57 protein-coding genes (2 of these 57 only partly in view) are annotated in these 56,881 nt (G+C 55.3%); 25 read left to right on the forward strand and 32 right to left on the reverse strand.

What is annotated here, in order from left to right:
- Nucleotides 1–723: the 3' portion of a WecB/TagA/CpsF family glycosyltransferase gene (locus M2418_RS18910; RefSeq protein ID WP_256435724.1), read on the forward strand. The gene continues 114 nt to the left of window position 1, outside the view; only the last 723 of its 837 coding nucleotides appear in the window; the start codon falls outside the window, past its left edge; the stop codon is at nt 721–723.
- Between the two features lie 731 nt (nt 724–1,454).
- Here M2418_RS18910 and M2418_RS18915 read toward each other — a convergent pair.
- From M2418_RS18915 to M2418_RS18925, 3 genes are all read right to left on the reverse strand, one after another.
- A complete protein-coding gene (locus M2418_RS18915) occupies nt 1,455–1,820 on the reverse strand; it encodes a hypothetical protein (protein WP_259148561.1) in 366 nt (121 codons plus the stop codon).
- Between the two features lie 68 nt (nt 1,821–1,888).
- Nucleotides 1,889–2,236 (reverse strand): hypothetical protein, encoded by a 348-nt coding sequence (locus M2418_RS18920; RefSeq protein WP_259148563.1) that lies wholly within the window; start codon nt 2,234–2,236, stop codon nt 1,889–1,891.
- 127 nt (nt 2,237–2,363) lie between these two features.
- Nucleotides 2,364–3,137: an SDR family oxidoreductase gene (locus tag M2418_RS18925; RefSeq protein WP_259148565.1), complete on the reverse strand. Its 774-nt coding sequence runs from the start codon at nt 3,135–3,137 to the stop codon at nt 2,364–2,366.
- A gap of 87 nt (nt 3,138–3,224) precedes the next feature.
- Here M2418_RS18925 and M2418_RS18930 point away from each other — a divergent pair, with 87 nt between their 5' ends.
- The gene (locus tag M2418_RS18930; protein WP_259148567.1) at nt 3,225–3,836 is read left to right on the forward strand and encodes a TetR/AcrR family transcriptional regulator; all 612 of its coding nucleotides are present in this window, start codon (nt 3,225–3,227) and stop codon (nt 3,834–3,836) included.
- A gap of 38 nt (nt 3,837–3,874) precedes the next feature.
- On the opposite strand, the gene M2418_RS18935 is transcribed toward M2418_RS18930, so the two are convergent.
- The 6 genes from M2418_RS18935 to M2418_RS18960 form a co-directional block, all read right to left on the reverse strand.
- Complete coding sequence (locus tag M2418_RS18935) at nt 3,875–4,837, reverse strand: YihY/virulence factor BrkB family protein (RefSeq protein WP_259148568.1); 963 nt, start codon at nt 4,835–4,837, stop codon at nt 3,875–3,877.
- 103 nt (nt 4,838–4,940) lie between these two features.
- Entirely contained in the window at nt 4,941–5,183 is a 243-nt protein-coding gene (locus M2418_RS18940) for a DUF2934 domain-containing protein (protein WP_259148570.1), read from the reverse strand.
- Between the two features lie 81 nt (nt 5,184–5,264).
- On the reverse strand, nt 5,265–6,332 hold the full coding sequence (locus tag M2418_RS18945) for a lipocalin-like domain-containing protein (RefSeq protein ID WP_259148571.1): 1,068 nt from the start codon (nt 6,330–6,332) through the stop codon (nt 5,265–5,267).
- Complete coding sequence (locus tag M2418_RS18950; RefSeq protein ID WP_259148572.1) at nt 6,322–8,730, reverse strand: ABC transporter permease; 2,409 nt, start codon at nt 8,728–8,730, stop codon at nt 6,322–6,324. The genes M2418_RS18945 and M2418_RS18950 overlap by 11 nt, the downstream gene beginning before the upstream one ends.
- Complete coding sequence (locus M2418_RS18955) at nt 8,727–9,386, reverse strand: ABC transporter ATP-binding protein (protein ID WP_192490856.1); 660 nt, start codon at nt 9,384–9,386, stop codon at nt 8,727–8,729. Before M2418_RS18955 ends, M2418_RS18950 begins: the two co-directional genes overlap by 4 nt.
- Nucleotides 9,387–9,565: 179 nt before the next feature.
- Nucleotides 9,566–10,012, reverse strand: a complete 447-nt coding sequence (locus M2418_RS18960; RefSeq protein ID WP_259148574.1) for a response regulator — start codon at nt 10,010–10,012, stop codon at nt 9,566–9,568.
- Between the two features lie 102 nt (nt 10,013–10,114).
- On the opposite strand from M2418_RS18960, the gene M2418_RS18965 reads away from it, so the two are divergent.
- Nucleotides 10,115–10,828 (forward strand): Crp/Fnr family transcriptional regulator, encoded by a 714-nt coding sequence (locus M2418_RS18965; RefSeq protein WP_259148576.1) that lies wholly within the window; start codon nt 10,115–10,117, stop codon nt 10,826–10,828.
- Nucleotides 10,829–10,832: 4 nt separating this feature from the next.
- On the opposite strand, the gene M2418_RS18970 is transcribed toward M2418_RS18965, so the two are convergent.
- Both M2418_RS18970 and M2418_RS18975 read right to left on the reverse strand, forming a co-directional pair.
- Complete coding sequence (locus tag M2418_RS18970) at nt 10,833–11,078, reverse strand: DUF6894 family protein (RefSeq protein ID WP_192490859.1); 246 nt, start codon at nt 11,076–11,078, stop codon at nt 10,833–10,835.
- Nucleotides 11,079–11,130: 52 nt separating this feature from the next.
- Nucleotides 11,131–11,847, reverse strand: coding sequence for a Crp/Fnr family transcriptional regulator (locus M2418_RS18975; protein ID WP_192490860.1), 717 nt, complete (start codon nt 11,845–11,847; stop codon nt 11,131–11,133).
- 207 nt (nt 11,848–12,054) lie between these two features.
- Between M2418_RS18975 and M2418_RS18980 the strand changes: the two genes are divergently transcribed.
- The 5 genes from M2418_RS18980 (at nt 12,055) to M2418_RS19000 (ending at nt 17,557) form a co-directional block, all read left to right on the forward strand.
- On the forward strand, nt 12,055–12,504 hold the full coding sequence (locus tag M2418_RS18980) for a hypothetical protein (protein ID WP_259148578.1): 450 nt from the start codon (nt 12,055–12,057) through the stop codon (nt 12,502–12,504).
- Nucleotides 12,505–12,652: 148 nt separating this feature from the next.
- Entirely contained in the window at nt 12,653–13,879 is a 1,227-nt protein-coding gene (locus M2418_RS18985) for a PQQ-dependent sugar dehydrogenase (RefSeq protein WP_259148580.1), read from the forward strand.
- A gap of 247 nt (nt 13,880–14,126) precedes the next feature.
- On the forward strand, nt 14,127–16,196 hold the full coding sequence (locus M2418_RS18990) for an ATP-dependent helicase (RefSeq protein ID WP_259148582.1): 2,070 nt from the start codon (nt 14,127–14,129) through the stop codon (nt 16,194–16,196).
- Between the two features lie 12 nt (nt 16,197–16,208).
- On the forward strand, nt 16,209–17,297 hold the full coding sequence (gene dinB, locus M2418_RS18995; protein WP_259148587.1) for a DNA polymerase IV: 1,089 nt from the start codon (nt 16,209–16,211) through the stop codon (nt 17,295–17,297).
- Between the two features lie 41 nt (nt 17,298–17,338).
- A complete protein-coding gene (locus M2418_RS19000; protein ID WP_259148589.1) occupies nt 17,339–17,557 on the forward strand; it encodes a DUF6500 family protein in 219 nt (72 codons plus the stop codon).
- A gap of 99 nt (nt 17,558–17,656) precedes the next feature.
- Here M2418_RS19000 and M2418_RS19005 read toward each other — a convergent pair whose 3' ends face one another.
- Nucleotides 17,657–18,142, reverse strand: a complete 486-nt coding sequence (locus tag M2418_RS19005) for a hypothetical protein (protein ID WP_192490866.1) — start codon at nt 18,140–18,142, stop codon at nt 17,657–17,659.
- Nucleotides 18,143–18,364: 222 nt separating this feature from the next.
- Nucleotides 18,365–19,120 (reverse strand): FadR/GntR family transcriptional regulator, encoded by a 756-nt coding sequence (locus tag M2418_RS19010; RefSeq protein WP_259148590.1) that lies wholly within the window; start codon nt 19,118–19,120, stop codon nt 18,365–18,367.
- Nucleotides 19,121–19,572: 452 nt separating this feature from the next.
- On the opposite strand from M2418_RS19010, the gene M2418_RS19015 reads away from it, so the two are divergent.
- The 9 genes from M2418_RS19015 to M2418_RS19055 all read left to right on the forward strand — a co-directional run bounded on the left by M2418_RS19015 (nt 19,573) and on the right by M2418_RS19055 (nt 28,973).
- Nucleotides 19,573–20,721 (forward strand): mandelate racemase family protein, encoded by a 1,149-nt coding sequence (locus M2418_RS19015; protein ID WP_259148592.1) that lies wholly within the window; start codon nt 19,573–19,575, stop codon nt 20,719–20,721.
- A 47-nt stretch (nt 20,722–20,768) separates the two neighbouring features.
- The gene (locus M2418_RS19020) at nt 20,769–22,373 is read left to right on the forward strand and encodes an ABC transporter substrate-binding protein (RefSeq protein ID WP_259148593.1); all 1,605 of its coding nucleotides are present in this window, start codon (nt 20,769–20,771) and stop codon (nt 22,371–22,373) included.
- A gap of 84 nt (nt 22,374–22,457) precedes the next feature.
- Nucleotides 22,458–23,489 (forward strand): ABC transporter permease, encoded by a 1,032-nt coding sequence (locus M2418_RS19025; RefSeq protein WP_250984041.1) that lies wholly within the window; start codon nt 22,458–22,460, stop codon nt 23,487–23,489.
- A gap of 83 nt (nt 23,490–23,572) precedes the next feature.
- A complete protein-coding gene (locus M2418_RS19030; RefSeq protein ID WP_259148650.1) occupies nt 23,573–24,409 on the forward strand; it encodes an ABC transporter permease in 837 nt (278 codons plus the stop codon).
- A complete protein-coding gene (locus tag M2418_RS19035) occupies nt 24,384–25,265 on the forward strand; it encodes an ABC transporter ATP-binding protein (RefSeq protein WP_259148651.1) in 882 nt (293 codons plus the stop codon). Before M2418_RS19030 ends, M2418_RS19035 begins: the two co-directional genes overlap by 26 nt.
- The gene (locus M2418_RS19040; RefSeq protein WP_259148595.1) at nt 25,262–26,056 is read left to right on the forward strand and encodes an ABC transporter ATP-binding protein; all 795 of its coding nucleotides are present in this window, start codon (nt 25,262–25,264) and stop codon (nt 26,054–26,056) included. The genes M2418_RS19035 and M2418_RS19040 overlap by 4 nt, the downstream gene beginning before the upstream one ends.
- The gene (locus M2418_RS19045; RefSeq protein ID WP_259148597.1) at nt 26,053–27,117 is read left to right on the forward strand and encodes an Ldh family oxidoreductase; all 1,065 of its coding nucleotides are present in this window, start codon (nt 26,053–26,055) and stop codon (nt 27,115–27,117) included. Before M2418_RS19040 ends, M2418_RS19045 begins: the two co-directional genes overlap by 4 nt.
- Nucleotides 27,118–27,153: 36 nt before the next feature.
- A complete protein-coding gene (locus M2418_RS19050) occupies nt 27,154–27,984 on the forward strand; it encodes an NAD(P)-dependent oxidoreductase (RefSeq protein WP_259148598.1) in 831 nt (276 codons plus the stop codon).
- Nucleotides 27,981–28,973, forward strand: a complete 993-nt coding sequence (locus tag M2418_RS19055) for a lactonase family protein (protein ID WP_259148600.1) — start codon at nt 27,981–27,983, stop codon at nt 28,971–28,973. The genes M2418_RS19050 and M2418_RS19055 overlap by 4 nt, the downstream gene beginning before the upstream one ends.
- Before the next feature lie 6 nt (nt 28,974–28,979).
- Here the strand turns inward: M2418_RS19055 and M2418_RS19060 are convergent, their stop codons facing one another.
- Nucleotides 28,980–29,813: a PhzF family phenazine biosynthesis protein gene (locus M2418_RS19060; protein WP_259148602.1), complete on the reverse strand. Its 834-nt coding sequence runs from the start codon at nt 29,811–29,813 to the stop codon at nt 28,980–28,982.
- A 123-nt stretch (nt 29,814–29,936) separates the two neighbouring features.
- On the opposite strand from M2418_RS19060, the gene M2418_RS19065 reads away from it, so the two are divergent.
- Nucleotides 29,937–30,395: an Lrp/AsnC family transcriptional regulator gene (locus tag M2418_RS19065; RefSeq protein ID WP_250984048.1), complete on the forward strand. Its 459-nt coding sequence runs from the start codon at nt 29,937–29,939 to the stop codon at nt 30,393–30,395.
- A 164-nt stretch (nt 30,396–30,559) separates the two neighbouring features.
- On the forward strand, nt 30,560–31,477 hold the full coding sequence (locus tag M2418_RS19070) for a LysR substrate-binding domain-containing protein (RefSeq protein WP_259148603.1): 918 nt from the start codon (nt 30,560–30,562) through the stop codon (nt 31,475–31,477).
- Here M2418_RS19070 and M2418_RS19075 read toward each other — a convergent pair whose 3' ends face one another.
- The 7 genes from M2418_RS19075 to M2418_RS19105 all read right to left on the reverse strand — a co-directional run bounded on the left by M2418_RS19075 (nt 31,478) and on the right by M2418_RS19105 (nt 37,571).
- Nucleotides 31,478–31,996 (reverse strand): gluconokinase, encoded by a 519-nt coding sequence (locus tag M2418_RS19075; RefSeq protein WP_192490880.1) that lies wholly within the window; start codon nt 31,994–31,996, stop codon nt 31,478–31,480. It lies immediately after the preceding gene.
- The gene (locus M2418_RS19080; protein WP_250984049.1) at nt 31,996–33,276 is read right to left on the reverse strand and encodes a TRAP transporter large permease; all 1,281 of its coding nucleotides are present in this window, start codon (nt 33,274–33,276) and stop codon (nt 31,996–31,998) included. The genes M2418_RS19075 and M2418_RS19080 overlap by 1 nt, the downstream gene beginning before the upstream one ends.
- On the reverse strand, nt 33,273–33,821 hold the full coding sequence (locus tag M2418_RS19085) for a TRAP transporter small permease (RefSeq protein ID WP_250984050.1): 549 nt from the start codon (nt 33,819–33,821) through the stop codon (nt 33,273–33,275). Before M2418_RS19085 ends, M2418_RS19080 begins: the two co-directional genes overlap by 4 nt.
- A 145-nt stretch (nt 33,822–33,966) precedes the next feature.
- Entirely contained in the window at nt 33,967–34,965 is a 999-nt protein-coding gene (locus M2418_RS19090; protein WP_250984051.1) for a DctP family TRAP transporter solute-binding subunit, read from the reverse strand.
- Between the two features lie 53 nt (nt 34,966–35,018).
- Nucleotides 35,019–35,885: an NAD(P)-dependent oxidoreductase gene (locus M2418_RS19095; RefSeq protein ID WP_250984052.1), complete on the reverse strand. Its 867-nt coding sequence runs from the start codon at nt 35,883–35,885 to the stop codon at nt 35,019–35,021.
- A 17-nt stretch (nt 35,886–35,902) separates the two neighbouring features.
- A complete protein-coding gene (locus M2418_RS19100) occupies nt 35,903–36,208 on the reverse strand; it encodes a putative quinol monooxygenase (protein WP_250984053.1) in 306 nt (101 codons plus the stop codon).
- Nucleotides 36,209–36,218: 10 nt separating this feature from the next.
- The gene (locus M2418_RS19105) at nt 36,219–37,571 is read right to left on the reverse strand and encodes an NAD(P)H-dependent oxidoreductase (protein ID WP_259148604.1); all 1,353 of its coding nucleotides are present in this window, start codon (nt 37,569–37,571) and stop codon (nt 36,219–36,221) included.
- A 523-nt stretch (nt 37,572–38,094) separates the two neighbouring features.
- Between M2418_RS19105 and M2418_RS19110 the strand changes: the two genes are divergently transcribed.
- From M2418_RS19110 to M2418_RS19120, 3 genes are all read left to right on the forward strand, one after another.
- The gene (locus M2418_RS19110; RefSeq protein ID WP_259148605.1) at nt 38,095–38,541 is read left to right on the forward strand and encodes a pore-forming ESAT-6 family protein; all 447 of its coding nucleotides are present in this window, start codon (nt 38,095–38,097) and stop codon (nt 38,539–38,541) included.
- A 302-nt stretch (nt 38,542–38,843) separates the two neighbouring features.
- On the forward strand, nt 38,844–40,016 hold the full coding sequence (locus M2418_RS19115; RefSeq protein WP_259148606.1) for a pyridoxal phosphate-dependent aminotransferase: 1,173 nt from the start codon (nt 38,844–38,846) through the stop codon (nt 40,014–40,016).
- 566 nt (nt 40,017–40,582) lie between these two features.
- Nucleotides 40,583–41,908 carry a DUF882 domain-containing protein gene (locus M2418_RS19120; RefSeq protein WP_405049451.1) on the forward strand — a complete coding sequence of 442 codons (1,326 nt, stop codon included), beginning with the start codon at nt 40,583–40,585 and terminating at the stop codon, nt 41,906–41,908.
- 101 nt (nt 41,909–42,009) lie between these two features.
- Here M2418_RS19120 and M2418_RS19125 read toward each other — a convergent pair whose 3' ends face one another.
- Complete coding sequence (locus M2418_RS19125) at nt 42,010–43,113, reverse strand: NADH:flavin oxidoreductase/NADH oxidase (RefSeq protein WP_259148609.1); 1,104 nt, start codon at nt 43,111–43,113, stop codon at nt 42,010–42,012.
- A 201-nt stretch (nt 43,114–43,314) separates the two neighbouring features.
- Here M2418_RS19125 and M2418_RS19130 point away from each other — a divergent pair, with 201 nt between their 5' ends.
- Nucleotides 43,315–43,674, forward strand: coding sequence for a helix-turn-helix transcriptional regulator (locus tag M2418_RS19130; protein ID WP_259148610.1), 360 nt, complete (start codon nt 43,315–43,317; stop codon nt 43,672–43,674).
- Between the two features lie 33 nt (nt 43,675–43,707).
- On the opposite strand, the gene M2418_RS19135 is transcribed toward M2418_RS19130, so the two are convergent.
- Nucleotides 43,708–45,777, reverse strand: coding sequence for a pyridoxamine 5'-phosphate oxidase family protein (locus M2418_RS19135; RefSeq protein WP_259148612.1), 2,070 nt, complete (start codon nt 45,775–45,777; stop codon nt 43,708–43,710).
- 65 nt (nt 45,778–45,842) lie between these two features.
- A complete protein-coding gene (locus M2418_RS19140; protein WP_259148614.1) occupies nt 45,843–46,454 on the reverse strand; it encodes a glutathione S-transferase family protein in 612 nt (203 codons plus the stop codon).
- A gap of 121 nt (nt 46,455–46,575) precedes the next feature.
- On the opposite strand from M2418_RS19140, the gene M2418_RS19145 reads away from it, so the two are divergent.
- Entirely contained in the window at nt 46,576–47,475 is a 900-nt protein-coding gene (locus tag M2418_RS19145; protein WP_259148615.1) for a LysR family transcriptional regulator, read from the forward strand.
- A 200-nt stretch (nt 47,476–47,675) separates the two neighbouring features.
- Here the strand turns inward: M2418_RS19145 and otnC are convergent, their stop codons facing one another.
- The 7 genes from otnC to M2418_RS19180 all read right to left on the reverse strand — a co-directional run bounded on the left by otnC (nt 47,676) and on the right by M2418_RS19180 (nt 54,901).
- A complete protein-coding gene (gene otnC, locus M2418_RS19150) occupies nt 47,676–48,314 on the reverse strand; it encodes a 3-oxo-tetronate 4-phosphate decarboxylase (RefSeq protein WP_259148617.1) in 639 nt (212 codons plus the stop codon).
- Nucleotides 48,311–49,585 carry a 3-oxo-tetronate kinase gene (gene otnK, locus M2418_RS19155; RefSeq protein ID WP_259148618.1) on the reverse strand — a complete coding sequence of 425 codons (1,275 nt, stop codon included), beginning with the start codon at nt 49,583–49,585 and terminating at the stop codon, nt 48,311–48,313. Before otnK ends, otnC begins: the two co-directional genes overlap by 4 nt.
- Nucleotides 49,585–50,253, reverse strand: coding sequence for an aspartate/glutamate racemase family protein (locus tag M2418_RS19160; RefSeq protein WP_259148619.1), 669 nt, complete (start codon nt 50,251–50,253; stop codon nt 49,585–49,587). Before M2418_RS19160 ends, otnK begins: the two co-directional genes overlap by 1 nt.
- 17 nt (nt 50,254–50,270) lie before the next feature.
- The gene (locus M2418_RS19165) at nt 50,271–51,686 is read right to left on the reverse strand and encodes an NAD(P)H-dependent oxidoreductase (protein WP_259148620.1); all 1,416 of its coding nucleotides are present in this window, start codon (nt 51,684–51,686) and stop codon (nt 50,271–50,273) included.
- A gap of 163 nt (nt 51,687–51,849) precedes the next feature.
- A complete protein-coding gene (locus M2418_RS19170) occupies nt 51,850–53,367 on the reverse strand; it encodes a tripartite tricarboxylate transporter permease (RefSeq protein ID WP_259148622.1) in 1,518 nt (505 codons plus the stop codon).
- 19 nt (nt 53,368–53,386) lie between these two features.
- Entirely contained in the window at nt 53,387–53,833 is a 447-nt protein-coding gene (locus M2418_RS19175) for a tripartite tricarboxylate transporter TctB family protein (RefSeq protein WP_259148623.1), read from the reverse strand.
- 81 nt (nt 53,834–53,914) lie between these two features.
- Entirely contained in the window at nt 53,915–54,901 is a 987-nt protein-coding gene (locus M2418_RS19180; protein WP_246788190.1) for a tripartite tricarboxylate transporter substrate binding protein, read from the reverse strand.
- 257 nt (nt 54,902–55,158) lie between these two features.
- Here M2418_RS19180 and M2418_RS19185 point away from each other — a divergent pair, with 257 nt between their 5' ends.
- Complete coding sequence (locus M2418_RS19185; RefSeq protein WP_259148626.1) at nt 55,159–56,094, forward strand: LysR family transcriptional regulator; 936 nt, start codon at nt 55,159–55,161, stop codon at nt 56,092–56,094.
- A gap of 36 nt (nt 56,095–56,130) precedes the next feature.
- On the opposite strand, the gene purU is transcribed toward M2418_RS19185, so the two are convergent.
- A protein-coding gene (purU, locus tag M2418_RS19190) for a formyltetrahydrofolate deformylase (protein WP_259148628.1) crosses the window boundary here: on the reverse strand, nt 56,131–56,881 show its 3' portion. The gene runs 134 nt beyond the window's last position; the window shows 751 of its 885 coding nt (coding positions 135–885); its start codon lies off the right edge, out of view — the gene reads right to left on this strand; the stop codon is at nt 56,131–56,133.

Here is a 56,881-nt window from a genome sequence, read left to right on the forward strand (position 1 = left end):
CACACCGATGGTTTTTTTTACATCGTTACTCCGAACGTCGATCATGCCGTTAGATTACGCGGCGATAACATCCTGAAGAATATTTACGAGCAGTCCTGGCTTTCTCTGTGTGACAGCAAGCCTATTTCGTGGATGGCGAAATCGCTGTCTTTTCCGTTGCCACTGGTGACCGGATCAGACCTGACGGCATGTCTTTTTCACGAAGTAATTCAGCCAGGGGACCGCGTTACCTTGATCGCTCCTTACGAGGAGGTCGCACAGCGCATGATGGAACGGTTCCCGGACGTTCACATTACCTACCACGTGCCGCCACGTAATGTGATCACCAATGAAGAAGCGATGCGCGCCTGTGCCGAATTTGCCGCCCGGGACAAGCCAAACTTCATATTCATAGCTGTTGGGTCACCACAGTCTGAGCTGATCGCTTACGAAATATCACACACAGCAGGTTCAACCGGCGTTTGCATCTGTTGTGGGGCATCTTTGGAATTCATCACAAACCTTCAGACAAGGGCGCCATTCGTCATGCAGAAATTCGGCTTTGAGTGGCTCTATCGACTGATGTCCGATCCCCGCAGGCTTTGGCGCCGCTACGTCTATGCGGTCCCGCCGCTTGTTCGTATGTTTGCCGCTGAAGCCATGATGCGCTCAAAATCCAGGCAACGGGCAAGGTCGGAAAAGAATATCGTCGAAAAGCAGCTTGAAAAGCCCAAGACCGCTTGAAAGCGATCATTTCCTGAACGCGAAGGCCAAGGTACCTCAGCGCTGCAATTATGGCTGCCGTTTGATCATCGAGAAAAGCCGCTGGTCCTCGAAGCGTCGCACGCTTGCGCGATGGATCAACTGAACGGCGACAACAACAAACGGAACTGGCCACACAAGGCACAGAAGCAGCCCCACAACGTACCTGCTCCAGGGCAGTTTTCGTCGCGCAGATTCAACTGAGTTTGCGATGGCAAAAATAGATGCGATCATCAAATACAGGATCCCAGCTATCGTCATACCAATACCTTCCCGTCACAGCCAGAATGACAACGCCCCCGCGTCAAGTACTCATCTGACCAAAGTAGCTAAAGCACGATTCGGCTTCAGTTAGAAATACCAGCCGTGCCTTTCGCGAAGCTTGGTAGATACGCACTGTGGCTTTTTCATTGCGAAATTTTTGCTTTTTGAATGGAGTCCCTCCCCTTTTTTAGGGGGCTGGGCTGGGATAAGCAAAAGTATTCTCCAGAGGTCTCCGGCAAGCATCCAGATGCAATGTCTGACGATCGCCAGTGAATTGGGTGATGCGGCGCGGACCTACGGACGTTACTCGATCTGGCTGAAGATATTGTGCGCTCGACGCACACAGTAGAACCCCGATCTGACCAGTTGATATCAGTTAAACAATCAGATCGGGATGAGTGATAAATGGCGCCGCCTGGTTAGACGACGCTACTGGAAACATCCGCTCATCAGGCGGCAACGCTCACGTCATCAAGCAGAAAATGCACGATGACATACTTGGATTGGCGCACATTTCCACTTTCTGATTTTTCTTCAACGGTGCCACCATCGGCTGGATGCCAACGCTGATAATGCGGGTTGTTCGCGATGAGCGTAATTGCCTTTCCTGCCGACTTGCCTTCGAGACGATAACGCGCCTCTGCAAGAGGCCAGATGCGCTCATAATCCTGTTGCAGCATTCGAACTTTTAAAGCCTTACGAAGAGCTTCCGGGTGAGAGGTCGGGTCATCTGAGGCATCTCCTGTGACATCAAGTGTCACCTCCTCAGCACCGTGTAACAAGGAATTGTATTCTTCCGGCCACGTTCGTTTCATGAAACTGCTCCTCCAAGCTTACTCCACACCATGAATGTAGCGCGTTTAGAGCGGTAAGCAACGGCGATTTATCGTTGTTTTGTGGACGAAAAGTCGCGGTCTGTCTCAGGTGGAAATAACCGTTCTGGACGACGATCACATGGGTTACGCGGCGACTTATCAGGCGGTTCTACCAACGCATGCCCCTTGAAAGTGCCGTAAGTCAGCCGCCACTGCGGTGGCGATGATGTCACGCAACCAGCGATGCGCGGGCTAAGAATCCAGTCATTTATGCCAGCGCAGGCAGGTGACATTTCGCGGGGATGCGAAGGCAGATCGCGGATAACAAGATGGCCATCCTTGCCGATTGCTTTGGCGATAGGCCGACGCATGACCACCAGCATTTTTTGATGCTGCGAAGCGGTTGTATAACCCATCAATGGAATACTATGCCGAACCTCACGGCTAACCGAATGTTCTGACAACCACGTGCGGGTAGATCATCGGACGCTGTGCAGACCTAGAAGTATGCGTGGGCAAAGTTTGCCCACGCCGCAACGAGAATCACAATCGTGCGCCACCTGTTGCGTCAATCATCTGTCCTGTCGTCCAGCGGGATTCGTCCGACGCAAGAAACGTGATGACATCGGCAACATCATCGGCACGTCCCAGACGGTTGAAGACCGACATCGCCTCGGCGCCCGCACGTGCCTCCGGCATTGCCAGCCATTCAGCATTCATGTCTGTCTCAGTCACACCGGGTCTGACCACATTGACGGTAATTCCGCGCTTGCCGAACTCCGGCGCAAGAGCAAGAGTAAGCGTTTCGAGAGCACCTTTTGATGCAGCATAGGCGGGGTGCGTTGGTGCTGCGACACGTGCAAAACCGGTCGAAACATTGATGATACGCCCATTGTCGCTGATATCATCAGCCGCAGCCTGTATCAGGAAGAAGGGCGCTTTGAAGTTGATGGTCATCAACTCATCGAATGCAGCTTCGGTCGTGTCACCTATAGATGTTGCCGGCGCAATCCCGGCATTATTGACCAGAATATCAAGCGCCGGCTTGCCAGAAAACGCGATCGCAGCCTCCTTGAACTGCTGCCACAGGCTGTCTGTTGCTTGCTTGCCCTTGCGCAGATCGGCACCGATGGCCACCGCCTTTGCGCCCAGAGCTTCAATTTCACGGACAGTTGTCTGTGCGGCATCTGCATTGGCAGCATAGTGGACAGCGATAAGACCCACACCATGCTTGGCAAATGCCAGAGCGGCAGCCCGGCCGATGCCACGGGAACTTCCTGTAATCAGGGCGGTTTTATTGGATAGTTTCTTGGACATAAATCACTCCGTTGCGATTTAACTAGCGAACGATATAATAAAACTGCCGAATGGCATGTCAATATTTTTATAGGGATCGATATAATAATGTCTGAAACGGTGCGGAAACGCGGCAGGCCGCGCGTGCTCAATCGGGAAACCGGACTTGAAGTTGCGGCCAATCTGTTCTGGGAACGCGGCTACGAGGGCACGTCGATTGCCGATCTCACAGCCGCCATGGGCATCACACCACCATCGCTCTATGCAACCTTCGGCTCCAAGGAAGAACTGTTCCGCATGGCGCTCAACCACGGCATCAGCCAGCAAAACAGCCAACGCCTGCAGCTGCTTGACGCAAAAATACCGGTTTATGAGACGCTCAAATTATTCCTTTATGACATCGCCGAAGGAGATACCCAGCCGGACAAGCCGCGGGGCTGTATCGTCTCGACGGCCGTTTTGCAGCACTCGGAAGAAAACGCCTCGGTGGCTCGGGCAACGGCAGCACTGCGCGAAGCATCGATGCAGGTTCTGAAGAGCCGATTTGACCGCGCAGTCCGCGAAGGTGAACTACCTGAGGGAACGGATACGGACACACTGGCCCGTTTCTACGGCGCTGTCATTCAAGGCATGTCCGCTCAGGCCTGCGACGGCGCATGTACGACAAGATTAAAAGCACTGGTGGATATCGCCCTGAATGCGTGGCCCGGCAAGCGCTGACATTCGCCAAAGCCACCCTTTGCGCGAAGAGTGCGTTGTCATTCGAGTGTTTCGCCCAGAGTATCGGCAACAAAGGCACCGCGCTGGCCCATGGGTTTGGGCGAGCCGGTGGTGGTGTCGCGCGCCGTCTGGTGTTCCAACTCTGCGTTTATCTGGGCACCGACGATCAGGATGATGACTGAAATCCACACCCACACCATCAGACCTATCAAGGCCCCAAGCGTGCCATATGTGGCATTAAAGTTCGCGAAATTTTCAAGATAGTACGAAAACAGCAGCGAGGCGACGAACCATAGAGATGTGCTGAACAAGACACCCCAGTTGATCCACCGTAGCTTGGCTTGCTCGCGGCTGGGGCCGAAGCGGTAAACTACGGTAATCCCGAAGCCGACGAACAGAATGAGGAATGGCCACCGAGCGAACCGGGCCAGTAACTCCTGCCACCGGTCAAGCCACAGATAGGCCAGAGCCGCCGGCAGGACACCAATCGCTGCAATGATGACAATGACGACGATCAGAGCCCCGAATGTAAACGCCAATGAGAGGAGGTTGAGACGGAAGAAATTGCGTTTTTCGCTTTCCTTGTACGCTACATTCATCGCTTCGAACAGCGCTTTCATGCCACTATTGGCACTCCACAGGGCAATGATGAGACCGCTGACGAAAGCGATGCTCAGTGTTGAACTCTTTTGCTGGGCAAGCGCATGCAACTGGCCAAGCACGATGTCAAAGGACCCGGGCGGCAGAATCCGCGCCAGAAAGCTGATATGATCGATGATCGTCACCGGATCAGCGATAAAGCCGTAAAGCGCCACCAGTGCACCGAGGGCAGGAAACAGCGATAGAAGCAGGAAATAGGTAACGCCAGCAGCGATCAACGTGACCCGATCAACCATAAGCGCTTTGACAATACGCCAGAACACATCGCGCATGCCCTTTGCAGGGATTTCGTTGGGGGCATCTGCATCCCGTCCTATGGACTTGTCGAGATCACGTTCCAAATATCTGCCTATCCATCATTCACATGTTTCGCATTCACACCAAGTGCCTGCGATGCGCTCCACATCATCACCACCGCCCCCCTTGTTGGCGCACGTCCCTGTATTAATCCGGGCTGGAAATCGACGGTGGGCGAATGTCCACCGCAGATTTTTTGCCGCTGTTGTCCTTGGCAAATTCCTCATCGGCGTGTTGATTGGCTTTGGTCGTCTCTTCGGCCTGCTGGTCGGTCATTTGGTGCTCTTTTTCAGCACGCAGCCAGTGATCGTTGTGAAAACCGCTTTCGCGGCCGTCCTCCTCCCAGATTTTATAGGCCAGTTGGCGGATTTTTTCTTCCCTGTCGGTCATGACACTTCCTCCCTTATTATTATTTCCAACCCCGTCCGAACCGAGTTGTTCCGTATTCCAGAAGAGAAAAATGCGAGACGCTTAATATCCTGTCATTTCAAGATATCCGCGACCCGACGCACTGCCTTCAAACGTGATCGGACCCTCCCAATAAGGCGTTGATGTCGCCATCCATGCCTGATCGTTGAGCGCCTTCGTAGTGATGTCTAGACCACGACTTGGTATTCGCATCCGCCACTCCACGGGGATCGACTTGCCGTTGACATCCGCAGATCTCAGCGGTTCGAAAGACACATCGCCGGACGCGAGCGGCGACGGTGTGCCGTCAGCGCTGATCCAGTTTGCGGATGTGTAACCTTCACCGCTGTCGCGCAGCCTGAAGGCCATGACTTTTTCCCCGCTATCCAGATGCAGTGAAAACCAGTCCCATCCGGTCTGGTCGGCAGCAAGCGGCTGCGATGACCATTCACGGTCAAGCCAGGCCTTTCCCTTCACTTCGACAAATTGCCCGTCAAGCTCCACCCGACCGGTGACGGCATAGAACGGCTGCGAATAATAATAGCTTGCCTGCCCAGCCAGTGATTTTACCGAATACCCGTGGTCACCTTGAAGTATCAGCGGCCCTTGCGCTTTCAGGGTCAGATCATAGGAAAAATCCTTCCCACTGGCCTTGAGCGATACGCCATCCAGACCGTCCTGCCCGGCGGTCACGACACTCTTCATTTGCCAATCATCGATCCACGCAGCAAATGGCTCAGCTGCTACGCCCGCCTGCCCCACACCACCTCGGCCAAATTTTTCGGCGACATGATGGCTGGTTGCGCTCGTAAGGGCCGCGTGGCCAATCCATATTTGCGGGTTGGACCAGCCTGCCCGTTCTTGCGGGGCAAGTGCCGAACGGAACAATGTCCATTGAGCACCCAGCGGACGACCATCAACCGTCTCCAGATTGGCCGTGACATACCACCATTCGATCCTGAAATCGGGATGCGCCGCATGGTCACGTGGAAACTGCAACGCCACGCCTTTTTGCGGCACGGTAAACCCCTCGGCGTTTGAACCGAGCCCGGCGAAACCCTGCGCGACAGCGGCGATCGGTGCAGCCGTGATCAAGGTGAAGACGATAAAAAACGCCGCTCTAACGTTCATTGGCAAACACCCTCAGTAGATCGGCAGGATCGGTTGTGGCCAGGCGTCGCACCGGGATCAGAACCGAAATCAAAGCCGCCAGCAGCGCAACAACGCCGAGCTTCAGCCAGTCGAATGGAAACAGGATCAGGGGCAACCGCCAGCCAAAAGCTTCGACATTGACGATTGCCAGCAAAACCCACGCAAGGGCCAGTCCGACGGGAACCGCCGCGACAAAGGTCGCCAGCCACAAGGCGATCGTTCGGACGATTTCGAGTAGCGCGAGATCACGGCGGCGAAGCCCCATCGCCCATACCGGAGCAAGCTGCGGCAGTCGCAGTGCTGACAATGTCAGCAGGCTGGAAAACATTGCAAAGCCGGCGACTGCAAGCGTGAGAATGTTAAGCGCGCCGGTTACCGCAAATGTCTGCTCAAAGATCGCCATCGACTGCCGCTTCAGGGCGGCCTGATCGATGACGTTGCTCTCTGGCAGGCCAAACTCTTCTGACAGCTTTTTTCTGAATTCCGGCACCTGTTGCGGGTCCATTCGCAAACCATACCGAAGTTTCGCAACATCGGGATAATGCCGGACAAGTGCATCGACCCCGATCATGACCTGGCCACTTGGATTGCCGTAGTCAGAGAACACGCCAACAATCTCTGCAGACCAGCCACCGGGCAGGTTGATCCATTCACCAATATTTGCCTTGCCGGTTCGCCAAAGCTGCTCATTGACAAGCGCGCCTTGTCCACTGGCAATCTCGTCCCAGGTCAATGTGGAGCGAGCTATTAAGGGCCAGTGGTCGCGGTAGGTGGCATCATCTGCAACGCCTGAAATCTGTATGTGCCTGCCAAGCACCTCACCTTCCGTGCTCCAGATCGGCAGAATGGCCGTGACATGTCCGGGCAGCCAGCCGCGTAGCCTCTCGGCCTCCGCCTCATCGCGCGCCGTAACATACACCTCCGAAGCAAGACGCTGATCCAGCCAGCCCAAAAAGGTCTGCCGAAAACTGGACACCATTGTTCCGACACCAACATTGGCCGAAAGTGCCAGAAGCAGCGCCATCAGTGCCAGGGAAAGGCCGGGCAATTGCTGGCGCGTGTCAGCCCAGAACCATTGCATGAGAACCTGCCGTGACATGTATTGTCCGGCAGCCATCACCAGTGCCAACAGGGCTGGCAAAATCAGGGCTGCACCCAGCAGCAGCGCCCCAAGCACTGCAAAACCGGAATAAAGACCTTCGCCAACGACCGCGATAATGGCAGCGACAAACAGCAAGGCAACGCCAACGCCTGACTGAACCATCAGCCTTTTGGTCGACACGCGCGCCCAGGCTCTTTGTTGGGCAGCAGCCAGTATCGGCATTTTCCAGACATGCAGCAGATGTTGCACAGACGACAAGGCCGTGCCAGCCAACGCCATGGCCAGCCCTGCCAACCACCATTGCGGCCTGATCGAAAGTCCGCCGGCGACGCTTGCCCCATAAAGACCGCGCAATGTCGCCGCGACACCCGGCAGGAGAGCAGATGCGACGAGGTAACCCAGCACGACGCCCAGCACACCTGCGAGAAGAGCAAAACTGATGGTCTCAATCGCAAGCATTGTCGTGAGCGAGCGCAATGACACACCAAGCGAGCGCAATGTTCTGAAGGTCGTGCGCCGCTGCTCGAAAGACAGGCCCGTCGCCGAATAGACGATAAAAAGGCCAACCACGAATGCCAGAAAACCGAAGGCTGTCAGATTGAGATGAAAACTGTCCGTCAACTGCGCAACATCAGGTCGCCCGCCGGCATCGCGCACCATCAGGTCCGGCGCTATTGTTGTAATGGCTTCAAGCCCTGCTTTCTGGTCAGGCGCGATCACGATCCTGCTCAGTTCGCCATTGCGGTTCAGCAGCCGGTCGGCAACACTAATGTCAACAAAAGCTGCGCCATCGGGAAGATCCGCCGCTATCTTGACCGATAGACCGGCGGTATCGGTCAGGCGGGTGGCAGTCGCCGCCGACACGATCAACTGCCCGGGCGAACGGACAAATTCGGCAAGACCGGCGGCGCTTGACACTGGGGTAATCTGTGCTTGCGAGGGCATGCTCAGTGGATCGATGCCAATCAGCCGGATGCGCGTCTGACCAAACCTGTAGTCACCCTCGATAACCGGTGAAACAGACCAGCCCGAGCGGCGTAATTTTGCATATGTCTCCGTGGCAATAGTGCTTCCGTTTCGCGGCACCAATTGATCAAGAGCGTTCTGGTCGAAGACGGCAGCCGCACGCCCGTAACTTGCCCTCGCCTCCGCATTGATTGCCTGCACGCCAGACCACAGCGCGGTTGCAAGCGCCACCCCCAGAATGAGTGTTGTCAACTGCAGTGGTCTGTAACGCCAATGGGACAGCAGCGCCCAGAAGGCAATCATCCTCATGTGACAACCCTTCCGCCACTCAGAGTAATCCGCCGGTCCAGCTTGTCGGCCAGTCTGTTGGAATGCGTGACCAGAAGAAGGGCAATATCCGCCGATTTGGTCAATCGCAGCATGATATCGAGCACGATATCAGCCGTGGCTTCGTCCAGATTGCCAGTCGGTTCATCTGCAAAAATAAGCGACGGTCTGGCCGCCAGCGTCCGCCCGATCGCCACCCTTTGCTGTTGGCCACCAGAAAGCTGTTCGGGGTAGCGATGAAGAAGCTGACCAATGCCAAGTTCTTCAACGAGTTGCGTTTCCCACACCGGATCAAAACGATCCGCGAGCTTGGCGTGAAACGAGATATTGGCTTTCACATCCAGACTTGGAATGAGATTGAACTGCTGGAAGATGACCCCGACATCGCGCCTGCGAAAGTCTGCACGACCGGCATCATCGAGATTGGTGATGTCGCGCCCATTGACAGTGATAGTGCCACTATCTGGCTTGTCCAACCCGCCTGCCAGGTGCAGAAGCGTGCTTTTGCCACTACCGGATTCACCCGTCAGCGCAAGGCTCTCACCTTTTGCCAGATCAAGCGTCACACCTTTCAAGACCGGGATTTGCCCTTCGGCTGACGGGTATGATTTGGTGATATCAGAAAGCGAAAGGATCATGGCAGTCTCACTAAGGAATATCAGGTGGAGCCACCCGCGCGTCATTGCCGACGTCGCCAGTTTGCGACGCGGCGTGCGTCATCTTTAATTCCACAGGCCAAACGATACCACCCATTGATCACCCCATGGGAGGGAAATGGCGTTGATTTGGTGGGGAATGACGAATAAAGGACCGTCGGCTAGGCGACGCGACAATCCTGAACTGCCTTCAAAAAGGCATCCGGCAAGCATGGTTTGTTGATCCAGAAACGGCTCGCCCACGTAATTTCCGCAGCGGTATCAACCTGCGCATCATCAGCAGAATGCACAATGATAGGGACATTGCGGGATGAGAGGATTCCAGCGACCTCGTCCGAGGCACCGTCACGCAGACGTGTCTCTATAACCGCCAGCTGTGGTGTGTTGGTGTTCAGCCAATTTTGCGCTTCGGCACAAGAGGTAAAGGTGACAACGTTTGAAAAACCGGCGCTCGTGAGCAAATCTTCGACCTCAAGGGCGATGAGCGGCTGGTCGTCCAGCACCAGAACGGTGTCATATATACGCGTTACCAGTGTAACTTCTCCTTGCAAGAAACCGCAGCTTAGCAGTTTCTGACGCGCATAGGTGGAAGGTATGCCAGCGTACATAAAATCCGTGGAATTTCCGGAATGCTATAGAATCACCAACCGTTTGAAATAGCTCAGGGCTTAACGGCTGTGGGTTCGGACTCACGCCCGTCAACGAGTGCCATGAACGTTTCGGACCACCCCGCCTCTCGCAGTCGACTCCTCGCTCTTTTGCCTCCCCATGAATTCGCAAGTGTGACCGATGCGTTGACGCCGGTTGACCTCCCGAAGGGCGAAGTCATCGCGAGTGCCAATGGCACCATCAAGTATGTCTATTTTCTTTGCAGTGGCATCGGGTCCGTGGTCACCGCATCAAAGGATGGTCAAAGGTCCGAAGCCGGCATGGTCGGGCGTGAGGGGTTTTGCCCGACTTCGGCAGGCGTGGGCGGAACCATCAGTGTTCACGAGGTGCTAATGCAGGTGTCGGGCGAAGCCTACCGCATGCCGATCGACGCGGTGAATGACACGCTGTCGGCCAATCCGATCTTTGCAAACCTGCTAGCAAGATTCATCCAGACATTTGCCGCACAAATATCATACACGGCCCTCTGCAACGCCAATTATCAGGTCGACCAACGCCTGGCCCGATGGTTGCTGATGTGCCACGATCGACTGGACGACGATGAAATAAGCCTCACCCACGACTTCGTTTCCCTGATGCTGGCGGTTCGACGACCCAGTATCACCAACGCGTTTCATGTTCTGGAAGGCATGAAGCTTGTCGTGGCAGAGCGCGGCAGGGTGACGATCCGTGATCGCAAGGGACTTGAGGAATTTGCCGGGGGTGCCTATGGCGAACCAGAAGCGGAGTATCGTCGACTGATCGGTCCGTTTTGATCAGTTATTTTTTCAAATGATTTTGCACAACGTCGTGAAACGATACGCTGAACAGAAGCTTGCCAGCGTCATCCGATACATCCACATATTCATCAGCCACCACGCGCCCGCTCTTGATGAGTGCAGCAACCATTTCTCGGACCGCACCAATGGCACTCACGCGAGCAGCATCATCATTCGAAAAGTCATCGCCCTCGACATCGGAAACAATTTCTCCGTCACGACGTAAGTGAAAGAAATATCGGCTCATATCGACAACATCAGTCTGAGGGCGTTGTCATGTTTGGCTTCGTTTGCAACGTTCATGGGAAAAGGTCCTTCATAAGACGCCGGTACTCTGCCTCCGGCTTTCCGTAAGCGTCATGTGCAAACTCTTCAAGCGCAGCCCTGTTCCTTATTGTAATCATGCCACGTTGTGATTTGAGGAAACCGTTACCTTCCAACACGTGAAGTGAGGTGGTGACGCTTGGTCTACGTACAGCCAGCATTCGGGCAATAAACTCATGGGTCAGTGCGATCTCGTTTCCCGTCACACGGTCGTGGCACATCAAAAGCCAGCGTGCGAGCCGCTCATTGACCTCGTGGACAGCGTTGGAAACTGCTGTCTGAGCAAGTTGGACTGAAAAAGCCTCGATTGACCGAATAACAATCTTTGAAAAGCTAGTATTTTCCATAGCAGCGCGGAAGTTTTTGTAGTCAACGCGATATGCATCGCCGGAAAGCTGCATCGTTACATCGTGCGAACTGGTTTCCACTTCGGCAATGGCAGTTGTTGGCACATAACCTTCAAAGCCGAAAATTCCTGCCTCTGCACTGTTTCCATCAGGCGTCGTAGTCACGAGCGAGCCTATGCCCGACGCCAGAAAGTATACATGGTCGATCGGTTCACCCACCCGGGCGAGAACTGTGCCACGAGGCAAGTCGACATATTCCAGGTGCTTTGCAATCAACGAAAAATCGTCGGGCGGAAGAATGGATAGTAGTTTGTTCCGAATGGAATCCTGATTGGCTGACACCATGACGTTCGCTTCCGTCTTGAGGCAAGAGTTGGCACCCCTCATCGTCTGCGCCTTCGAACACCCTGCAAACGACTACGGAAAGCTTATACGCAGGTAATCTGTTCAGCAACCCGACTTGCCGTCTTGCTTACCAACCAAATTTATTGGCTCGCACGGAACATCTGAGCCCTCTTGATGATTTAAAAGAACTAGCTCAGGAGAAAAATCATGAAAAATCCAGTATCGCCTGCCGTTCAGTCGCTCCGCAAGGAGCAGGCTGCCGTCAAAGACAAGAGCGCAAATGACGACCTGCAGAACGCGATTGAAGATACGTTTCCCGCATCTGATCCTTTGTCGATAACGCAAACCTCCGTGCCTTCGGGACGGACCGATGTTGACGCCGCAGAGCAGCTTGAAAACAGCGCTGCCCTCATAACATCCGGAACCGCCGCCCGTGACGACGACGCCACACGTCAGGAACTGCGAGATCTCAGCAGCGAGATTACAAAACTTTCCGACGCCATTCGTTCTGTCGGCACATCATCTGCCAGATTGGCGAAAGCGGAAGTTCGCGACCAGGTGGAAACGATTGAGGAGAAGGTGCGCGCTCAACCCTTATTGTGGGTATCAATGGCGGCAGCGGCGGGGTTTCTGTGGGGATCTGTCAGGGGCCGTTAACGCCCTACGTGAAATGCCTGGCAGTCACCTCTCGCGGCGATAAATTTTTGTTGAACTGGTGTGTTGCAACAAATTTAGCCCGCATGTGTTCCTGAAACGAAGCGTGGCATCAATCTGCCCCGCCAGCACTCAAGGGAGCCAACTGTCGATGTTCAGTAAAAACTACATTCTCGCCACCACGATGCTTGCATGCAGCCTCATTGCGGTTCCCGTTTCGGCCCAAGACAGCAACACCGCAGAAACAGGAAAAGCAAATGCGCCGCAGCAGGCGCCGGCGTTTGAAAACCAGACGCGGGCACCGTTGCCTGAAAACCAGCCACGTGTCGAAATGAAGGTGATTGCCAAGGACTTGCCACACCTGTGGGCAATGGAGTTCCTGCCGGACGGCCGCATGCTGGTCACCGCAAAGGAAGGTGCCATGCACATTGTTTCGCAAGATGGCAGTGCCGTCAGCGAGCCTATTGAAGGCGTTCCGGAAGTAGCCTCTGCTGGTCAGGGCGGCCTGCTGGATGTTGCCCTCGCACCGGACTTTGAGACATCCGGCATGATTTATTTCTCGTTTTCAGAACCCCGCCAAGATGGCAACGGCACTTCCGTGGCCGCAGCAAAATTGGTCGATTTCGACGGTGGTGCAAAACTCGAAGGTGTAACGACCATATTCCAGCAGACACCGAGTTACGACGGTGACAAGCATTTCGGTTCACGCCTGGTATTTGGACCGCAGGGTGAGTTGTATGTGACGGTCGGAGAGCGTTCAGACGCGGAAGTGCGCACTGGTGCGCAGGACCTGGCAAGCGGTTTTGGTAAGGTTTTCCGCATCGACACATCAGGCAAGGCAATTGAAGGCAATCCATTCATCGCCACGGATGGTGCGCTCGATGAGATTTGGAGCTTGGGACACCGCAATGTTCAGGCAGCAGCCCTCGATGGACAGGGACGTCTGTGGCTGGTCGAACACGGTCCTAAGGGCGGCGATGAGCTCAATCGACCGGAAGCCGGGAAAAATTACGGTTGGCCAGAGGTAACCTACGGCATTGAATACAGCGGTCGCGCAGTGGGAGATGGTATTACCTCGCAGCAAGGTACCGAGCAGCCGGTCTATTACTGGGACCCCGTTATCGCGCCCTCCGGCATGGCCTATTATGATCATGACCTGATCCCGGAATGGAAAGGCGCGTTTCTGATTGGTGGACTTGTCAGCCAGGGCATCGTCGCGGTCCATATGGATGGTGATCGTGTATCACATGAAGGACGGCTCGATCTCGAAGCACGTATACGTGATGTGAAAGTTGCACCTGACGGTTCCGTTTTTGCAGTGACCGAAGAACGCGGTGGTGGAAACTCGACAATCATCAAAATCACCAATGCAACCTGAATAAAACTGCGGGCTGTTTAACCGCCGCCCGCCATATCAAAGCACTGCGCGCAACTGCTACGCGGCTCGCGCGGTGCAGAATACATCCACCGGCATTGTACGCCAGCATGTTCCTTTTTTGTTCCTTTTGTGTTATGCAGACGCCAACATTTACGGGCGTTCGGAATCGTCCGGGCCTGAACGCCATCACAGCAATGGCGTGACGGACTATGTAGCAGCGCGAAATGAGAGCATTTACAGGCAACAAATGACGGCGACCTATCTGGAAAAACTCAATGACCAGCAACGAAGTGCTGTCGTGCATGGCGTCGGCGCAGTGGATGGGCAGGTCGGCGGACCACTGCTGATTATTGCCGGTGCTGGTTCTGGCAAGACCAATACGCTTGCGCATCGCGTCACACATCTCATCGTCAATGGCGCAGATCCCCGCCGAATTTTGCTGATGACGTTCTCCAGACGGGCAGCTTCAGAAATGACCCGGCGCGTCCAGCGCATTTGTCGGCAGGTTCTGGGCGAAAATTCCGCCGTCATGACCGATGCACTTGCGTGGGCGGGTACATTCCACGGCATCGGCGCACGGCTTTTGCGGATCTATGCCGAACAGATCGGACTGAACGTCGATTTCACCATTCATGATCGCGAAGATAGCGCCGATCTTATGAATATCGTCCGGCATGATCTCGGTTTTTCCAAAACCCGGGACCGGTTTCCGACCAAGGGAACATGCCTTGCCATCTATTCCCGCGTGGTGAATTCGGAATGTTCGATTGCCGAAGCGCTGAAAACCTCATGGCCGTGGGTCACGGAATGGGAAAATGAACTGAAGGAATTGTTCGGCGCCTATGTCGAGGCCAAACAGGCGCAGAATGTTCTCGACTACGACGACCTGCTTCTCTACTGGGCTCAAATGGTGTCAGATCCGGAACTTGCGGCAGATATCGGCGATCGTTTCGACCATATTCTCGTTGATGAATATCAGGACACCAACCGTCTGCAGGCATCCATTCTCAGATCGCTCAAGCCAAATGGTCAGGGCCTGACGGTGGTTGGCGATGACGCACAGTCGATCTATTCCTTTCGCGCCGCTACCATTCGCAACATTCTCGATTTTCCGAGGGAATTTTCGCCGCAGCCAGCTGACGTGATTACTCTCGACAGGAATTACCGCTCGACGCAGCCGATCCTCGCCGCCGCCAATGGTGTGATTGATCTTGCCCGCGAGCGCTTTACCAAGAACCTGTGGACCGACCGTGTGTCCGAACAGCGGCCAATGCTGGTCACCGTAAAGGACGAGACCGATCAGGCCGCCTATATTGTCGAACAGGTACTGGCCAATCGCGAGATTGGTATGTCCCTCAAACAGCAGGCGGTGCTCTTCCGTTCATCCAACCACAGTGGTGCTTTGGAAGTAGAGCTGACCAGGCGCAATATTCCTTTCGTAAAATTCGGCGGGCTGAAGTTTCTCGACAGTGCTCATGTCAAGGACCTGCTGGCCGTACTGCGGTTTGCCCAGAACCCGCGTGACCGCGTGGCCGGTTTCAGACTGCTTCAGATGTTACCGGGTATTGGCCCACAAACGGCAGGTAAAATCCTCGACACGATAACGGCAGAACCGGAGCCGCTGATCTCGCTCGCGGAGATTCCGCCTCCACCCAAGAGTGGTGAAGACTGGGCAAAGTTTATCACTCTCATAGTAGGCCTGAGGAAGATGGAGGCGAGCTGGCCTGCCGAGATTGGCCTGGCTCGCCTGTGGTATGAGCCCTATCTTGATCGCATTCACGAGGATGCTGACACGCGCAAGGCCGATCTCATCCAGCTTGAGCAGATCGCAGCAGGTTATGCCAACCGGGAAAGATTTCTGACCGAGCTGACCCTTGACCCGCCTGACGCGACCAGTGATCAGGCTGGGGTTCCGTTGCTTGATGAGGATTACCTGATCCTGTCGACCATCCATTCTTCCAAGGGTCAGGAATGGCGCTCTGTTTTTATGCTCAATGTGGTTGATGGCTGCATTCCTTCTGACCTTGGGGTTGGTACGACGGCCGAGATCGAAGAAGAGCGACGTTTGCTCTACGTTGGAATGACCCGGGCGCGTGACAGCCTTTCGCTCATTACCCCGCAACGCTTTTTTACCCATGGACAAAACACGCAAGGCGACCGTCACGTCTACGCCTCGCGCACCCGCTTCATTCCCGCGACATTGCTGCAATTCTTCGAGTCAACAAGCTGGCCGAAGATAAGCCCTAACGCCAGCGAGCGCAGTGCCACCCAGATACGCATGGATGTCGGTGCGCGGATGCGCTCCATGTGGAAGTGACGGTGACCAGCCATGCCTGACGAGAGCCCCCGTCCGATCCGCAAGATCATTCACGTGGACATGGATGCGTTCTATGCCTCGGTGGAACAGCGCGACAATCCCGAGCTAAGGGGCAAACCCGTTGCCGTTGGTGGAGCCGCAGCACGTGGGGTGGTGGCTGCGGCAAGTTACGAGGCAAGAGAATTTGGCGTTCGCTCGGCCATGCCTTCAGTCACCGCAGCGCGCAAATGCCCGCAACTGATATTTGTGAAACCGCGGTTTGAGACTTACCGCGCGGTGTCCCGGCAAATTCGCGAGATTTTTGCCGAATATACACCGCTCATCGAGCCTTTGTCGCTGGATGAAGCCTATCTCGACGTGACGGAAAACCTGAGAGATATGCCGGTTGCGACTGAGATTGCTTTGGAAATCAGAGGAAAAATCAAGGCAGTGACCGGGCTTAACGCCTCTGCCGGCATTTCCTACAACAAGTTTCTCGCCAAGATGGCCTCTGATCTCAACAAACCGAACGGACAAGCAGTCATTACGCCGAAAAACGGTGCGGCTTTTGTCGAGGGATTGGCCGTCAAGAAGTTTCACGGCGTCGGCCCTGCAACCGCAGAAAAGATGCACCGGCTTGGCATTGAAACGGGGGCCGATCTCAAAGCGAAATCGCTGGAGTTTCTGGCCCAGCATTTCGGTAAGTCAGGCCCGTATTTCTATGGCATTTCGCGCGGTATCGATAACCGTCAGGTACAGCCGGATCGTGAACGGAAATCGGTCGGCGCCGAAGATACATTCATTGAAGATATCGTAGAGCTTGATCTGGCAAAGTCCGAACTGGTGCCGCTTGTCGCGAAAATCTGGCGTCATTGCGAGGCAAACGGATATTCCGGAAAAACGGTGACGGTTAAGGTCAAATATTCTGATTTTCAGCAGATCACACGCAGCCGGACAGTTTCGCATTTTTTCGGTGGTGAAGCCGAACTGGTCGAAAACGCAGCTCAATTGCTGGCCAGCGCATTTCCATTTCGCAAACCCGTAAGATTACTTGGTGTCACAATCTCCAATCTCGGAGAAACATCTGCGGCCCACGAACATCAACTGGATCTGGCGATCTGATACGTCGACAATAAAAATCTCTCAAGTATTCAGGCATACCAATGCGCGCAAGTTTCAGAACAAAAGCCATTGCCATTTGTGACGACAAGATCGCAAAGAAAGGCGATGCCGTCGGCATTTCTTTCTATGCCTTTTTTGCCAACCAAAACGATGACCCCGACCTACTGATGGAAGCCGCCGAGTGGTGGATCAAGACCCATAGGCTCAATCATTTTGAAAAGGCGCTGAAGGTTCGCGAGATGATAAAATCCGGCCAGTAAAACCGCGTAATTTACATTCCGCAGGGTGAGGAGTTCGAACGACAGATCGCCCTGACTACCGGGTGGTCATCCGGGTTACATCAAAGCATAAAACATCGATTAGGGACGAATGTTGTCCTTGTTCGCAATGACCGAAGCGGGATCGCACTGCAGCCGCAGCTGTTCATTGTTTTTTGTATCGTTGCTGAAAGCGTCTATCGACTTGTAAACGCGGATTTCGGCATCACGGACAGGTCCGTCATCGTCCTTATCTTCAGTGACAAAAAACGAGTAGACGTAGTTCTTGTTGGCGAGACCGACCCCCATGGTCAGGTCGCTAGGATGACCAGCGATCGTATCTTTGGTGGAGAAATAATAACCGTCAGCTTCAAAATAAAGCTCTGCCGGCTTCGTTCCCACAACATAGGTGTAGTAGTGGCTTTTGAGGCTCTTGTGGCTTTCCTGATCTGCAATTTCGCAAAACTCTGCCCTGGCCTCTGAACCTTTGATGTTACAGGCAAACAGCGTCTGCCAAGGAGGCATACAGTTGGCGCTGGCGGTCAAGGGAAAGAGGGCAACAAAAATCGTCAGCAAACTGCGTTTCATATGCGGTCCTGTAAACTCGGCCCGGGACGCAGGCCTACTGAAAATGCCATCGCACCCGGAGATGGAATCACGATAGCTCACGATAAGGGAACTCTACTCTAAGAAGTATCAAAACTTAAGTTCCACCAGAATACCGGGCGCGAGGTACAATTCGCGGTGACAACTTCGGTCGGCCTGTGCCGCTGTAACTACCTCCAAATGCCACGTACACACGGCAGACGTTTATCCCGACTTGGTCGTGATGTCGCTGTTTTGTCGTTGTAACAAACGGTAACGGGCCTGACTTCCATTCAGGTGCGCACGCATTGCTTCACGCGCTGCATGTTCATCGCCCGCCGAAATGGCATCGACAATCCGGCCATGTTCCTCGTGCAATTGCGCTAGATATTCAGTTTCGCCGGCTTCGCTTCTTTTGTTCAGGATGATTCTCGGCACCAAGGCTTCGCCGATCAATGTCATGAAGGCCACAAATTTGGGAGAATTGGCAGCCTTTGCCACAGCTAGATGCAGCGCATATTCCGCCTCAGCGGTTGGTAGACCGGCCTGTATCTGCCTCATGTGGGCGTGATGACATTCGATAATATGTTCTTCCTGTTGCGGCGAACGTCTCAAGGCAGCAAGGGCAGCCGCTTCGGATTCAACCGCAACACGGATTTCAAGCATCTCCAGTACAGAGGAAATCCGGTTGTGGTCCATGTCCTGAAGGCGTGGCGTTGTCGGATCAATCGGGCTGGATGTCAGGATAAACACCCCTGCCCCCTGCCTGGCCTCAACAAGGCCGTCGGCACGAAGAGAGGCGATCGCTTCTCGCACGACTGTGCGACTAACCCCATGGGCCTCCGTCAGTTGGGTTTCACTCGGCAACTTGTCCCCGGCGCGAAACATACCATCACGGATTTGCTGACGCAGTTCACCGCTTAAATGGAAAGCAAGTGTCCCACCTTTTTTCCGACCGTGTGTCTGGCGCTCAAGCCCCAAAGAATGTCCTCTCCGTTAGGAACCGTGTTGAACAACCTTTGCCAACATTCACTTGTATGTCAAGTGTCCGAAAATTTTATCCAGGATACAATAACCAATCTCACAAAACGCGAAATACACGCAAACCTCGCGCCACATATTGATAGCTTGTATGATGTGTAAATTTGATATTTTTGACACTGTTTTGAACTGATTTCGCGCGAAGATGACGATAAGTTGCTGATATAGATCATTTAAAATAAGAATTTGTATCTTGAATCTATGGAAAGGCATCTTCGCCTAATCACCTTAGGTTGAAAAATAGACAAATTTATACGACACGTATTTTTTTACGATAAGTCATCACACAACTATTGACGCCCATTCTCTTTTGCGAATAAAAACATCCCGTCATCTGACTGACGCGCTCTGGAGGAAGAGAACGCATGAGGCGATGACTGAGGAGGCATTTCATGAAGATCACCGACGTCATTGTGACGAAGTTTGTGCACAAGACCCGCAAGCATCAGGACAGCCACGGGCATTCCCATCCCGGGCCAGAAAAGGATGCCACACAGGCAATGCTTACCGTCCGGGCAGACGACGGGTCCGAAGGTTACGCGTTTCAAAGCCCGGACGCCCTACGTCCCGGTATCGTCGATAAATATTTCCGCCCCATGCTTATCGGCGAAGACCCGATGGCACGCGAACGTCTCTGGCAGCGGATCGAACATCAGCAACGGGGGTCGGGTGGACATCTGGCCGACCGGTCCATCGGCGCCGTCGATCAGGCTCTGTGGGATTTGGCCGGACGTGCCTTGGGCCTGCCAATGCACCGGTTGATTGGAACCTATCGCAACAAGATCCTGGCCTATGGCTCAATCATGTGTGGAGATGAGCTGGAAGGCGGCCTGTCGACGCCGGAGGACTATGGCCGTTTCGCCAAAACTCTGGTCGCGCGCGGTTACAAAGCCATCAAGCTGCATACTTGGATGCCGCCGGCAAAGGGTGCGCCTAACGTAAAGCTCGATATCGCAGCCTGTGCTGCCGTGCGCGATGCCGTTGGCCCCGATATCGCTTTGATGCTGGATGGATATCACTGGTACAGCCGCAGCAACGCTTTGAAAATTGGCAAAGCATTGGAAGAATTGGACTTCCATTGGTTTGAGGAACCCATGGATGAAACCAGCATGTCATCCTATCGGTGGCTGTCACAAAACCTGTCTATACCCGTCATTGGACCGGAATCCGCGCCAGGCAAACATCACACCAGAGCAGAATGGATCCGCAATGACGCAAGCGACATCATGCGGTGTGGCGTGCTGAATGCGGGTGGCATCACGCCAATGATCAAGGTTGCGCACCTTGCGGAGTCCCACGGGCTGGATTGCGAGCTTCACGGAAACGGCGCTGCCAATCTGTCACTCTGCATGACCGTACCGAATTGCACGTACTACGAACGCGGCCTGCTGCACCCGTTCCTCGATTACGAGGTTCCGGCCCTTTATCTCAACACAATTTGCGACCCGATGGATGGAGAGGGCTACGTGTATGCCCCTGACATTCCGGGGATCGGTGACGATATCAACTTCGACTACATCCGGGATCATCAGATCCCCTGAAATACATAATCCATCTGCAACTGTGCCTTTGAGGAGGAAGGTATTCGATGCGTATAGGAACATTTCTCAAATCCACCAGCCTTGTAGCGTTTCTCACATGCGCAGGCATGCCCGCTCTGGCAGAAACGCCACCGGACCAGCTGATCGTTGGCGTTAGTCTGGTCAACATGTTGTCGCTCGACCCCTCCGCAATGAGCGGCCGGGAATCGACAGAGGTCAATAGCAACATCTATGACAGTCTGCTCGAGACCGATCCGGTCGAAAAAGGTGTGTTTCACCCACGCCTTGCGTCCAGCTGGGAGGTAAACGACGCGCGCGACACGATCACCTTTAAATTGCGTGACGACGTCAAATTCCACTCTGGAAATCCTCTGACTGCCAAAGACTTCGTTTGGTCGGTGACCCGAGCTTTTGCGCTTGGCATCGGTGGCTCCAACATTCGTGTATTCGGCTACAACGAGAAGAACATTGCGGAAATGATAACCGCGCCTGACGACCATACGGTCGTTGTCCGATTGCCTAAAGCAAGCGATCCGGACCTGATCCTCGGCGTCATCGCCGGTTCCGGCATAGGCATGGTCATCGACAGCAAGCTTGCCATGGACCACGAGAAGAATGGTGACTTCGGTCAAGCCTGGCTGACGACCAACAGTGCAGGCTCGGGCCCATTTAAACTGGTGCGCTGGCAGGCCAATGACACCGTCGTGCTGCAGCGGGTAGACGACCATTGGTCCGGGCCCGCGAAGATGCGCCGCATCATCTACCGCCATATGCCAGAAAGCCAGTCACAGCGTCTGGCGCTGCAGCGCGATGATATCGACATTGCGATGGGCATGTCTGTCGCCGACGTCAAAGCCTTGCAAACGGACGAAAAGCTGGCCACCGCCGAAGTGCCAAGTGGCAACGTCTATTATCTCGCCGTTAGCATGAAAGACGAGAAGTTTAAGGATCAGCGGGTTCGCCTGGCTCTGCGCCACCTGATCGATTACGAAGGCATCAACGAAACAATTCTGCCCTTTTACGGTAAATTGCATCAACGACCGTTGTCTCCCGGCCTGCCGGGCAGCCTGCCTGATCCCGGCTACAAGCTCGATCCGGCATTCGCAAAAGAACAGCTTACCGCCGCAGGTTATCCCAACGGCTTCAAGACAACGATCCGGGTGCTCGCAGACTCGCCTTTTGTAAATGTGGCAACTGCCATTCAGGCGTCACTCGCACAAGGCGGCATCACAGCCGAGATCATCACCGGCAATGGCGATCAGACCTACGGAGCCATGCGTGATCGCAAGTTTGAAATGGTTGTTGGCCGCGGCGGTGATCGCAACGGCTCGCATCCATACACCAGCCTGCTGTCGCTGGTTTACAATCCTGACAACACCGACGAAGCCAAGCTCTATACGCTTCAGGCATGGCGAACCTCTTTCCAATCCAAGGAGATCAACGAGTTGCTGGACGCAGCGCTGATCGAACCGGACGCGGAAAAACAGCGCGCTAGCTATGAAAAGATCCAGATGCTCTATGAGGAGCTGGTGCCATCCATACAGGTCATCTCCCAGAGCTACGACACGGTTGTTTATCAGGCAGACCTGAAGAATTACATCGCCCATCCCTACCAGACGACGCGATACCGCAACCTCGAAAAGGACCGCTAGGTATTTCTTGGGGTCATCTGATCGCAATCACCCAGAAGACCGGCGGAACAAGGACGTTCCGCCGGACAAACTCGGGAAATTTCCATGTTTCGTAAATTGCTGCCAAGGCGTGCGGACGGTATCGTCCAGTTGCTTTCCTCGGTCATCGTCACTCTTTTTCTGCTGGTGACACTGACCTTCTTTCTCGGCCAAGTCATGCCGGTCGATATCGTGTCACGACTGGTTGGTCCGGATGCGGATTCCCAGACCTATGAGGCGATGACCAGACGTCTGGGACTGGACCAGCCCATCTGGGAACAGTTCCGCCTTTATATCGGCCGTATTATCACCGGGGACTTTGGTACCGCCCTACTGACCGGGAACCAAGTCCGCGACGACATCCTCAGGGTGTTCCCTGCGACGATTGAACTTGGCAGCCTGGCACTGCTGATCGGAGCAGGTATCGGCATTCCCCTTGGCGTTCTTGCTGCCGTCAAACGCAATACACTGGTTGATCACTTCATTCGTGTGATCACGCTTCTTGGCCATTCGGTGCCGATTTTTTGGTTGGGCATGGTCGGGTTGTTGATCTTTTATGCCTGGCTTGGCGTGGTCGGCGGATCGGGTCGTGTCGCCAGCTACTATGATGATCTTGTTCAACCGGTCACCGGCATTATCCTGATTGATTCCGCCGTTGCTGGTGAATGGGACGTGTTCTGGAGCGCAATAAGACACATCATCCTTCCCGCATCGATCCTTGGTTATGCCTCCATGGCATCGTTGTGCCGGCTCACCCGCAGCTTCATGCTCGATCAGTTGGGGCAGGAATACATCATCACCGCGCAGGTTAAAGGCCTTTCGCCTTCAAGGGTTGTCTGGGGCCATGCCTTCCGCAACATCCGAGTGCAGCTTCTGACTGTCGTGGCACTGGCCTATGGATCGATGCTCGAAGGTGCATTGCTGATCGAAACGATCTTTGCATGGCCAGGCTTTGGCCAGTACCTGACCAACAACCTGTTACTGGGTGATATGAACGCCATTATGGTCTGTGTTTTGCTGGTCGGTGTGATCTTTATCACCCTGAATATGTTCACCGATTTTCTCTACAAGATATTTGATCCGAGGACGACGCGATGAGCGATATCATCCCTCTCAAAGGCACCACATCGCCGGAACGGCCGTTTCTTCTGCGTGACGCAAAGTCCCCCCGCGAAGCGCTGATGCAGCGTTTGGCCTTGGGCTGTCTGGAATTGCTTGGAAACCGGCTCGCGCTCATCGGCCTCGTCATCATCACGCTGCTGGTCTTTATGGCAATATTTGCGCCGCTGATTGCCACCCATGATCCAACCATACAAAATCTTCGCACCGCTCTGCAGCCACCATCCCTGGCAAACTGGTTCGGGACGGATGAATACGGTCGCGATATCTGGAGCCGCATCGTCTATGGTTCGCGCGTCACCCTCTACATTGTGGCGCTGGTGACCATCACGGTTGCCCCGATCGGCCTGATCGTTGGCGCTGTCTCCGGTTACTTCGGTGGCATCGTTGATCTGGTTGTGATGCGTATTACGGACCTGTTTCTCGCATTTCCCAGCTTGATCCTGACACTGGCCTTCGTAGCTGTGCTCGGACCGGGTCTGGAACAGGCCGTGTTGGCTATTGCCCTTACAGGCTGGCCCAGCATCGCTCGCCTCGCACGCGCCGAAACCATGACTGTGCGGGATGCCGACTACATTGCGGCCATGAGGCTTCAAGGCGCGAGTGACCTGCGCATCATATTCGGCTCTATTCTGCCGATGTGCCTGCCATCTGTCATCGTGCGCCAGACACTTGCGATGGCGTCCGTAATCCTGACTGCAGCCGGCCTCGGTTTTCTCGGCCTCGGCGCCCAGCCTCCGGCCCCTGAGTGGGGTGCCATGACCTCAACCGGTCGGCAATATATGCTCGACAGCTGGTGGGTCATCACCTTCCCCGGACTTGCGATCATGATCGTCAGTCTCGCTTTCAACCTTTTTGGAGATGGCCTGCGTGATGTCCTCGATCCCAAACGTAAATGAAGATGCCGCACCTCTGATCGAAGTTGAAGATCTTTGGGTGAAGTTCCGGCTACGGGCTGGAGACATGACCGCCGTGCGCGGCCTGTCCTTCACACTTGGACGCGAAAAACTTGCGATTGTCGGTGAGAGCGGGTCGGGAAAATCAACAGTTGGTCGCGCCCTGCTGGGGCTGTTGTCACCAAACGCAGTTGTCGAAGCCAAGGCACTGCGTTTCCGTGGCACAGATATTCTCAGCGCAAGCCCGCGCGAAATGCGCCAAATCCGCGGCGCACGCATCTCAATGATACTGCAAGACCCAAAGTTCTCGCTCAACCCGGTCATTACCGTCGGTGAGCAGATTGCGGAGGCCTATCGTGCGCATCACAAGGTCGGCCGCCATGAGGCCAAAAAAAATGCCCTTGAGATGCTCGAAGCGGTACAAATTCGTTCACCCGAACGCGTCTATGGCCTCTACCCGCATCAGGTGTCCGGGGGCATGGGTCAACGCATCATGATTGCCATGATGTTGATTTCGGATCCTGACGTGATTATCGCCGATGAACCGACGTCGGCGCTCGATGTGACTGTCAGACTACAAATTCTGGCCATTCTTGATGATCTCGTGCGCAAGCGCGGCATGGGCCTGATTTTCATCAGCCATGATCTCAACCTCGTGCGATCGTTCTGCGACCGGGTTGTCATCATGTATGGCGGCCAGGTCATGGAAACCATTGCCGCCACGGACCTCGACAAAGTCCAACATCCCTACAGCCGTGGCCTGCTGGATTCCCTGCCGTCACTGGAAACACGTCGACCGGCTTTGCCTGTCTTGCGCCGTGATCCGGCATGGCTTGCACAAAAGGAGCAACATCCATGATCAGGGTTGAAGAACTGAACCTTTCCTTCGGCGCGGGGCATGACGACCATCAGGTACTGTTCGACGTGAATTTTGATGTGCCGAAGGGAGAGATATTCGGACTGGTGGGTGAAAGCGGTTCGGGAAAATCGACTGTGCTGCGCTGCATTGCAGGTCTTTACACACACTGGACCGGCAAGATCGATGTGAACGGCCATCCGATTGGCGGAAAAATCCAAAAGAGCCATTATCGGCAAATTCAGATGGTGTTTCAGGATCCCTATGGCTCCCTGCACCCGCGGCACACGATTGACAGCACTCTTTCTTCTCCACTGAAGATACACGGCATTGGTGATATCAACCGGCGTGTGAACACAATCCTTGAGCAAGTCGGTTTACCGCTTGCGGCACGGTATCGCTATCCACACCAGTTGTCTGGCGGCCAAAGGCAACGCGTTGCCATCGCCCGTGCGCTAATCCTTGAACCATCGGTGCTTCTTCTTGACGAACCGACTTCCGCCCTTGACGTATCAGTGCAAGCAGAAATCCTCAACCTGCTGTCGGATGTCCGCAAGGAACGTGGTCTGACCTACATCATGGTCAGCCATGATCTATCGGTCATCGCCCATCTCTGCGACCGGCTTGCGGTTATGCAGGGCGGCCGGATCGAGGAAATTTTGCCCGTCAGCCAACTGATGTCGGGTGATGCGCAACAGGAGTATACCCGCACCCTTTATGAGGCCAGCCGCAGTTACGACCGTGCCATGGCCGATGATCTGACCCGCGGGCGTGTGGGGGCAGAGGCGACATGATGGAGAAAACCAGTCTTCATGACGCCGCTGGTTTGCGCGATTTTGCCACATCCGCATTGTGTGCTGCGGGCCTTGCCTCCAGCATGGCGCCAACGGTTGCAGAAGTGCTCGTTGAGGGTGACTTGATGGGGCACGACACGCACGGCTTGGCCCTATTGCCTGCCTATCTTTCAGCCTTGGAAAACGGCGGAATGGCCCGCTCGGGACAGCCCGAAGTCCTCAGGGATTGTCCTGCCGCCATGTTGTGGGACGGATGTTTTCTGCCCGGCCCATGGTTGCTGACGGAAGGTTTCAGGCAGGGCGTTAAGCGCGCTCATGAAAACGGCACGTTCACGCTTGCCATTGCAAGAAGCCATCACACGGCAAGTCTTGTTGCTTATTTGCGACCAGTCGTTGAACAGGGCATGGTTGCGATGATCACCGTTTCAGACCCAACGGAAGCCTGTGTGTTGCCATTCGGCGGTACGGCCCCGCTGCTGTCGACCAATCCACTCGCTTGGGGTTTCCCAGGCACCGAAGGTGCAATCCTGGTTGACGTCAGCACCTCAACGACCACCAATGGCATGGTCCGGCGTCTGTCGGAGGAAAACCGGCTTTTCGGCGAAGAATGGCTGGCTGACAATGCTGGTCACGCCAGTCGCGACCCCGCTGTGCGCTTTACCGATCCGCCGGGCTCAATCCTGCCGCTGGGCGGTATGGCCTCTGGTCACAAAGGCACAGGGCTTGGCATAGTGGTCGAGGCGTTAACCCACGGTCTTTCTGGCAACGGTCGTCACACGGGTCCGCAAGGCTGGCAGGCCAATGTGTTTCTGCAGGTTTTTGATCCAGAGATTTTTGGCGGACGCTCCGCACTGGAAACGGAACTTGGCCATCTCGCGCGCAATATCAGGGCCAACAAACCGGCTGATCCCGGCAAGGCCGTAAGACTACCTGGTGACAGAGCATTGAGCAACCGCGCCAGACACCTGTCGCAGGGTGTGCCGTTGATTGCGCCGATCTACCAGAAACTGGAAGAGTGGGCGGTGAAGTTGAAAATCGACATGCCCGTGTTGGTCTCATGACGACCTGGCGCAAACATCCCGGACGGATATGACAATATGCGGAAAATTCTACTGACCGGTGCTGCCGGCATCATCGGAACTGACGTTGCACGTCTTTTACCACATCATGGAGAGTTCTGGCGGTTGACCGACATCCGCCCCGCTAGTCCCTCGGCAACATCCAGGTCTGGCAACGTTGAGTGGGTTCAGGCTGATTTGACCGACCCCGAACAGGCAAAACGGCTCTGTAACGGTGTCGACTCAGTCATACATCTCGCTGGTCAACCGCGCGAACGCGAATGGTCCGAGCTTCTCGGCCCAAACATTGTAGCCTGCACAAATCTGTGGGAGGCAATGCGGCAACAGGGCGTCAAACGTGTCATCTTTGGCAGCTCAAATCATGCCAGTGGCATGTATCCTGCGACACAGACGCTAAGCGGGACCGAAGCTGCACGACCGGACTCGCGTTACGGCATCACAAAGATCTTCGGTGAGGCATTGGGCAGCTGCTACGCCGACAAATTCAACATCAAGTGTTTTTCCATTCGTATCGGCACATACCGCGAAACACCGTCCATTGAACGGGAACTGGCGACCTGGGTTTCGCCACGTGATCTCGCCTCACTGATCCGGGTCGGACTGCAGGCTGAATATCACAATGAAATTGTCTATGGTGTTTCCAACAATAGTCGAAGCTGGTGGCGTAACGACCGTGCCTATCAACTCGGCTATGCACCGCAAGACAATGCGGAGACATATGCACCAAAGATTGTCATGACCAAGCCTGATAAGAACGATGTCGCCACGGTGTTGCAGGGTGCCAATCATGCCGGCCGGGATTTTACCGGCAATCTGGAGTGGTTAACAAACCGACGGGTTGGTGAATGAGCCGACATCTGATTGCCATCTGCAATTCCCAATCTGCCAATATTCAGTTTCATGTACTGGATACGACTGACTGGTCGTTGATTGATCTGGGGGCCGTCGCTGTGCGCGGAGCAATCGGACCGGGAGACGCAGCCCCGATGGCTGTTTCTCGTTCCGGCGATCGGTTCTGGCTGGCATGGCGGGGTGACAGTCGTGCCATTCACAGTTTTGCAATTGACCGGAGCCGACCCTGTGCAGTGTTACTGGGCAGCTTTCCAATTGAACAGAACATTTGCCATTTGTCCCTTACCGATGATGAAAAACATCTTCTCGCCGCCGGAGGAGAGGATGGCGCGGTGTTTTCACTCGATGATGACGGGCGGGTCATGCGGTCAACAGATCGGGTTACGGCAGGCCCGATGGCACACTGCATCATGGTTTCAGGCCATCTCGCCTTGGCAACATCCTGTCGAGGCGATCTGGTCAGGCGCTTTGACTTCGATCCCGAAAACGGCACGCTGACGTTCCACGACGAGATATCCATGGCGAACAACTCCGGTCCACGCCATCTGGCCATCAGCGCGGATCGCTGTTTTGCCTATGTACTGCTGCAAGAGGGCGGCAAGGTTGTCACAATCTCGCTCGGAGCTAAGATGGAGATTGTTCATACACTTGCCATCATCGACGACAATATCCCCGCCATGTCCGGCGAAATAGCGATTTTTGATGAAGGCAGAAGCCTTTTGGTGACCGAGCGCAACACCAATCGGCTCATATGTCTGGATATTGACCCCGACACTAGACACCCTGCCATTCGAACTGAAGTGACCACCCCCGATTATCCTCGCGCTTTTTTTATCGACCCGCATGACCAATTTGTCACCACCCTTGGTTTTCGCGGCAATCGTGCTGCAATCCACAGCCTGACATCTGACGGCGGCATAGTTAGCCGACTGGATTTTACAACCGGAGAGCGTCCCAGTTGGGTCATTTCTGTTGCATTGGATTGAAGCCGGTCAAACAATGACGGACGAGCGGCCTCTCACCGAGACAGGTGCGCCAGGCGTTTCTGTAAGCGTAACCTCAATCCGGCTCGGCTGCCCCATATCCTCACCTTGATGAATGACGAAGGTGCCATCGCTGAGTATCTGCAGGTCACGCAGCATTCCTGCGAAAGCTGCCGCTGCTGCACCTGTTGCAGGGTCTTCCAGCACACCGCCAATTGCAAAGGCGTTTCGCGCGTGGAAACGCCTTTCCTCTTCACGGAAGATAAAGGCAACAGTGCCGATCCCATGCTTTTCCATAAAACGACGCCCTTCGTCGAGATCGTAGTCCATACGCTTCAATGCGTCGCGAGTGTTGAGAGACAGGACAAGATGTTCGGTGCCCGCATTGGCGCGACGTGGCGGCACAAGAGGATCAAGTTCGTCTACTGTATAGCCAAACAACGACAAAGCCTCATCAACCAGTTCAGGATCGGCCGGGCTGCTGCGGGTTGGTGGCGATAGAAGTGTGCTTACCCACGTCCCGTCGACCTGTTCGGCAGACACTTCAATCTCAGCCTTAGAAAGACTGAGGGCGTAGCGGCGGAATCCATGTGTATCACCAAGTACTGCTCCGAGCGCGATTGTTGCGTGACCACAAAAAGGCACTTCTGTTTCAGGCGCGAAATAACGAACCCGCCAAGACCCGTCCGGGTTTGGACTTGCAAATACCGTCTCGGAATAACCGACCTCAGCGGCGATGGCCTGCATCTGCTCGGCTGACATGGGCTCTTGCGTCAACAGAACACCGGCTGGATTTCCTCCCAAACCGTTATTGGTGAACGCCGAAATTCGTTTAACTTGCACAGCACTATTCCTCATATTTTGCGCCAACAAATTAGCAGCAGCTTCGTCTCAAGTACTTTGTTTTTCAAAACCGAAGGAGAAGATCGCTTTCTATTTGATAAAGAAATCAGCTAATGTACCAAGATGAAGAAAATCAGCCTCGACTCGAAAGATCGCCGTATCATCGACGAACTTCTGGCGGATAGCCGCAAGAGTTCACAGACGATCGGCTCAACTGTCGGCCTGTCATCGCCGACCGTGCGGGAGCGCGTCAGACGTCTTGAAGATGAAGGGGTAATCGAGTGCTTCACGATCGAGGTCCCCTCGAAAATGCTGGGATACAGCCTTGAAGCCATTGTGCGCGTCGAGCCGCTTCCGGGGAAACTGCACATCGTCGAGAAAATTCTTCAAGACACCCCTGAAATCACCCAATGTGACACAGTCACAGGCGACGATTGCTTCATCGCACGTATGGTATTGAGAGATATTCAGGACCTCAATCGGCTACTCGACCCGCTTCATGACAAGGCGCGCACCAATACCAGCATCATCAAAGGCACGCCGGTACAAAGACGACGCGCACCTTTTGCAGACAATGGATAGTCTGTTGCCATCAGGTTTCTGCGGATCGAAGGAAAACCGACTAGGCTTCCAATCTAGCAAATCCTCGCTTTTACTGCAGTTCAATTATGCTTTAGAATCAACTTCGTCCGAGGCGAGATTCCCATCCTGCACGCGACCGAAACAGAAACCGGAAATAGCTCGCGATGCAGGTTCCTATACGCGCCATTACCGTGTTTCACGCCGTCGCAAGAGCGGGCAGTATTTCGCGCGCCGCCGACGAACTGGGTGTGACACCCTCTGCCGTGACACAGCAGATACAGGTACTGGAGGTTCAGCTTGGCATATCGCTGCTGAGCAAGGTCGGCCGTCGCATTACGCTGACAGAGGCAGGCGAACGTTACTTTGCCAGTGTAACGGATGAAATTGACCGTATTGTCGAGGCGACCAACACCATACGTGGCTATCGTTCGGTCACCACACTGACGATCCGTGCCACGCCGACCGTTTCCAACAAATGGCTATTGCCGCGCCTTGGCGCATTTCTCGACAATCACCCCGAACTGGAGGTGCGGCTGGACGGCACCAATGAGCCGACCGATTTCAACCGCGAAATGGTCGACGTGGAAATTCGCCACGGCGATGGTCGCTGGCCGGGCCTTTTCGTGGAAGGGTTGACGGAAGAATACTTTTTTCCTGTTTGCGCACCCGGCTACGCCCCTCAAGACGGATTGCACCCGTCGGAAGTTCTCAATTACCGTCTCATCCATTCGGTAAAATCGCAGGCGCAATGGCCGCGCTGGTTCACTCTTGCCAACATCGAAGCGCCGGACCGCTGGAAACGCGTGTTCTTTGACCGGAGCCACATGGCAATCGATGCTGCCTGCGACGGTTTCGGCATTGCACTTGAAAGCAATCTGATGATGTGGCGCGAATTGCGTGATGGACGCCTGATCTGCCCCATAAAAGCACCGCCACAGATCAGCCTAACCACCCAGTGGATCGTTTGCCCGAGAGATCATCTTAGGCAAAAGAAAGTACGTGTGTTCCTTGAATGGTTGCGCACGGAAAGCGCTCTATGGCGGGAGAAAGAGGCGATCTCCGTCTGGCCGGCCGACATCTGACTATGTTTTTATTGCCCGCAACTGCGTCAGGCTTTTAACCGCGGCGCGGATGATATCCGCAGGCATCAACCCTATCGATAAATGAAGTGCCTGCTCGTCCGGTTCAGGTGGTTCCAGCGCCTCAAGTTGGCTGTCCAGCAAAGATACACCAGCGTAGTGCCCCTTGCGGTTAGCAAGCCGTGCCGCGATGATTTCAGCGGCTCCATCGAGAAAGATGAAGTGCACCTGCCCCAGTCTTTCTCTAATAAAATCGCGGTAACGCCGTTTCAGCGCCGAACAGGCAATGACCGCTGGACGCTGCGACAGGGCAACTGCCTCATCGCAAACGCTGGCAAGCCATGGCCAGCGTGCTTCGTCGGAGAGCCCGTGCCCGGATCGCATCCGGGCAATATTTTCAGGGCTGTGCAGTTCATCTGCTTCCAGCCAAGGACAATCCAGTTCCCGGGCAAGGCCGCTGGCAATTTCTGTCTTGCCAGCGCCCGAGACGCCCATCACCACAATGAACGTATCGCCTGCCATCAATACAATCCAAGCAGCCGGATCGGGCCAAGCGTCAGGACCGGAAACAGCACCAGCGCCAGAATTGCCGCCATCATGATGCTGATCGGCAGGATCGATCCCTTGATGACATCCTCGATCGACATTTTGGCCACCTGCGCCACCGCGAACAGGCACACACCGACAGGCGGCGTAATCAGGCCAAGCGTCAAGGTAATGACCGTCACGATCAGGAAGTGCATGGGATCGATACCAAGCTGGATGGCTGGTGGCATCAGAACCGGGATCAGAATGAACATGGCAGCGATCGCGTCCATGAACATGCCGATGACGACGAGGAACAGGAAGATCAGGAACAGTGCCATGGTCGGGCCGGTGCTGATGCTGCCGAGGAATTCGGCAACCTGCTGTGGCAGGCCATCATAGGTAAAGACCCATGCCGCCAGTTTGGCTGTCGCGGCAATAAAAAGAATGGTGCCTGTTGTGCGTGCCGTTTCAATAAAGATCGATGGCAGTTCCTTCGGGCGGATGGTGCGGTAGAGCACGATCGACAGGAACATGGTGTAAAGCACGGCAATGGCGGCAGCTTCCGTCGGTGTAAAATAACCATCGACGATACCAACAAGCAGAATGACCGGCGTCAGCATCGGCAATATCGCGGCAATGCCAGTTGTGACCACAAGCCGGACATTAAAAGGCTTGGGCGGATTATAGCCGTGATAGACCGAATAGAAGTGGTTGAAAACCATGAACATGAAGGCCAGGAACAGGCCGGGCACCAGACCCGCAACCAGCAACGTGCCGATGGACACATTGGCGATGGAACCGGCGATCACGATGAGGATCGACGGTGGAATGATCGATGACAAGGTCGATGTCACCAGTGTCATGCCAACGGCATAGCCCTTGGGGAAACCGTGGCGCTGCATGGCGTTGATCTCGATTGCGCCGATCGAGGCGATATCGGCAACGGACGAGCCCGAAACACCACCGAAGATCACCGACGATGCCACGTTGACGTGCCCCAGCCCACCGGGAAGCCAGCCGACCAACGCCTCGGCAAAGTCAAACAGCCTTTCAGCCACGCGGCCACGCTCCATGAGCACTCCGACGAGAATGAACAGCGGCACAGCCACCAGCAGGAAGGAATTCATGGCCGAAAACATGCTCTGTGACAGCAAATCAAGCGGCGTCGATGTGTAGATGAGGATTGCAGCGATGCTGGAAAGGCCAAGCGAGACCGCGAGCGGCACGCCAAGTGCGCTGAGCACCAGAAACAGAACCAGAAGAAAAATGCTCATAGCGCCTTCTCCGTATTGGATGCGGATATGTCGGTTTCGGTCTGGGCAATGCCGATCTCCGGCAGCGCAATCTGGTTGCGGCGGTTGCGCAGGGAATCGACGATGCCAAGAATGGCAAGAAGAGCCGAAAGCGGCATGATGATGCCAATTGCCCACATGGGAACGGCAAGGGTTGCGGCGGTTTCATTCATCATGAACTGCTGGCGCACAAGACTTGCGCCCGTCCAGAACATCAGTCCAAAAAACAGCACGGAAAAACCGACATAGATTGGCACGGCCAGATATTTGAAAACGGACCGCAGCGAGGCGATAAACACCACAACACGGGCTGCCTCCACGGTACGAAAGCCTGCGGCAACTCCCAAGAACACCATCCAGACGAACAGAAACCGTGTGGCTTCCTCGGTCCAGGAAACCGGTATATTTGCAAGGCGGCTGCCCACCTGAAGAAGCACGACAAGAAAGATTCCCATGGCAGCAAGGCCTGCCGAAACATCGGCGAATATCCTGATCATGCGGCTGGGAAGAGAGATATTGCTAGACATTAAAGCGATCCTTCAGAACGGGTCGGGACAGGCCAGGCTGTCAGTCATTCATGCGGATAAAGGCGTGGTGGCACAGGGCTGATGTGCTGTAGCCAGAGAGGGTCATGCCGCCCGAGAAGAAGCCCGGGCGGCATGACACAGGACGTCAGTTCTTGCCGACGGAAGCCACGCTACGATCGAAGAACGATTGGTCCTTCACGAGCCCGGCAAATACCGGAAACAGGCTTTTCGACACTTCCACGAAGGCCTGTTTTTGTTCAGGCGTCAAAGTGTTGACTTCCATGCCGCTTTTTTTGAGCTCGGCCAGTGCCTTGTCAGCTTCTGCCGCGTCGTTTTCAGCCTTCCAGTTCTCGGTTTCGGCCGAGGCCTCGGTGATGATCTTCTTTTCCTCATCAGTGAGCGCTGCGAACTTGGCAGGATTGATAGCCATGACCCAGCCGTCGCCCATGTGGTCGGTCATGGAAACGTATTTCTGGACTTCATAGAGCTTGGCACTGAGCGGTACGTTGATCGGGTTTTCCTGCCCGTCAACGACCTTGAGCTGGAGGGCATTATAGACTTCCGCAAAGGCCATGGGGGTCGGAACAGCGCCGAGTTTTTTGAAGAACTCGACGTAAAGGGGGTTGTTCGGCACACGCAGTTTCACCCCGGCAAGATCGGCCGGAGAGGTGATCGGCAAACGTGAATTGGTGATCTGGCGGAATGGACGTGTCCACATGCCAAGCCCCTTGATGCCGATCTTGTCTAGATCTGCAATCAGTTCCTGCCCCAGTTCGCCGCTCAGATAATCGCGAAGCTGCGCCATGTCGTCATAGAGATAGGGGATGGAAATGGCTGTGAACTTCGGATTGAAGTTCGAATAAAGCGATGTGGACAGCAACAGCATGTCCAGCGAACCACCAGCCAGCTGCTTGACGGCCGCCGATGGATCAGCGCCATAAAGCGTACCGTTCGGAAACACTTTGACAGTGATGTCACCGTTGCTTTTCGCCGTGACAATTTCAGCGAATTTTTTGGCGGCGATGGTGATTTCCGACGTGTCGGTATCGGGTGTCGACAGCGTTAGCGTTGTTGCAGCTTGCGCTGCAGTTGTCGCCAGCATGGACGCGGCAACCAGAAGTCCGCGCATAAAAGTCATGTTCATGTGTTCTCCTCCACACAGTGTTTTTAATCACGATACTTCCCTCCCTGGAAGCATCAGGCATTCATGCGCCGCAACTCTTCTATGACGGCGCTATGATCAAGATCGCCATCGCCATTTTCGACCATGGCGGCAAAAAGCCGGTCGGCCCCGATGGCGATGGGAAGCTGCAGTCCAAGCCCTGCCGCAAGCGACAGGGCGGTGTTGGTATCTTTGAGTTGGTACCGGGCTGGGCCACCGGGAACGAAATCATTCGTCACCATGCGTAAGCCGTGCTGGCGCAGGATCGTCGAGTCTGCAAAACCGCCCAGCAGTGCTTCGCGCACGCGGGCTGGATCTGCCCCGCCACGTTCGGCCAAAAGCAATGCCTCGGCCACCGTGCAGATGGAACTGGCAACGATCATCTGGTTGGCAAGTTTGGCAAGCTGGCCACTGCCAACCGGTCCCACAGGCGTCAGTCTGCCCATGGCAGCGAACACACGCTGCATGGCAGCCACGTCACCAACCTCGCCACCGGCCATGATGGCAAGCGTGCCGTCACGGGCACCCTTTTCACCGCCCGACACCGGCGCATCAATGTAGAAAATGCCCTTCTGCCGGCAGATGTCTGCCTGCTTCCTTGCGGTTTCCACCGGAATGGAACTCATGACGATGAGTGTAGACCCGGTCTGCATGGCATCAATGACGCCGCCTTCACCAAGCAAAACCTCATCGCAGACCGGGCCTGAGCTCAACATGCAGATGACGAAATCCTTGGCCGTTGCGGCGGCAACGGCGCTACTTGCCACCTCGATACCCAGATCTTTCAAAGATGCGGTTTTTCCCGGTGAGCGGTTCCAGGCCGCCATGTCGAAACCCGCCTCGGAAAGCCTGCGAACCATGTGGCCGCCCATGATGCCCGTGCCGATAAATCCACCTCTCATCGTCAGTCCCATCCCCTTTAGAAAAGCTTGCCGAAGCGCACTGGGTGCTCGGCAATGATCAGTGACGGAAAGGCTTCACGAAACCGCGCCAGATGCGGTGTTTCGAGATGCGCATCAAAGGCCGCGCGGCTGTCATAGACCTCGTAGAAGACAACCGTGTCTTCCTCATCGTCGATCGTGACGACATCGAACTGCCTGCAGCCCGGTTCATCGGCAACGGAATGTTTGGCATCGTCATGCGCCGCCGCAAGAAAGGCTTCCATGCAGCCGGGCTTCACATGAAACCCGGCAAACACGACGAATGGCTTGTTGTTATCAGGCATGTCGCCCTCCTTATGCCTGACCGCCAGGACGGAAACGGTTTTCCATGTCACGGCGCAGGTTGACGACATCGAGATCGTTGACCAGTTCGACGTCGTCGAAGCTGACGATCGTGTCCTTGGCAATCGGGCGGATAACCTTGACGTTGTGGGCAAGACCGATTGGCAGGGCTTTCAGGGAAAGGCTGCGCTCTGCCGGAATTGCATTGGCCCAGACCGCGAAACCGCCTTCACCATCCAGCATTTCGCCAGGCTTCAGGTCTTTTTTGGCAACTGCTACGGCATCGCCGCGGAACTCCTTGGAGCAACCCGTCGCTTCGCCGCGCAGCACCGCCGACAGCACGCTGATGGAAGTTTCAAGACCGATGATGTGGAACGGACGCCACATGGACGCATACCAGCCCGACGGATCGGTCAGCAGGCCATATTGCTTGAAGCAGGCCTTGGCATATTCATTATGCGCCTTGAAGGTAACGAAAACGCCGTAGCGAATGTTGTTGAACACCTCACGACCATCCGGCTCCTGGCTGGCGGCGATATCGACGAGACCCGAACGTGCCATGCGACCACCATCCGCAGCAGGACGGAAAACCCGCGCCAGATCGTGCAGTCCAGCTGGCGGGAAGGCAAGACCATCATCCGGGCAATCCAGACCGGTGCCATTGGCAACCGCTGCCATTTCGATTGCCGCCTTGGTACCATCGGTGAAGGAGTTATACATTTTTGGATTAAAATCACCCTTGGCAACTTCCTCATCGGTCCAGCCAAAGAAACCCCAGACGGTTTCAGGCGTCGAGTAGCGGTAGCGCGGCTCGAAATTCATGCCCTTGCCGGCAGCGGTGACTTCAAAACCGGTAGCACGCGCCCAATCGACCAGTTCGCAGATCAGAGCTGGCTGATCCCCGTAGGCCATGGAGTAGATGACACCCTTCTGGCGGGCTTTTTCAGCCAGGATCGGCCCAACCATGACGTCGGCTTCAACATTGACCATCACAACGTGCTTGTCGGCCTCAATGGCTTTGAGAGCATGGCGTGTTCCAAAAATCGGATGGCCGGTTGCCTCGATGATGCAGTCAATCTCGTCGCAGGCCAGCATGGCATCGACATCATCAAGCACGCAGGTCGTGCCGGACAACATGGCTTCACCGACCGTTTTTGCGCTGTAGCGGTTGTCGGACCAACCGACGCGATTGAGAGATTCCCGTGCCTTGGAGACATTGAGGTCAACGACCGCAACCATATGCAGACCGTCGATGCGTTGCGCCTGGGCGAGAACCATGGAACCGAATTTACCGGCGCCAATCAGGCCAACACGAACGGGGCGCCCCTTGGCGGCACTGGCGGACAGAAGACTGTAGAGATTCATGAAATGATCCTTGGATGATGTTGAGCATCATCGATGGGCGCAGTGCACCGTTTTCGCCTTCGACCAGAAGGTGAATTCAGGAAACCGCTCCAACGATGAGATTGCAGATAGTGCGACAGACAATGCGAACGGCTGCGCCGCTGCATCAACCTGGTGTCAGATAGTGCGCATCAGGCAAACGGTGACGCCCACCGCTTTCGGGTGCTGAATGACATGTATTGATCTCCTCCTTCGGCTCGCAGAACTCCTCCCCGCGAGCAATGCAGCCATTTCCCTTGGCTGTTAATGGGAGATTAAACGTGCGGCGACGTTAGCTCAATTTAGAACAAAAGAAATTTTGTTTAGTTTTTCTAACAAATTGAGACATCGAGATTAGGAGAAGTTTGCATCTTCCTGCCACAGCCGCACCGCAATTTTCCGCTCAAGTGCTGCGCCTTATACACTTGAGAAATTATGACCGTTTCGAAAGGGAAAACCTGGGCTTCGGCAAACAACAGAAGAATAATGTTCTAGAAACCTGCAGTTGCTGGAACCATTCAGAAGCAATAACAATTGGTTGTATGATATTTTGGAAGGAGACAGAAATATGAAAATTCTTGCTTTAACGGCTATATTGACTGGCGCCACAATCACGGCTGCATTTGCACAGCAACCGACGCCTGAACAGGTGGAAATGGCATATACTGCGGCGAGAAACCAGCTCGGCGTACTGACCTATTGCCAGGGAAAAGGTCATATTGACGGTACCGCAGCCGAAGTTCAGACCAAGCTTCTTGCCCTAGTGCCCGCTCCTGCCGATGTTTCCAAGGGCGATGCTGCCGAAGACGTTGGCAAGCAAGGAAAGGTCTCCGTCATGGGTATGGAACAAGACCTGGCAACCGCCGCAAAAGCGCAGGGCGTTGATGAAGCCAAGCTTTGCGAGACCATGTCAAATGCCTTGAAACAGGCTGCCGCAAACCTGCCCCAGTAACCATTCTGGCCAAATGGCCTTATCGGCAATAAATTATGCCGCTTTAAACACCTTGCCTGTTCAGTTCACCAACTGGACGGGCAATTATTAAGCGGGATGCTCGCTTCCCCTTTTTTCATAAGACCAACTCACCGAATGCCGGGATGCCGACGATCACGTCGACGCGCGATGTTACATCGAGTTTTTGATAGGTTGGTGGTCTGGAACTGGCAGGCAAAAAACGGACCGTGCAAGGCTTTTCCTAAGCTCTATCATGCATGGAACAGGTTGATACTCCCAAATATATGTGAAATTCAGGAACGATGAGTAATACTGTTGTCGAAGCGCGGCCGGCTGTCCGGGCACTCTCCAATTCGCTTATCCGTGAGGTCGCAAATGCGGCGATGGGCAAGTCGAATGTTCTGCCTTTCTGGTTCGGTGAGGCCGATACGCCCACTCCCGATTTCGTTCGGCAAGCAGCGGCAGAATCCCTGCTGTCGGGCGAAACATTTTATTCCCAGAATCTCGGGCGTCCCTATCTGAGAGAAACCATCGCGGCCTATCAGAGCGAACTGCTCGGCTGCGCTATTCCGGTCGAACAGGTACTGGCTGTCGGCTCCGGCATGAGTGGTTTGCAGATTGCAATGCAGCTCGTACTATCGCCCGGTGATCGGGTTGTGGCGGTAACCCCGCTGTGGCCAAATATCAGCGAAGCACCACTTATTCTCGGCGCGAATGTTGAGCGTGTTCCTTTGTCCATCAATGATGGTCGCTGGTCGCTTGATCTCGACAAACTTATTGACGCGCTGACGCCCGACACCCGCATGGTTATCATCAACTCGCCAAACAATCCGACTGGCTGGACGATTGATGACGAAAGCGTTCAGGCCATTTTGAAGCATTGCCGAAAGCACGGTATCTGGATTTTAGCCGACGAGGTTTATCAGCGGTTGGTATACGATCCTGCTGTCCGTTATGCCCCGTCATTTCTGCGCCACTATCAAACCGGCGATCGCATCATTTCAGTCAACAGCTTCTCCAAGTCCTGGTCGATGACCGGCTGGCGTATTGGCTGGATGGTCATTCCGGAAACGCTGTCACAGGATGCCACCAAGCTGGTGGAGTATAATTTCTCCTGCATCTTTGAACCGACCCAACGCGCCGCAGCCGTGGCGATCAAGGAAGGGGAGAGTGAAGTGCAGCGTCTGCGCGCCAATCTTACCAAGACCCGTGCATTGCTGGTTGACGGGCTACGCAGCATGGGCGGCGTCAGTGTGCCGGAGGCTGGCGGAGCCATGTATGCGTTTCTGCGCATTGATGGCTACGGCAAATCTCTCGAGTTGGCGCAGCGTCTCGTCCGCGAAGTCGGTCTTGGTCTCGCGCCGGGAGCCGCTTTCGGTCCCGAGGGTGAAGGTTGGCTGCGATGGTGCCACGCCGTTTCCGAAGACAAGATTTCCGAAGGCCTGAACAGGCTGTCAGACTTCCTTCGCCGATGAGGTCTGCTGTCGGTCTTTCGATACCGACATCCTCTCATAAGCATAGCCCTGTCCCGAAACACAACGGGATCGGCCAAACTGTTCAACGACGTTATTGCAAACAGCAATCCGCAGGTGCATGACCTGCATCTGCGGAAATGCTGGAGCAGGCACTGCATGAACAGAAGCTCCCCCATCATTAAACGCCTGCGGGCACGCAGCCGCAATATGGCCACCGCCTGCGCAATTTCATCATGCGGAACATGCCAAAACGTCTGCTTGGATGGTATTTTAGCGGTGCAATCAAAGCGGAAATGAAGCTCCTGGAGAAATAGGCTCAAGTGTCTATGTCGATTACGAAAATTGGCGTTGGCGTCGACACTTCCGCCTGTGTATATCTGGGCTTCCAACCCTCCTCATAACGTCGTTGTGATGAATTGCGGGAGGCAACTGTCTCACCGTAAATCACCCGTTAACACCTTGTTGACCATAATTGCCCGCAGTTGTTCGAGGGCATGGGTGTACTGACTGCCGCCTGCCCTTTGTGGAGTTTGTCAGCCAAGCGGGTGTTCAAGTTGTCGATTATTATGTCTCCCGACATGACGTCGGTTGGCCTTTCCGGCCTTCTCAACCGTTTCGCCAAGGCGATCCGGGTCGTGACAATCGCTGCGGTCGCGCTGCTTGGAGTGGTGTCATTCGCCCAGGCACAAGACCGCTCACTCAAGCTGTATTTCGTACACACCGGAGAAAAGGCCACCATTACCTACAAGCGGAATGGCCGTTTCGATCCGGCCGGCCTGCAGAAGGTCAATCGCTTCCTTCGTGACTGGCGACGTAATGAAAGCGGGCGGATGGACCCGAGGCTGCTCGACATTGTCTGGGAAATCTACCAACGCGCCAACACTTCGAACTACATCCATGTCGTTTCCGGCTACCGTTCTCCCACCACCAACGCCATGTTGCGTGGCCGGTCGAGAAACACCGGCGTTGGAGAAAAAAGCCTGCATATGCAGGGCAAGGCGATGGACTTCTATATTCCCGGTGTGAAGCTGTCGACACTGCGCGCACTCGCCATGCAGATGCAGGCAGGAGGCGTTGGCTATTACCCAACGTCTGGCTCGCCGTTCTTGCATGTCGATGTCGGAGGTGTGCGCGCCTGGCCGCGCATGTCGCGGCAGGAACTGGTCAGACTTTTCCCGGATGGTAAAACATTGCATCTGCCGCCAGATGGCAGACGCTTTGCCGGCTATAACGTGGCGCTTGCCGACTACAGGCGTCGCGTCAACGGTCAGTCAATTCAGGTTGCGTCGGTTGCCAGACCAACCAACGCTGCTTCGCAGGCAAAAGCCGCCGCCGCCCCATCCCGTATTGCACCGGTTGCTGATAGCCAGAGCACACTGGTGACTGCAATGCTGCCGGTGCCCACCAGCCGGCCGACCACAGCCTTTGACATCGCCGACAATACCGATGACGGACGTGTTGATGTCGCGGAATTCGCGATACCAATGCCCACTATGCGACCCGAGGCAGAGATTGCCGATGTTGCTGCAACGACTGATCCAATCGTGACCGCTTCGCTGGGGGCCATCCCCTCTGTTCGTCCCTCGCCCACGCCTGGCGACCCGGCAACCGCGGCCACTGTCCTGACACCGTCGTTCACCACGGGTTTCAGTGCGGTCACACCGGATTTCGATACAGCCTTCAAGGAGCCGAAATCGTCTATCGCGTCCTTGCGTTTCGAACCTGTCGATATTGACGATGAAGAAGAGCTTGATAGCCAGGACATCTTGATTGGCTGGGCGATCTCGCCGCGCGACAGTCAGGTTGCGATGTTCGCTCCTGAGCTGACAAGACGTGTCCTGATGGATCATACGACCGATACCGGCACGAGCAGGGATCTGTCCGACATATAAAACGGGGAGCATTTGAAGTGCTCCGCTTTCGTTGCCTTGCCAACTGTTGAAACGATAAAGGCTCCGGTCTCTCAAAACCGGAGCCTTATTGCGGGTGACTGTCAAATCTTGAAAAGCGACTTCAGTGTGGAGGGTTGGCTGCGATGATATTGCGGTGCAGCCGACACCTCTCCGCCAAGTGCGGCAGCCGCGTGCCAAGGCCAACGCGGATCATAGAGGATCGTACGGGCAAGGCCGACAAGATCGGCATCGCCAGTCGCAATGATTGCCTCGGCCTGTGCAGGCTCGGTAATCAATCCAACAGCAACAACCGGCATCTTCACCGCAGCCTTGACGGCACGAGCGAACGGTACCTGATAGCTCGGGGACAGCGGAATCGCTTGATCGACATGCAGACCGCCCGTCGATACGTTGATGGCATCGCAGCCACGAAGCTCCAGAGCCTTCGCAAACTCTATGGTCTGTTCAATATCCCAGCCATTGTCGTGCCAGTCGGTGGCCGAAACACGAACCGTCACCACCTTGTCCGCAGGGAATGCAGATCTGACCGCATCAAAGACCTCAAGCGGAAAACGCATCCGGTTTTCCAGGCTGCCGCCATATTCATCAGTTCGATGATTGGAAAGCGGCGAGAGAAATGAATGCAGCAAGTAACCGTGCGCCGCATGAATTTGTACCGCATCAATCCCGATACGGGCAGCGCGTTTGGCAGCTTCTGCAAAGGCATCGCGGATCGCGTTCATTCGTTCACGGGTCAGCGCGGTCGGCACCGTATCCGTGGATTTGAACGGCACCGCGGAAGGTGCTTCGGTTTGCCAGCCATTCTTATGGTCTGCCGCAATCTGTGCGCCACCCAGCCAAGGCAAGTCCGAAGACGCCTTCCGGCCGGCATGGGCAAGCTGTATCGCGATCGGCATGTTTGACCACTTGCGAATGCCATCCAGCGTGCGTTGCATGGCCTGTTCTGTTGCGTCGTCATAGAGGCCGACATCCGCGTAGCTGATGCGTCCCTCGGGAACGACTGCGGTTGCTTCGATGGTCAACAGGCCGGCGCCAGACAGCGCAAGTTGCCCGAGATGGATCAGGTGCCAGTCCGTCATGCAACCATCGACGGCTGAATAGGTGCACATCGGGGCGATGGTGATACGGTTCTCTAGTTCGAGATTGCGGATCTTGAACGGCGTGAATAGCTGCGGCTGAGGCATTGGGCATACTCTTAACGTGACGGGTTTGTCACCATACCGATGACCTGATGAGGTTCCCAGAATGATGCGCGATCTTGACCAGTCAATCAATCTGACAAAGATCAATTGGTATGGACAATACCATACCTAAGCCTGTCGAAGGTATACGTCAAGGCGTACCTTGCGCTTGCGCATCATCGTCCGACCCGGTAAAATGTCTTCATGCCAGATTTGCTTCCCCAACCCGCACGTGACGAGATCGACCTCGGTGTCGTCCTGTCCACATTGTCTGATCCTCTGCGTCGCACCACCGTTGCCATTCTCGCAACATTGCCTGAGTGCACGGAGCGCAACTGTGTGTCCTTCGGATTTCCGGTCGCAAAGGCTTCCCTCACCCATCACTTCAAGGTTCTGCGTGAGGCCGGCCTGATCAGCCAGATCGACTACGGAAATCGGCGTTCGTCGTCGCTGCGGAAGCAAGATATCGAAGCCCGCTTTCCCGGTCTTCTGGCACTTCTGGTCGATGAGTTAGAGCGGGATGGCGGTGCCGAAAAGGCGGTGGCGTTGGCAGGTCAACGCTAAGACCAACGCCCCCAAGTCGGTATTGACAGACTATCAGATGTCCAGGTGCAGATCGCTGCCAGTTGCCGGGACGGAGCAGCAGATTAACGCATGGCCCACACCAGGATCATAGGCTGGCTGCGAGAAATAGCTGACCTGCCCTTTGATGATAGCGGCTTTACAATCCCCGCAGTGCCCTGCCCGACAACCGAAGGCTGGTGACAGGCCACGCTGTTCCGCAAGTTCGAGCAAAGACCCGTCACCGGGTTTCCACCGCGCCTCCTTTGTCGACCCTGCAAAAATCACCCTGACAGGCTCGGACGCAGGCTGTGCAGAGTTGACCGTAATAGAACCGTCTTTGACATCGCGTTTCAGCCCCGACGGTCCAAAAGCCTCGGCATGTATGCGTTCATCTGCGACATTGAGCTTGAGCAAGCCATCATAAACCGACTGCATAAAGGATGGCGGCCCACAGAGATAAAAATCATAATCGTCAAAGGGCAGATGCGCTTTCAACAGATCCATATTGATGCGGCCTGAAGTCTCGCGACTTTCCAACCCGTCCTCCTCCGGCTGACCAACGACTCTGATATCCCGGACGCTGCCGTTGCCGCGCGCGACCAGTTCATCAATCTCGCGATCGAACGCCCGCTCCTGACGTCTATGGGAGGATCTGAAAAACCAGACCGGGCGGCGATGTCGTGTCCTGTCGCCCTCATGAACGAGATGACGCAGCATTGACAATAAGGGTGTGACACCAATACCGGCGGCAATAAACACCGCAGGCCTGCTCCGCTCCATCGCATCGATAGTGAAGGCACCGGTTGGCGCAAGCGTTGAAATTTCGTCACCGATCTGCATGCCATGCAGCAGGTTTGATGCCTTCCCCTCGCGTTTGACGCTTATGCGGTAATAACCGTCCGACGGTGCACTTGAGATCGTGTAGCTGCGTCGGATGAACACCTCACCATCGGCAATTTTGACCGGCAGATGCTGACCTGACAGATGCGGGATTAAAGTTTTACCGTCAGTCGGCTCAAGGTGGAGTGAGCGGATCGTCGTGCTTTCATCGACGATCCGTTCAATACGAAAATTGCGCCAGGTCTTTGCTTTTGCTGCGGCCTGCAGCCGGGCCTCAGCGTCTTCCCAGCTACCGGTCATCAGACTGCTGGGCGACATTCCATCGTCGGCAAACGTCCACCGCAAAGGCAGTGCATCCCGACGCCGGACGACCTTTGTCGGCATCACTCGCCAAAGCCGCTCTGCACCTTCGAAAGCTGCGATTTCGGGTGATTCAAGAATAACCTCGACAGTCCCTGCGATCTGCAGGACATCACCTGTTACTGCATCAAAGAACATCAACCCTGCGAGCGGATTAACGAGAAAATTTCCGAGCGTGTTGAAGAACAGATTGCCGTTGAAATCAGGGACAGTCAGACCGCCATCATCGTCAATGCGCACGAAACCGGCCCGGCCGCCACGGTGCGAGACATCAACCTGCCGCTTTTCATCGAGCCGATCGACATAGGACGCGACGAAAAATGTATCTGCTGTCGAGATGATACGCCGTGCATCGTCGTCCAGTTCGTCGCTGACATCAACCTCAGAACTCGTCTGTTGCAACGGGTCACGCACGAACGCGAAATGCCGGTTCTGGATGTAACGCGGACAGTTTCCAAAACTGTCCTCCACCGAAACCGAAAAGCCTTCGTTTGACTGATGGGTGATCAAGCCGTTCATACGGTTGCGCCTGCGGGTTACAAGATCAATTCCCAGCAGGCCGACAGGGTCTCCCTCCTTCATTCCGGCTTGCGCAGGATCGCTGGTATCACTCACCGCATTGACGTCCAGTGTCAGCGGATCAGGTGAATGCAGAAAGCCGGGCTCACCGTTGCGCATTGTTGCCCATGGCATACCCTCACCATCCACCGCACCAATGATGATAAACGGCAGAAGCGGATAGAATTCGCGGTGCTGATCCAGCAGAAAATGACGCACGAATTTGCGTCCAACCGTATCCATCTGGTCGGCGACACCGGCGTGTCGTTGCAATTCCAGCTCACCTTCATGCCAGGGTGATGACAAGGCCGAAACATTTTCGAGTTGCGCATTTCGATCGGACATTCGCACCTCCAAGGAAAACATGGAAAAAGTGGATGCGGCCCGATTTGCCGACCGCATCCAGACAATCAGGCAGCGAGACCGGCTGCGGTTTTTGGGAACGCCACAAAGCCCGGCAGCGCCTCGATGCGGGCAAGCCAGTGGCGGACGTTTTCATGCGGTGCAAGGTTCACATTTCCTTCCGGGGCACTAACGATGTAGCTGTAGAGGGCAATATCAGCGATGGTCGGTCTGTCGCCGATTATGAACTGATGCCGCTCAAGTTCTGCATTGATCAGGCCAAGAATGTGGTGTGCGCGGGCAATAACCTCATCGGCACGGTAATCCGCACCAAACACAGTAATCAGGCGCGCGGCGGCCGGACCGTAGGCGATTTCGCCGGCAGCGACGGACAGCCATTTCTGGATTTTCGCAACCGATTGCAGGTCGCCTGGCAGCCAGTCCTTCCGGCCGAGTTTGGTGGTGAGATAGACAAGGATTGCGTTGGAATCATTGACGATGGTGTCTCCATCCACAAGCACGGGCACCTGACCGAACGGATTGAGTTCGAGGAAAGGCGCCGATTTATGCTCACCGTTTGCGAGATCGACGTCGATGACTTCGGCTTTCACACCGAGTAGCGAAAGGCCGAGCAAGGCGCGATGCGCATGGCCGGAAAGCGGAAAATGGTACAGTTTCATGAGAGGCTCCGTTGAGATGTGGAGCAAAAGCTCCGATGGCACCATGGAGGCTATCGGTATCCACATTTCTGCAATAGATAGTGATTTATAGAGTTACCCTCTCACTTTTTGGAAGGTGAATATGGACCGGCTGGATGCCATGGCTGTTTTATTGTCTGTCGTGGAAAACGGCAGTCTGTCGGCAGCGTCCCGGGCACTTCATTCACCTCTGCCGACGGTCAGTCGAAAAATCTCGGAGCTTGAGACCCAGCTTGGGGTTCAGCTGTTGGTGCGCACCAGCCGCAAGGCCCTACTAACTGAGGCCGGAGAAGCTTATGTCATTGCCGCCCGCGAAATTCTCGCCATGGTGGAAGAAGCGGAACGCCGCGCAGCCGGTGAATATATGTCGCCTCAGGGCGACCTGACAATTGCGGCCCCGATCGTGTTTGGCCGCCTGCATGTGTTGCCAGTCGTGACGGAATTTCTGAAAGTGTTCCCCAACATTGACATTCGGCTTGCGATGAGTGACCGGTCCGTCAGCCTCGCAGACGAACATATCGATGTCGCTCTGCGTATCTCGGCGCTGTCTGAAAACAATCTGATTGCAACACGTCTCGGCGCGATCCGCACATGTGTTTACGCCAATCCGGATTATCTGCGCCGGCACGGCCAACCACTCCATCCGCGCGAGCTTGAACATCACAGCTCTATCGCGTTTGAGGGTGTACTCTCCAACCGGTTCTGGACATTCAAAGACACCGGTTTGGATATTACAGTCCCGGTACGGCCCCGTTTATCGGTCAATACGGCAGAGGCAGCTGTGGATGCTGCAGCCGATGGGTTGGGCATCACAAGGGTGATGTCCTATCAGGCGAAACGGGCCGTGGAAGCCGGCCTGCTCGTGCCGCTTCTGGAGGATTTCGAGTTGGACGCCTCACCCGTACATCTGGTTTATCTGTCGCAAGGGCTGATGACGCTGAAGCTCAGAACGTTTCTCGACTTTGCTGCTCCAAGACTTCGAGCCGTCCTGCAGCATATTTAGGAATAGCTGCGGCGACGCCCTCGACACCAAAGGCACTGGTGCCTGTACAAAACATTCCGACGAGTGTCAGCATGACATTCTAAGTTGCCAGCGCGCTGTGTACCGATGCTACCGATCTATAGAGTGCGTACGCCGGCAACGAATGGACCTTGCACATGATCTGGCCTTCCAGCAATGGCATCATAGTCGCTCGAGCATTTTCAGTTCCCGAAGACTGTGTTGATCTCCGCGACCGCCTCGAAGGTAAGCAGCGATGTCTTGCGACCTCCGAGGATGAAGAAAAGTTTTGCAGTCTCTTCCAGCTCTTCATAGGCGCAGACCGCTTCGTCCAACGTTTTGCCAGAGACAATCGGGCCATGGTTGGCGAGCATCATTGCCTTGTGATCCCGGGCCGCTCCCCGAACCGCTTCAGCCAGCGCACGATCGCCCGGACGGTAATATTTTAACAGCGGCAACTTTCCCACCCGCATCACGTGATAGGCGGTGAGTGGCGGCAGCACATCATCCGTATGCTCGAGACAAAGGCAAGAGACGGCAACGGAATAAGTGGAGTGCAGGTGAACGACGGCACCGGCAGTCGGGCGCTGTTCATAGACTGCGAGATGGAAAAAGGCTTCCTTTGAGGGAGGATCGCCCGCCAGCAGCTCTCCCCTTGATGAAACCTTGGAGATGCGGGCTTGATCGAGGAAGCCTAGGCTGGAATTGGTTGGTGTGACTAGGATAGAGCCATCGGCTAGACGCACTGAGAGATTACCTGAACTGCCATGGGCCAGGCGGCGATCGTAGAGCAGGCGACCATAGCGGACGATTTCTTCACGCAGGTGGTTTTCCTCACTCATGCGACGTTTCCCTTCAGGGCTTCAAGGGCGGTGGAGAAAAAGGTCTCGCGCCCGAAATTTCCAGATTTGAGCGCTAGGGATATCCCACGCTTTGCGCTGAGAAGGATCGGAACACCGGGATCAATCTCCGGTCCGATCTGCAACTCACCCAGGTCTAGTGCTTGGGCAACGGCGCCTGAGGTTTCGCCACCCGCCACGACCAGACGCTTCACCCCGCCATCAACGAGGAGACGCGCGGTTTCGGCAAACAAGCTGTCCAGCTTGTGCGCCACGGCTTCGCGTCCGTAACGCGCCTGTGCAGCCTGAACCTCCTCCGGCGTACTGGAGGAGTAGGCGAGCGGCTGGCGCCCAGCATTGTCCCTGACGAATTGCACGAGATCATCGGAACCGGTCGCGCCAGCCATAACAGCATCGATGGAGATCGGCAGCACTGGGAAGTGTCGGGCGTGGGTCGCCACCTGTCCGCGCGTTGCGCCAGAGCAACTGCCTGCGAGAATGGCCTCGTGACCATTTACGCCCTGATACATAACTGTACGGCCTGTTGCGAGACCGGCGGCGATGAAGTTCGCGGGCAATCCAATGGCAATGCCGGAGCCGCCAGTGATCAACGCAACATCGGCACAGGCTGCTCCAAGCGTGATCAGGTCTTCGTCGGTGGCCGCATCGGCAATCACCAGCACCTCACCCCTACCGGCGGCAGCATCAAGTGCCGCGCGCACCGCAACTGAGCCGGCTCGAACGTCGGAGGCCGCCACCAAACCGACGGGATTTTTGGTCTGATACGATAACCAGCGACGAATATCCGGATCGGTCATTGGCGTCAGGGGGTGGTTTTGCATGCCGGACTCGTTGAGCAATCGGTCATGCACAAACAGGTGCCCATTATGCACGGTACGCCCGACCGTCGGAAATGCCGGACAGGCTATGACCCCACGAACACCAAGTGCCTCGGCCAGCGCCTCCCCAACCGGACCAATATTGCCTTCGCGGGTGGAATCGAACGTTGAACAATATTTGAAGATGATCTGGCTGCAGCCTTGATCACGCAGCCACGCGAGCGCCGCAAGTGACTGTGCAATGGCCTCGTTGGCCGGTACCGAGCGCGACTTCAGCGAGATCACCCCCGCCTCGACCGACGATTTCGCCACCTCCCCTGGAACGCCCATATATTGGGCGACTGTCAAACCACCTTGCCCAGATATGCCTTTGGCAAGGGTATTGGCAATATCGCTAGCCCCGGTGAAATCATCTGCGATTACGCCCAACAGCATTATGCTTCTCCCAGTACAAGAGTGCGCATGCGTTCCACTGCCGTTTCGGGCGCGGTGAGAACAGGGATATCGACGACACCACGCACCGCTTCTGCGGCGGACGTAGTGGAGAAATGCGCAAGCATCACAGCATCGATACCGGAAAGGCCTGTCGCTGCCTCAGCAACCCGTCTGTTATGATCTGCAGCGTCGCCTTGGCGAAGGCTTTCGATTGCTCCTTCCGCCAGCACAGTTTCAAGTCTTTCAGAACAACCGACCTCTTGCGCAAATTCCCGAAACTCATCTTCCATCGTGCGGATGGCCGGCGCAAAGGTTGCCACCATGCCAATCTTCTTTCCCAGAGAAAGAGCAGCGCGAAACATTGCCTCATTCGGCATCAATACGGGAATCGACACCTCGTCAGCCAGCTGGCGGATCGCGGGGCCAAAAGCCGAGCATGTAATCAATATACCGTCCGCTCCTCCAGTAACCGCCTGTCGGCCCAGCGCAACAAAACGGCGGATAAGATCCTCCGAAATGAGGTCAGGTTCTCGCGCCCGGTCAAGGGAAAGACTTTCGTCGAGAATATTGACGGCCTGCGCCTGCGGCCAGACTTTTTGCATGGCGATATGAACGGGGTCCATCGCGACAAGCGTGGCGTGAAACAGGAAAATACGCGTTGACGTCATAATTCTACTCTCTCCCATCAGGACAGGAATGTCCGGTCCTGGAGACGACGGATTTCCCAGATCATCGAATCCTCCGGTTCTTCCACCATGTCGTAGGTAATCAATGTACCCGCTGGGATATCGGCCTTTGCTCTGTTACCGGTCAGCAGATGAGCACAGGCTGGGTTGCCCGCAGCAACCGGTACGGCCGGAATGATCCGTGCCTTCATCATGGGGTTATGGTCGTTACCGAACACCTCGCCGGCCCTGATGTCACGTGCAGCAACTTTGGCAAGATCATAGCGTGGCCGATAGTCGTCGGCGCCAGTATCGATACCGAGCAGACCCGCCAGAAGCAGCGACGTTGCAGTCTCCACTCCGCAAAGATGATACGGCCGGTAGATTACCGCAGCCGTATCATCGTAGTTCGAAATCTGCCCCTTCGTCGTCAGGACATGGTTGGAATAAGCGTTGTCGCAACGCACCACAATGAATACACCGCCACCCAGCCCGGATTCGTCGGGACGGCGAAGGCAGGTCGCGAGATCGATGGTATCGCCTCGCTCGAACAACCCGCCGTTTTCGGCTTCGCAATAGACAACCGGTATTTCCGTAATGCGCAGCGGCGCATGTAAAAGTGTGTCTACCGCTGGCGACATGCCCGTATAGTTGGCGGCAACCGTTATCTCGCAGAGATCATAGGCGCCTGGCTGCGGCAGACGAGCGAGAATTTCCTTGCGGCGCGCGACATATTCGGCAGCCTGGCCCTGAGGGATCATGCCCAGCCACTTGCGATCTTCGTCAGCAACCTGGATGGTTTCGACATAGGGAGCGTGGATCTTTTTGTCAGTCTTGATTGTCACCGTGCCGGCTGCTTCGTCGAAAACGAATTCGCCATCCGTTGCTTTTCCACCAGACAGGACCGTCAGACCGACAGACTTCGCCCATTCATAAATCTGGATCAGCAAACCATGCTGGTCGCCATCCACCGGCGTGTAGACAACACCCGCATCCTTCGCCAACCGTTTCAGCATCGGCCCCACCGTAACATCGCAATCCTTCGTCACCATCGCGACGTGCTTACCGGCCTTGATTGCCTGTAATGCATATCTGACGCCGCCTTCGGGCGAACCGCTGCTTTCGCAGACCACCTGGACTGCGGCGATCTGGCCGATGATCTCCGGCCGGTCAGTGTAAACGGAAAGTCCCTGCGCAATATGAAGTTGAGCTTCCTCCGCCGTCTCCGCATAGCTCGTTTTGGCCATATCGTAACCGGCTTTCTCATAGGCACCACGGGCGGCTTCCAGCGAGATATCGGCGACAGCAACAACGTTGAGCCGAGGCGTTCGGGGCGATTGGGTAACGATCGCCGTTCCGTAATTGCCGGCGCCAATAATCCCGACATTGACTTCCGCAGCCTTGGCGAACTGGGAATAGAGGTGATGATAAACCATTGACGAAATTTCCTTATGTCAGTCTTGCCCGCGTCGCGCGGAGCCAAATAGGGGCCGCAAAAGGCCAAGGTTTTCCCGATCGGCGCCCAGGTTGTTTTTCTGGACGCCGCCATTCAGGCACGGAGTGGAAACCGGGCGGCTCAGCCGTCCGCCCGGAAAGGCTTTATTTCATGACGCTATTCGCCACGTCCGCCTGTCGTTTGGCCCGCTGGGAAACCAGCCAGGGCGAGACAAGAAGAATGGCCGTTATTGCTATGATCACCAGTGCAATCGGGCTTTGGAAGAACACCGACAGATTGCCATCAGAGGCAACCAGAGTACGACGAATGCCGCGTTCGAGGATAGGGCCAAGGATCATGCCAAGGACCAGCGGCACCGGTGGATAATCCAGCTTCATCATCAGATATCCCAGAACACCGAAACCAATCACCAGCACCACCTCGAACATCGAATTATTGATCCCAAAAATGCCGAACCCGATGATTGCGATCACCGCAGGAAACAGAAAACTGGGGCGTACGAATGCGCAGGTGGCAAGGATCGGCGTCAGCAGGATTGTGATTGCCACCAGTGCGAGATTGCCGATGTAGAAGCTTCCGAAAATCGTCCAGACAAATTCCGATTGAGTCTGGAAGAGCATTGGACCTGGCTGTAGTCCGATCATCAGCAAACCGCCCATCAGTACTGCAGTCGTGCCAGAGCCGGGGATACCAAGGGCAAACATCGGGATCATGTTACCGTAGGCGGCGCTGTTATTGGCAGCTTCCGGCGCGGCAACACCTTCTAGCGCACCATGGCCAAAACGCTCCGGGTGCTTCGAAGTGCGCTTGGCAAAGGCGTAAGAAATCATGGTGGCAGCCGTCGCGCCCGCGCCGGGCAAAACACCAATGAAAAAGCCGATCAGCGAACCCGAACCAAGCTCACGCCAGCATTGCAGGGTGGCACGCACATCGGGGAAGAGCTCACGAAACCGGAAACGGCTCCCTTCCTCCGGCTTACCAATCGACGGTGGCGTTGCGTACATTTCCGCAAGGCCAAAGAGGCCGACAGCAATGATAGAGAACTCGATGCCATCGAACAGGCGAACCTCGCCAAAGTCGAAGCGCGGAAGACCAATCATAGGATCGAGCCCGATAGTGCCGATAAACAGGCCCAGAAAGAGCGACATCATAGCCTTGTTGAGATCCCGCCCGCCAAGGACACTGACCAGCGAAAGTGAGAAGATCATAAGTGCCGTCATTTCGATGGGACCGAAGGCAATCGCAGCCTTGGCTATCGTGGTGGCGAATGCTGTCAACAATATCAGGCCAATCAGGCCGCCAATAAAGGACGCTGCAATGCTTAGACCAAGCGCCGCCCCCGCCTTGCCGTTTCGCGCCAGCTTATGGCCATCAATAACGGTCATTGTTGCGGAGGCATCGCCCGGAATTCCAAGCAGGATCGCTGTGACGGCACCGCCGTACTGCGCGCCGTAGTAGACGGCGCCAAGTGCGGCGATAGCGGAGGTTCCATCAAAGCTGACGGCAACGGGCAGCAGGATCGCAACGCCAGCCGTTGGCCCCAGACCCGGCAGCGCACCGATAAACAGACCGATGATCGCACCGACCATGATCGCGGCAAGGACAGTCGGCTGCGAAGCAGCGACGAGTCCCTCTGCAAGCAAATGCCATGAATCAAACATGATGAGGTTCTTTCCGAAATCAAAGCAGGGGAATGTTCAGCACGACGCCGAAAACGAGATAGAGGATGATCGCCATTCCCAGGGAAATGAAGCTGACAGCAGCGACGGAGCGGATATCGCGGGCACCGAAAACGGCACCGATAGCGATCATCAGCAAAACGACGGCTGCCAGCATCCCGATAAAGTTTGAGAGGATGACAAAGCCGCCGATTGCAAGACTGACAAGGCCAACACGGACGACCTCCATGCGATCAACGGCCCCGAGCAGGCCGGAATGCTTCAAGTTGCGAATGAGGTTAAGGCCAGAAAACAATGCCAGTCCGCCGCCGATCCAGAAGGGGAAAAAGCCGGCGGCCGGAACGGCACCGTCCTGATAACCATAGTCCAGCCCTTGCCAGACGATATACAGACCCAGGACAGTCAGAATAGCTGAAAAACCGAGGTCAAAGCTGCGTAGAGGTATCACGTGCATCTCTCCTGAGGCCACCACGCTTTAGGGCATTGGCAGGCCGCGATGGGGGACCCCCGCGTGGCGGGGGTCGTTGCATTACTTGATAAGACCAAGTTCGCGCATCAGCGTTTCATAACGTGCGGAGGTCGCAATGACCTCCGCCTCAAAACCCTTACTGTCGAGAAAGATCGGAATCTCGTTGAAGCGATCGACATATTGCGTGCGCCATTCCGGGCTTTCCGCAACCGTCTTCAACACACCTTCCCAATATTTGACGGCTTCCGCCGGTACATCCTTTGGCATGATGATGCCGCGTAGCTGCGTATGGACAATATCGTAACCAAGCTCAGAGAGGCTCGGCACGTCCGGCAGCGAACTCATGCGCTCAGCCGATGTGACAGCGAGTGCACGCATCGTACCTGCATTGACCTGCTCGAGGATTTCATTCGGGTTACCGAAAAGCAGGTCAAGGTGCTTGCCGAGAACGGCAGCCATGACCTCGCCTTCTCCATCGTACGGAACGACTTTGATGGAAGCGCCGGTTTCCTTGTTGAGCATGTGCGAGAGCAATGCCGGATCGGATACTGCACCCGCCGTGCCGATCGTAAGACCGGTTGCCTTTTTGATATCATTGATCGACTTAATGTCAGAGTCGGCCGTGACTGCCAGGATGTAGGGCGAGCGGGCGATTGCGGCGAGCGGCGTAAAATCGCGGTAACTCAGTGGCATTTTACCGAGCAGCGGCGTGGTGAAAAAGCTGACGCCGACGCCACCGAGATAATATGGGTCACCCTTCTGGTTGTTAATGAAGGAATAGCCGATGGCACCTGAGCCACCGGGACGGTTCTCAACCAGCATCTTGACCGGGATTAGTTTTTTTTCGTCGATGACCTTGACCATGGTACGTGCGATGATGTCGCTACCACCGCCGACACCGAAGGCGACGATATAGTTCATGGTATTGCTTGGATAATCATCGGCCTGCGCCACAGCGCCCAGCATCGGCTGCATTGCAAACAAGGCCGCTCCACCGGCCAGCAGCAAACGACGCTTCATTCCCCTGCGGGTGTCATGTCTTTCCATAAATCTTCCTCCTAAAAACTGACAACCGGAGGACATGCCAATCCAGCGTCCTCCAGCCTCGCGTGATCGATTTTCGAATGCAACAGTCTACCGCCCTGTATGACGGCGCTCTCACATCAAATTTTTCGATTTGGCCTCCCATAGCCGCCGACAATCCCTACCCGATTGCGACGAGACCAGACTGGACTGAGGGGGATGGCGAAGCAAGTATATTAATGATACCAATTGGTCTTTTAAAATAACCAATGAGCGTATCAGTGGAACTGATAAACGACATAAACCTGCGGCTGTTTCAGACCTTCCTCGCCGTCGCCCACGAAGGCAGTTTCAGGCTTGCAGGGGAGAAGCTGAACCGCGCCCACTCTGCAATCAGCATCCAGATCCGACAGCTTGAGGATCAGTTGCAGGTGAAGCTTTTCGAGCGCACCACGCGCAGCGTCAAACTGACCGAAGAAGGCGCAAAGCTGCGCGACAGCCTGCGCAAAGCCCATTTCGAGATACTGTACGGCCTTCGCGAAATTCGCGAAGCCGCCGATCTCAAGCGCGGACAACTTTCGCTTGCAAGTTCATCGCATCTGGCCTCGATCTATTTGCCACCAATTCTGACGGAGTTTGTCAGCCAGTTTCCTGAAATCGCGGTGACAATTCGAGAACTGACATCGACCGATCTCTATGAAGCGGTCAAAAAACAGGAGGTGGATTTCGCGATCGGACCACATACCGAAGACGGTGCCTTCGACTTTACCCCGATCCTTGTCGAGCCACTTGTAGCGGTCGTCCACCCACGCTTCATGGCGACGCCAAACGACACAGTCACATGGCGCGAAATCTCAGCCTTTCCAATTTTGCTGCAGGCTCCCCAAACCGCCATGCGAAAAATTGTCGATCGCGTTCTAAAAGAAAACGGTCTGGAGACAACCAACCGCTACCAGTTCATCCACGCAGAAACAATTATTGCCATGGCAGAAGCTGGCCTCGGCATAGCCATCCAGCCAAGCACCCGTGTGATAAAGCAACCATTGCTTCACGCCAGAGCGATCCCCCTGACAGATCCGACCATTCGCCGGGCAATGTCTCTTATTCGGCTTAAAAACCGCAAACTTTCGCCTGCGGCAGGTCACTTCGCGAAGAAAATCGTTGCCGAAATTCGCCGGACCAGTGGCTATCCGACGGATGAGGTTGAGGGAGCCTGAGGCGCCCCTTTCAAAACGACTTGGATAGGCGCGTGATCACCCCATTCTTTCCGAGGCATAACTGCCGGGGCTAGCAGGAAAGACCACGGTTTTGTGGCCGTTCTGGAATACCCGCTGGTGGATATGCGCGTGCACTGCTCTGGCCAAAACCTGCGCTTCTACATCGCGTCCAATCGATACATAGTCGTCGGGCGATTGTGCGTGCGTGATGCGGGCAACATCCTGTTCGATGATCGGGCCTTCGTCCAGATCGGCGGTTACATAATGCGCCGTCGCACCGATCAGTTTTACACCGCGCTCGAATGCCTGCTTGTAAGGATTGGCACCCTTAAATGATGGCAGGAAGGAGTGGTGAATATTGATGATGCGGCCGGACATTTTTTTGCAGACCCCATCCGATAGGATTTGCATATAACGCGCCAGCACCACCAGTTCAGCACCTGAATCCTCGACAATCGACATCAGCCGCGCTTCCGCTTCCGGCTTGTTCTCCCTGGTCACCTTGATGTGGTGGAACGGAATATCATTGTTCACAATAAGCTTCTGATAGGTGAGATGATTGGACACCACGCCGACAATATCGATCGGCAATGCACCGATTTTCCAGCGATACAACAGGTCGTTCAGGCAGTGGCCAAAATTGGACACCATCAGCAAGACCTTGGTGCGCTGTGCAGCATCATGGAAAACAAATGCCATGTCGAAAGGCTGGGAAACCGGTTCGAAACTACTGCGCAGTGTCTCGAGGTCCGTTCCCAGTTCCGAACGAAATGTGATGCGCATAAAG

It is taken from the genome of Rhizobium sp. BIGb0125 (assembly GCF_024810055.1).
GTDB lineage: Bacteria > Pseudomonadota > Alphaproteobacteria > Rhizobiales > Rhizobiaceae > Agrobacterium.

Coding starts and splice junctions, on each gene's coding strand:
- M2418_RS18915 (WP_259148561.1), bottom strand. CDS start 1,820: ATGAAACGAACGTGGCCGGAAGAATACAATTCCTTGTTACACGGTGCT.
- M2418_RS18920 (WP_259148563.1), bottom strand. CDS start 2,236: ATGGGTTATACAACCGCTTCGCAGCATCAAAAAATGCTGGTGGTCATG.
- M2418_RS18925 (WP_259148565.1), bottom strand. CDS start 3,137: ATGTCCAAGAAACTATCCAATAAAACCGCCCTGATTACAGGAAGTTCC.
- M2418_RS18930 (WP_259148567.1), top strand. CDS start 3,225: ATGTCTGAAACGGTGCGGAAACGCGGCAGGCCGCGCGTGCTCAATCGG.
- M2418_RS18940 (WP_259148570.1), bottom strand. CDS start 5,183: ATGACCGACAGGGAAGAAAAAATCCGCCAACTGGCCTATAAAATCTGG.
- M2418_RS18945 (WP_259148571.1), bottom strand. CDS start 6,332: ATGAACGTTAGAGCGGCGTTTTTTATCGTCTTCACCTTGATCACGGCT.
- M2418_RS18950 (WP_259148572.1), bottom strand. CDS start 8,730: ATGAGGATGATTGCCTTCTGGGCGCTGCTGTCCCATTGGCGTTACAGA.
- M2418_RS18955 (WP_192490856.1), bottom strand. CDS start 9,386: ATGATCCTTTCGCTTTCTGATATCACCAAATCATACCCGTCAGCCGAA.
- M2418_RS18960 (WP_259148574.1), bottom strand. CDS start 10,012: ATGTACGCTGGCATACCTTCCACCTATGCGCGTCAGAAACTGCTAAGC.
- M2418_RS18965 (WP_259148576.1), top strand. CDS start 10,115: ATGAACGTTTCGGACCACCCCGCCTCTCGCAGTCGACTCCTCGCTCTT.
- M2418_RS18970 (WP_192490859.1), bottom strand. CDS start 11,078: ATGAGCCGATATTTCTTTCACTTACGTCGTGACGGAGAAATTGTTTCC.
- M2418_RS18975 (WP_192490860.1), bottom strand. CDS start 11,847: ATGGTGTCAGCCAATCAGGATTCCATTCGGAACAAACTACTATCCATT.
- M2418_RS18980 (WP_259148578.1), top strand. CDS start 12,055: ATGAAAAATCCAGTATCGCCTGCCGTTCAGTCGCTCCGCAAGGAGCAG.
- M2418_RS18985 (WP_259148580.1), top strand. CDS start 12,653: ATGTTCAGTAAAAACTACATTCTCGCCACCACGATGCTTGCATGCAGC.
- M2418_RS18990 (WP_259148582.1), top strand. CDS start 14,127: ATGACGGCGACCTATCTGGAAAAACTCAATGACCAGCAACGAAGTGCT.
- dinB (WP_259148587.1), top strand. CDS start 16,209: ATGCCTGACGAGAGCCCCCGTCCGATCCGCAAGATCATTCACGTGGAC.
- M2418_RS19000 (WP_259148589.1), top strand. CDS start 17,339: ATGCGCGCAAGTTTCAGAACAAAAGCCATTGCCATTTGTGACGACAAG.
- M2418_RS19005 (WP_192490866.1), bottom strand. CDS start 18,142: ATGAAACGCAGTTTGCTGACGATTTTTGTTGCCCTCTTTCCCTTGACC.
- M2418_RS19015 (WP_259148592.1), top strand. CDS start 19,573: ATGAAGATCACCGACGTCATTGTGACGAAGTTTGTGCACAAGACCCGC.
- M2418_RS19020 (WP_259148593.1), top strand. CDS start 20,769: ATGCGTATAGGAACATTTCTCAAATCCACCAGCCTTGTAGCGTTTCTC.
- M2418_RS19025 (WP_250984041.1), top strand. CDS start 22,458: ATGTTTCGTAAATTGCTGCCAAGGCGTGCGGACGGTATCGTCCAGTTG.
- M2418_RS19030 (WP_259148650.1), top strand. CDS start 23,573: ATGCAGCGTTTGGCCTTGGGCTGTCTGGAATTGCTTGGAAACCGGCTC.
- M2418_RS19035 (WP_259148651.1), top strand. CDS start 24,384: ATGTCCTCGATCCCAAACGTAAATGAAGATGCCGCACCTCTGATCGAA.
- M2418_RS19040 (WP_259148595.1), top strand. CDS start 25,262: ATGATCAGGGTTGAAGAACTGAACCTTTCCTTCGGCGCGGGGCATGAC.
- M2418_RS19045 (WP_259148597.1), top strand. CDS start 26,053: ATGATGGAGAAAACCAGTCTTCATGACGCCGCTGGTTTGCGCGATTTT.
- M2418_RS19050 (WP_259148598.1), top strand. CDS start 27,154: ATGCGGAAAATTCTACTGACCGGTGCTGCCGGCATCATCGGAACTGAC.
- M2418_RS19055 (WP_259148600.1), top strand. CDS start 27,981: ATGAGCCGACATCTGATTGCCATCTGCAATTCCCAATCTGCCAATATT.
- M2418_RS19065 (WP_250984048.1), top strand. CDS start 29,937: ATGAAGAAAATCAGCCTCGACTCGAAAGATCGCCGTATCATCGACGAA.
- M2418_RS19070 (WP_259148603.1), top strand. CDS start 30,560: ATGCAGGTTCCTATACGCGCCATTACCGTGTTTCACGCCGTCGCAAGA.
- M2418_RS19075 (WP_192490880.1), bottom strand. CDS start 31,996: ATGGCAGGCGATACGTTCATTGTGGTGATGGGCGTCTCGGGCGCTGGC.
- M2418_RS19080 (WP_250984049.1), bottom strand. CDS start 33,276: ATGAGCATTTTTCTTCTGGTTCTGTTTCTGGTGCTCAGCGCACTTGGC.
- M2418_RS19085 (WP_250984050.1), bottom strand. CDS start 33,821: ATGTCTAGCAATATCTCTCTTCCCAGCCGCATGATCAGGATATTCGCC.
- M2418_RS19090 (WP_250984051.1), bottom strand. CDS start 34,965: ATGAACATGACTTTTATGCGCGGACTTCTGGTTGCCGCGTCCATGCTG.
- M2418_RS19095 (WP_250984052.1), bottom strand. CDS start 35,885: ATGAGAGGTGGATTTATCGGCACGGGCATCATGGGCGGCCACATGGTT.
- M2418_RS19100 (WP_250984053.1), bottom strand. CDS start 36,208: ATGCCTGATAACAACAAGCCATTCGTCGTGTTTGCCGGGTTTCATGTG.
- M2418_RS19105 (WP_259148604.1), bottom strand. CDS start 37,571: ATGAATCTCTACAGTCTTCTGTCCGCCAGTGCCGCCAAGGGGCGCCCC.
- M2418_RS19115 (WP_259148606.1), top strand. CDS start 38,844: ATGAGTAATACTGTTGTCGAAGCGCGGCCGGCTGTCCGGGCACTCTCC.
- M2418_RS19120 (WP_405049451.1), top strand. CDS start 40,583: ATGTCTCCCGACATGACGTCGGTTGGCCTTTCCGGCCTTCTCAACCGT.
- M2418_RS19125 (WP_259148609.1), bottom strand. CDS start 43,113: ATGCCTCAGCCGCAGCTATTCACGCCGTTCAAGATCCGCAATCTCGAA.
- M2418_RS19130 (WP_259148610.1), top strand. CDS start 43,315: ATGCCAGATTTGCTTCCCCAACCCGCACGTGACGAGATCGACCTCGGT.
- M2418_RS19135 (WP_259148612.1), bottom strand. CDS start 45,777: ATGTCCGATCGAAATGCGCAACTCGAAAATGTTTCGGCCTTGTCATCA.
- M2418_RS19140 (WP_259148614.1), bottom strand. CDS start 46,454: ATGAAACTGTACCATTTTCCGCTTTCCGGCCATGCGCATCGCGCCTTG.
- M2418_RS19145 (WP_259148615.1), top strand. CDS start 46,576: ATGGACCGGCTGGATGCCATGGCTGTTTTATTGTCTGTCGTGGAAAAC.
- otnC (WP_259148617.1), bottom strand. CDS start 48,314: ATGAGTGAGGAAAACCACCTGCGTGAAGAAATCGTCCGCTATGGTCGC.
- otnK (WP_259148618.1), bottom strand. CDS start 49,585: ATGCTGTTGGGCGTAATCGCAGATGATTTCACCGGGGCTAGCGATATT.
- M2418_RS19160 (WP_259148619.1), bottom strand. CDS start 50,253: ATGACGTCAACGCGTATTTTCCTGTTTCACGCCACGCTTGTCGCGATG.
- M2418_RS19165 (WP_259148620.1), bottom strand. CDS start 51,686: ATGGTTTATCATCACCTCTATTCCCAGTTCGCCAAGGCTGCGGAAGTC.
- M2418_RS19170 (WP_259148622.1), bottom strand. CDS start 53,367: ATGTTTGATTCATGGCATTTGCTTGCAGAGGGACTCGTCGCTGCTTCG.
- M2418_RS19180 (WP_246788190.1), bottom strand. CDS start 54,901: ATGGAAAGACATGACACCCGCAGGGGAATGAAGCGTCGTTTGCTGCTG.